The following is a 57,671-nucleotide window of genomic DNA, read 5'->3' as shown; positions in this document are numbered from 1 at the left end:
TGCCCAATAAAATTTTCGACTACATACACGCCGGTGTGCCCGTGCTGGCTTCTGATTTGCCGGAAGTAAAGCACATTGTGACCCATTACAACGTAGGGCAGGTGGTAACCACACATGCGCCTGAAGAAATTGCCCGTGCATTGAAGGAAATGCTCAATTCGCCCCGGCGCAATGCATGGAAAGCCAATGCGCTTGAAGCAGCTAAAGCACTTTGCTGGGAAACTGAGGAAGATGCAATAAAACGTGTGTATGCCCGGTTTTTGCAGTAAACACAGGTCGTTTAATGCGCCAGACCGTTTTAAACTAGCCCCGATTGCAGTGGATACAGCCTTTTTCAGGCTGTAGGAACGGAAAGCGGGACAGGTGGTTCTGAATTGCACTTCAGATTTTGCTCCTCTTCATTTTTAAATTATCCGGTTTGTTGCAGCAATAGTTCCGTGCAGTTCTTTTTGTGTGCAAGCATGTTTTTTTGTAAACTTGCCGGAACCTAAATCAGACAGGCTATCGCTATACATTTACTCCGTTTTATCCACTGCTTATAGCAGCCCAAAGGGCTTTTAGCTTGTCGTTTACTGATTTACATATCGTGTCGTTTGATGTACCCTGGCCGGCGAATTACGGGGGGGTGATTGACGTGTATTTTAAAATGCTTGCGTTGCGCAATGCGGGTGTGCGCGTGCATTTGCATACGTTTTGCTACGGACGGAGCCGCGCGCCGGAACTGGAAGCGGTATGCGCCAGTGTGCATTACTACAAACGAAACATGAGCAAACAACTGCTCTTCTCCCCGCGCCCGTTTATTGTGGTTACGCGGCAATCGGAAGAGCTGATGCAGCGCCTGCTGGCCGATGATTTTCCGATTATGTTTGAAGGGTTGCATTGCTGCGGACATCTTACTGATGTGCGGCTGGCCTCACGCATAAGGTTAGTGCGCACACATAATATAGAGCATGATTACTATGCTGCGCTGGCGGGTGCCGAAGCCGGATTTTTCCGCCGCTTGTATTTCCGCCGCGAGGCCCGCAAGCTGCTGCAGTTTGAAAAAGTACTGCACCAGGCGCAGGCTGTTTTTGCTATTTCGCCTGCCGACACTGCGCAGCTTGAACGACGCTACGGCCCCAAGGTGAAGCATGTTATGGCTTTTCATCCGAATACCGAAGTGACTGCACAGCAGGGAAGCGGTTCGTTTGCCTTGTATCACGGCAATCTGGAGGTGGCTGAAAACTATCAGGCCGCACTTTTTCTGGTGAATGAAGTGTTTGCGGGATCAGCGCATAAACTGATTATTGCCGGCAACAATCCGCCGCAGGTACTGCGCGATGCGGCAGCAGCCAACACCAATGTGGAATTGCGGCTGAACATAAGTACTACCGAGATAGATGCACTGATTGGTGAGGCGCACATTAATATTCTGCCCACGTTTCAGGGCACGGGAATTAAGCTGAAACTGCTTGCCGCGCTTTTTCGCGGGCGTCATTGTTTAGTGAATGCACCCATGATTGCGCATACGGGACTGGATGAATTATGTGTAATGTGTGCTGATGCAGCGGCATTCAGGAATGCACTGGATGAGTATTTTGCAAAGCCTTTTGCAGAAGCTCATATTGCCGCGCGCCGCCGTGTACTGGGCAGCCGTTTTTCGAATGCGGAGAATGCGAGAATAATTACCGACACGCTGGCCGAGTTGCAGACAAAAAAATAAAACAGGTTTTTATTCAGTGCTTGCTGAGGCGGTGTCTGATACGGCGCCGTTTTCGCAGCGCAGCGTGCGCGAAGGGTTGCGCTGAATCTGCAGCACGTCGTGCGTGGCTACCACCACGGCGCGGCCGTTATTGCTGATGTCTTTAAGCAAACGAATAATTCCTTCGGATGTATCCGGGTCGAGATTGCCGGTGGGTTCGTCGGCCAGAATAACTTCTGGGTCATTCAGCAATGCGCGGGCAATGGCTACACGCTGCTGTTCGCCACCCGAAAGTTCGTGCGGGAGCTTGTGGCCTTTGGTGGCGAGGCCCACTTTGTCAAGCACTTCCTGCGCGCGGTCGGCCATTTTCTTTTTGTCGCTCCAGCCGGTGGCGCGCAGCACAAAAAGCAGGTTGTCGTTTACACTTCGATCATACAGCAGCTGAAAATCCTGAAACACAATGCCGAGTTTGCGGCGCAGGTAAGGGATTTCTTTCCGGCGAATGGTGTTGAGGTTATATCCGGCCACATCGGCACTGCCTTTTGTGAGCGGTACATCGGCATAAAGCGTGCGCATAAGGCTGCTTTTGCCTGAACCGGTTTTACCCACCAGATACACAAACTCGCCTTTGTTTACTGTGAAACTTACGTTAGACAACACCATATTGTGCTGCTGATACACAGTAACCTGATCGAGCGAAATGATGGTGGATGAATCCATGGATGCAGATAAAACAGTGAGCAAAGTTAAAAAGAATGCCCGGCCACCGAAGCTGTTAAGAGGTGTTAATCGCAATAATTTCAACACGTTTGCGTTGATAACTCAGTATTACCTAAACCTGTTCTATGCAACCAGAGAAACTACTTTTATCCGTTAAAATCCGTGTGGATGGTTGCTATCCGAATTTATTTTCTTCTCGTCTTCAGTCTCGGGCTGTGTGCTGTTGGTTTGCAGGCACAGCAAACACAAACGTATGTGGCGCCCGATGCTGATTTTCGCAAAGGGCTTGACCTGTTTGAAAAACAGAAGTATGAAGCTGCGCAGGTGGTTTTTGATGAGTATGTACGTACCCATCGCGATAAGAAAAACCTGTATGCGGTAGATGCCGAATATTATGCGGCAATTTGCGCACTTGAACTCTTTCACAAAGATGCTGAATGGCGCCTTTCCGGGTTTATTGAACGCCACCCGGAAAGCCAGAAAGTGCCCGGTGCCTGTTTTCAGCTTGCACGCTATTATTTCCGCAAAAAGGAATACCGCAATGTGCTTGCATGGATGCAGAAGGTTGATTTTTATAACCTGAAAAAAGAAGAAACAGCCGAGTTTTATTTTAAGCGTGGCTATGCACATTATATGCTTGAACACGTTGATTCGGCCAAGAAGGATTTTTATGAGATAAAGGATGTAGATACGAAATACAGCGCGGCGGCAAATTACTATTTCTCGCACATTGCGTATGTGGAGGGGAATTATGAAACGGCGTTGCAAGGCTTTCAGCGCCTTGTGTCGAATGAATCATTCGGGCCGGTGGTGCCGTTTTATATTGCGCAGATTTATTATTTGCAAAAGCGCTATGATCAGGTGATATTATATGCGCCGCCGCTGCTCGATTCGGCCGATAAAAAACGCCAGCCGCAAATTGCACGCATCATTGGCGAATCGTATTACCGCACGGGTAAATTCCGCGAGTCGATTCCCTATTTGCAACGCTACCGCAAAGGTGTAGCTGTGCTTACCCGCGAGGAAGCTTACGAACTTGGTTATGCGTATTACCGCTCAGACAGCGCCATGCAGGCTGCCGAATATTTTCAGCAAGTAATGAGTGATACGGCTGATTTGCTGGAGCAGAATGCCTGGTATCACCTGGCCGACTGCAACCTGAAGCAGAACAACAAAGTGGAGGCAAGGGCCGCGTTTGGAAAAGCATCGGCACTGAAATTTGATCCGGCGATACGTGAAGATGCGCTGTTTAACTTTGCCCGACTGAGTTACGAACTTTCACTCAGTCCCTACAACGAAGCGATTGTGGCTTTACAAAATTATCTTGATCAGTATCCGAACACACCGCGTGCTGATGAAGCCTACACGCTGCTTACCAACGTATATCTGAGCAATAAAAACTACGCGCTGGGCCTGCAGTCGATAAGCCGCATAAAAGTGCTCAAACCCTCACTGCATCCGGTGTATCAGCAAATGGCATACAACCGCGCAGTTGAACTTTTTCAGCAAGGCGATTATGCCGGCTCGGTAAAGCATTTTGATCTTTCGCTCACTTATCCCATTAACCGTGATCTTGCCGCGCAGGCACGCTACTGGAAAGGGGAAGCCTGGTACCAGAACGGTGAGAAAAACGGAGGAAAGGAAACCAGCAGCTACGATAAGGCCATTGCCGAGTACAAAGCCTTTCAGCTGGCTCCCGGTGCCAGCCTGCAGCCTAATTTCAATCTGGTAAACTACAACATTGCCTACTGCTATTTTGAAAAAGGCGATTGGGAAAATGCCGTGCTCTGGTTTCGCAAATTTGTGGCACTGCCATCGGGCGAACAGTCTGAAACGCTTATGGATGCTGATTTGCGTATGGGCGATGCGTATTTCCGGATGAAAGATTATGTGAATGCGGCCGAGTTTTATGGTAAGGCAGTAGCTGAAAAAACAGGTGATAATAATTTTAAAGACTACGCACTTTTTCAGCAGGCAATGGCCTTTGGCTATCTCGGCAAAAAAAGTGAAAAAGCTGATCTGCTTAAACAGCTGCGCACCAATTATCCCAATTCAAAATACCTTGCCTCGTCGCGCTTTCAGGAAGCACGCGCCCTGCACGATCTGCGTCGCTATGACGAGGCTTTGCTGCTTTACGAAAACGTAAATAAAATTGATCCCGAAAGCAACGAAGGCAAACTCAGCCTTGTGAATATGGGTCTTATTTTCCGCGCTAAAAACGAACAACAAAAAGCACTGGAACAATTTAAAAAAGCGGCCAATGCTTACCGCAATGATGGTACCGGCCAACTGCCCGGCATTATGCGCGAAATAAAGGAAATTTATGTAGCAATGGGCCAGCTCGATCAGTGGGAAGCCTATTCCGCCTCGCAGGGCTTTGCCGAAAGCCAGCAGGTGGCCGACAGCACTACGTTTGTAGTGGCCGATCGTTTTTACAAAGAAGGTAATTGCCCCGAAGCATTGAAACAGCTCAATAAGTACATTCTCAAATATCCTTCGGGCAGCTACATCACCGATGTACACTTTATGCGCGCCGAATGCAGCTTTAAAGAAGGCGATACAATTACCGCATTGGGTAGTTATGTGGCTGTGATTAATAAAGGCCGTACACGCTACTCCGAGCAAAGTCTGGTGCGCGCTTCATTTCTTTACTTCCGTACAGGCGATTACCGTAATGCAATAAAGACATACAAACGTTTGCAAAAAGAATCGACAGATCCGGAACTGAAAAACACAGCCACCATTAACCTCATGCTGGCACACATGAACCTGAGCGAATATGATTCGGCAGCAGTGTATGCGCCGGCAGTTCTTGAAGTACCTAAGCTGCCAAACGGAATTGTTGTAAAAGCACATTATCTGCGTGGCCGGCAGGAATTTGCTAATTTAAACGACAAGGAAGCCGAAGTGCATTTTAATAAAGTAATAAAAATGCAGCCGCTCACCGATTTTGCAGCAGAAGCAAGCTATTCGATACTTGTAATAAAATACCGCCGCAAAGAGTACAAGAAAGTGGAGAAGGAGGGACTGAAGTTTGTGAGCGATTATGCCGCTTATCCGCAGTGGAGCGGCAGGGCCATGCTGCTGCTGGCTGATAATTATCTGGCCATGAAAGATAAGTTTCAGGCCAAACTGGTGTTGCAGAATTATATTGACAATGGCAATGTGCCTGAGCTTGTGCAACAGGCAAAAGACAAACTTGCGGCCATTGAAGCAGAAGAAAAAGCCGTGCAGCGCAAAGGCCCCGAAGAACTTGAAATTCCAATTGAAACGCAGGAAGGAGGCGGACAATGAAACGCATATTAGCTTTTGCAGCCCTTGTACTGGCTCCGTTTTTTGCCGCTGCACAAACTGAAGTAATTATTGCTGAAGGCGGTGCATCGCCGGTAATTGTAAAAGAGGTAACCAAAAAGTCGGCCGAGCCGGTTACAAAAGATACCGTGCTGCCTCCGCCTGCATTTACCTACAAACTGCAACCCAAGCAGATTCCGGTTGAGTTTACTACAGACACCATTCCTGCGGCCAAACTGGCCAACGAGCCGGTAAGCAAACTTTACCGCACCTATACCCGCGCAGGTGTTGGTAACTACGGCATGCTGTATGGCGAAATTGATGCCATGAGCATGCGCTCAAAAAACGGAGCATGGAATGCGCATGCCCGCCATTTTTCGGCACTCACCGGCCCGAAAGACGTGCAGGGCTTTGCCGGATTCAGTCAGACCGCAATTGATCTTTCCGGTAAACGGTTTCTCAAAAAGCATACACTGAGTGGTAACCTCGGTTACGACCGGGATGTAGTGCATTATTATGGCAGTACCGATACTTCGCTGTCGTTTCAGAAAAAAGATATCCGTCAACGTTTTCAGCTTTTTACGGCTGGCGGCGAATTGCAGAGTCACCTGAGCGGTGATGAGGCGATTAACCATCATTTCAGGATCGATTATCACTTCCTGGGTGATGCGTTTAAAGCCAACGAAAACAATATCCGTTTTGTAGCTTCCGGTCAGCGAACCATTCGTGGTAATGAGTTTCTTACCGCCGAGCTTGGCGTGGATTATAACCGGAATGCGATTCCTGCTGATACGGCCCTCAATACCTTTGGCTGGCTCAAGCCGATGTACCATGCCCGGAATGATTTGTTTGATGCAGCCATCGGGATAGGTATTTATCAGGAAAGCAAAGTGCCCGGCGGCACCGGGCCCAGCACATACTTTTATCCGCAGGGCCACATCAGTGTAAAACTGCTTCAAAATATGCTGGTGCCGTATTTCACACTCTCCGGCTCACTCGACCGCAACAGCTACCGCAGTGTAACCGATGTAAATCCGTTCCTGCTTACTTCTCAAAGCACCACCTTGCGAAACACGCAGCGTAAGTTTGATGTGGCCGCCGGTGTGCGCGGCAGCATCACATCCAATCTGGCCTATGATTTACGCGCTGGCCGCTTTGAGCTGGTGAATGCACCGTTTTTTGTAAATACGGTGGCTGCAGAGGATGCACAGCAAAATAAATTTGCCATTGTATGGGATACCGCACAGGTATTTACCGCTCACGCCCAGCTGGCCTGGCAGCAGCGCGAAAAGCTCAGTATTATTGCCACTGCCGACTGGTTTCAGTACGACATGAATACCGAGCAGCACCCGTGGCATACACCCACGTTGCGGCTTTCACTTACCGGGCAGTACAACCTGCGCGATAAAATAATTGTACGCATGCAGGCTTACTATCTCAACGGACAGTATGCGCGCACCGTTGACAGCACCGGCACCGTGTACAGTGCGGTATTGCTGAAAGGATTTGTAGATGTAAATGTGGGCTTTGAATACCGCTATACCAAATTCCTTTCGCTTTTTGCCAATTTCAACAACGTGGCTTCGCAGCGCTATTACCGCTGGAATGCTTACCCTACGCAACGCTTCAATATGCTTGCGGGACTTACGTTTACATTCTGATCCGGCTGCACAGCAGCCAGTCCGCTCCGGCAGTATGATACGCATGCTTCTGCCGGAGTGTATCGTTTTCTTTCTCCGCAATATTTTTACGTGAAGTGTTTTTCAATAAAAAATACATTGAACGGGTAAGAAATATGCTCAAAATCAAATTCCTTTAACTGCCAAATTTTTAACAGGAAAAATTATGCACATCATGTGGAAAAACATCCCTGTTTTTAGGCTTTTTCGGCCTTTCTGAGGCTTGTTTTTTGGTATATTTGTACTAGCTCCCCCTAATGGGAAAATCCGGGGTTAAACTATGGAAGAAATCGTGAAAGAAAAACAGGCCTCAGATTACTCGGCCGACAGCATCCAGGTTCTTGAAGGTCTTGAGGCCGTGCGTAAGCGCCCGGCCATGTACATTGGTGATATCGGCGTAAAAGGTCTGCATCACCTCGTGTACGAAGTAGTTGATAATTCCATCGACGAGGCCCTTGCCGGGCATTGTAAGAATATCTTCGTAGCTATTCATTCTGATAATTCAATCTCGGTGAAAGATGACGGACGCGGCATTCCTGTAGATATGCACCTCAAGGAAAAACGTTCGGCGCTCGAAGTAGTAATGACCGTGCTTCATGCCGGGGGCAAATTCGACAAGGATTCGTATAAGGTTTCGGGTGGTTTGCACGGCGTGGGTGTGTCCTGCGTGAATGCACTCTCTGATCATCTTAAGGTAACCGTAAACCGCCAGGGTAAAATCTATCAGCAGGAATACAGCATTGGTAAGCCGCTTTATCCGGTAAAAGAAATCGGCGAAAGCAATGTGACCGGCACCGAAGTGCATTTCCACCCCGACAGCAGCATCTTTACCGTAAGCGAATACAACTACGATACGCTTGCTGCCCGTATGCGCGAACTGGCCTACCTCAACAAAGGCATCCGCATTACCCTTGAAGATCGCCGAATTACCAGCGGAGACGGTTCGCACCCCGTGGAAATGTTTTATTCCGAAGGCGGACTGCGCGAATTTGTGGCTTACCTCGATGCCAACCGCGAAAAACTCATCGAAGATGTGGTGTACATGGAAGGCGAACGCAACGGCATACCCGTGGAAGTAGCCATGCAATACAATTCGTCGTTCAGCGAAAACCTGCATTCCTACGTAAATAACATCAATACGCACGAAGGCGGTACACACGTGGCCGGATTCCGTCGCGGACTTACGCGTACACTGAAAGCCTATGCCGAAAAAGAAGGCATGCTCTCCAAACTCAAGTTTGAAGTAAACGGCGACGACTTCCGTGAAGGTCTCACCGCGGTTATTTCCGTGAAAGTGGCCGAGCCGCAGTTTGAAGGCCAGACCAAAACAAAACTCGGCAACAGCGATGTGGATGGCGCCGTGAGCGCCGCCGTAAGCGAAATGCTTACCAACTACCTCGAAGAGCATCCTAAGCAGGCGCGTATGATTGTGGACAAAGTAATTCTTGCCGCAACAGCCCGCCACGCAGCCCGCAAAGCCCGCGAAATGGTGCAGCGCAAAGGCGCACTCACCGGCGGCGGACTGCCCGGCAAACTTGCTGATTGTGCCGAAAGTGATCCGCAGAAGTGTGAACTCTTCCTCGTGGAAGGGGACTCGGCCGGCGGAACTGCCAAACAGGGGCGTAACCGTGCATTTCAGGCTATTCTTCCGCTCCGTGGTAAAATTCTCAACGTGGAGAAAGCCATGGAACACAAAATTTACGAAAACGAAGAAATCAAAAACATCTTCACTGCGCTCGGCGTTTTCCGTGGCACTGCCGAAGATGAACGCGCACTTAACATTGATAAACTTCGTTACCACAAAGTAATTATCATGTGCGATGCCGACGTGGACGGCAGCCACATTACCACACTTATTCTCACATTCTTCTTCCGCCACATGCGCGAACTTATTGAGCGCGGCTACATTTATATTGCCACGCCGCCGCTGTATCTGGTGAAAAAAGGCAAAGAAGAACGCTACTGCTGGACCGAAGAACAACGTGATGCGTTTGTGAAAGAACTGGCCGGTGAAGGCAAGGAAAGTTCAGTAAACATTCAGCGATACAAAGGTCTCGGTGAAATGAACGCCGAACAGTTGTGGTCAACCACACTCAATCCTGAGTTCCGCACGCTGCGTCAGGTTTCAATTGAAAGTGCCGCCGAAGCCGATCATATCTTCTCCATGCTGATGGGGGATGATGTTCCGCCCCGCCGCGAATTCATTGAGAAAAATGCCAAGTACGCCAAAATTGATGCGTAATTTCAAAATTACAAAGCGGCGAATCAGTAACGGTTCGCCGCTTTTTTTTGAATCGTCAAAGCTGCTCAAACTGAATTGATACCACGCACTACATGGACACGCATCTTACTGCGCAGCGTCACTCTCCGGCGGCTGTGGAATATGTCTTTGCTGTTTTTGTCGTACCATGTATCGCGGCTGTTGCGCAGGGCATGGATGCCTGCACAGCCTGCTGCAATTGCGGTTGAGCCCACCACTTCATGCAACCTCCGTTGCCCCGAATGCCCGAGCGGACTTCGCAGCTTTACACGCCCCACGGGCATGCTTGATGAAGCAATGTTCAACCGGCTTGTCGATCAGTCGGCTGCACATACAGCTTATCTCACATTCTACTTCCAGGGCGAACCGTACCTGCATCCGCGATTTACTGAAATGGTGAAGTATGCTGCATCGCGTAAAATGATTACGGTTACTTCTACCAACGCGCATTACCTAAACGATGAAAATGCCCGGAATACGGTTGCCTCAGGATTAAGCAAACTGATTATTTCGCTCGACGGTATTACGCAGGAAACTTATTCTGCTTACCGCGTGGGTGGAAAACTCAGCACGGTACTCGAAGGAGCGCGCAGGCTGCTGCGTATGCGCGAAGAAATGAAAAGCGCCACACCGTTTGTAACCTTTCAGTTTCTGGTGGTGCGGGCCAATGAGCATGAAGTGGAAGCTGCACGGCAGCTTGCGCAGGAAATCGGGGCCGACGAAATTGTATTTAAAACGGCTCAGCTCTACGACTACGAAAACGGCAACCCGCTCATGCCCGAAAACGAAAACTATTCGCGCTACGTACGCATGAGCAACGGCAAGTATAAGCTTCGCGGCAAATTGTTTAACCAGTGCTGGAAAATGTGGCATTCGTGCGTAGTAACGTGGGATGGAAAAGTAGTACCCTGCTGCTTTGACAAAGATGCTACGCATCAGCTGGGAAGTGTGCAGCAACATTCATTAAGTGAAATCTGGAAAAGCCAGCCCTACATCAATTTTCGTAAAAACATTCTTCATTCGCGCAGCAGTATTGATATTTGTGCCAACTGTTCAGAAGGCACAAAAGTGTTTGCGGCCGAATAAATTTCTACCTCATGAGTTTTGTTTTCTACATCCCTTCCCGTAAACCAATTGCTAAAGGCTGGCTATTTAAACAACTGCTTGATGAGCAGGAACATTCAAAGTTCAGTGCTCAGGTAATTGATGAAACCTTAATTGAAGAAGGCGAGAGACTTCATCGCCCGGGTGTTTCCACTCGAGGTGCAAGTATTTACCGCACTGAAACGGGCTACGAAATTTCACTCAACACACTCGCATCAACCGGCGATTGGGAACTTGCCGTAAAAGCAAGTATTATCATTGCCGAATATGCCGACAACCGGATACAGCCCGAACATCATGGCGAAATGGATGTGAAGGAGTTTAAGGCATTGTGTACAAAAGAGTGGATTGACGAGCATGCTGTGCAAGGCACTCATGCTATGCTTTACATGATTGGCGAAGGCAAGGGGCCGCTTACTTTGTTTGGTTATCGTGGCGAATATTCGGTGGGAACTAAATTGCTGGATCAGCTTCAAATCAATCAGACCAATGAAAAGGAAGCTTACCGCAAACTTGAAGCACATTTCACCGACCATCAAAATCAGCTCATCAATTACATTATACCCCTTCGCTATCAACTCGATGGTCCTGTGGGCGGTGACTCAGAGCCGATGATCTTCTGGAATCCGCTGGAAGCCAGCTATCTGTTTAATTGTACCTGGATAGTTGTGGGGTTCGATAAAGGCGATAAAACAATCTGGTTTGAAGTCAAACGCACGCGCCTCGAACAGCTTTTCCAAACCGATTCGCATTTCCGCCTCGCCGACGAAACGAATTACCTTGCCGAGCCATTTTCTTCTGAAGAATTAATTGTTCTGGAACACATCCTGCGCGGACTTGCCGAGCAAATGAAAGAAACTCCAAAGCATAGCAGGCATGAGGGAGAGCCTGATTTGAGCGTTAAAAAGCCTTGGTGGAAAGTATGGTAATGGTAAATTCAAAGTATTGAAATAATTAAAAATCCCGATCGACTGATCGGGATTTTTAATTATTGAGGGAGTTGATCACACAGTGAGAATTTCTTTCTCTTTGCTTTCGAGGTGCTTGTCAACCTTGCCAATGTAGGCATCGGTCATTTGCTGCACTTTGTTTTCGCCTTCTTTGCCCTCGTCTTCTGGCAGGCCGGCTTTGGTGAGTTTTTTGATTTCCTCATTGGCATCGCGACGTGCGTTACGCACACTTACTTTTGCATTTTCGCCTTCGGTACGTGCACGTTTCACGAGATCTTTACGGCGTTCCTCTGTCATTGGAGGAATCGAGCAGATAAGTATGCTGCCGTTGTTTGTAGGATTAAAGCCGAGATTGGCAGCCTGAATGGCTCGCATGATCGGATCAAGCATTGTTTTTTCCCAGGGTTGCACCGAAATGGTGCGCGCATCGGGTGTACTTACGTTGGCTACCTGGCCAAGCGGTGTGCTGCTGCCATAGTAATCCACATATACACCATCAAGCAAACTGGCAGAAGCACGTCCGCCACGGATGCGGCTCAGTTCGTCTTCAAGGTGCGAAAGGGAATTCTGCATGGACTCTTCCATGGCGTCGATTATCAACTGAAGATCTTCATTCATAACGATAAACTTATGGGATGTAAGTTGCTAAAATAGTGAAAAAGACGGGTGTTTGTTTTTTTGATGAATTCGCGGGTCGTTAAAACTCTACCAGTGTACCCACAGGTTCGCCCATTACCAGTTTTTTCAGGTTGCCCTGTTTGTTCATATCGAACACGATGATGGGCAGTTTATTTTCGTTGCAAAGTGTAAAGGCTGTCATGTCCATTACGCTCAGATTTTTTTCATACACCTCGTTAAACGTAATGGTGTCATATTTCACGGCGCTGGGATCCTTTTCGGGATCAGCAGTGTATATACCATCAACGCGTGTGCCTTTGAGTACAACATCGGCTTCAATTTCAATAGCACGCAACGAGCCGGCGGTGTCTGTGGTGAAATATGGATTGCCGGTGCCGGCGCCAAAAATTACCACGCGGCCTTTTTCGAGGTGACGCACGGCGCGGCGGCGGATAAACGGTTCGCAGATTTCTTTCATTTCAATGGCACTTTGCAAACGGGTAGGCACGTTGGTTTTTTCGAGTGCGGCCTGCAGCGCCATACTGTTGATTACTGTGGCAAGCATACCCATGTAATCGCCCTGCGTGCGTTCCATACCACCTTCGGCAGCTTGAATGCCCCTGAAAATATTTCCACCACCAATTACGATTGCCACCTGTATGCCGGCATCCACTACCGATTTGATTTCGGCAGCGTACCGGCTCAGTATATCGTTGTCGATTCCGAATTGTTTGCTGCCCATAAGGGCTTCGCCGCTAAGTTTGAGAAGTATGCGTTTGTATTTCATGGCTTGTGTGTATGGCTGCAAATGGTCAAAAAAAATCCCCTCTGCGCCGCAGAGGGGATTTATGTATTGGTCAATTATCCGAGGGCGATACGCTTGAATGACGTTACGGTCATTTCCTTATCGGTTTCCTGAAGATACTGACGGATGGTTTTCTTGGCGTCTTTAATGAACTCCTGATTGAGCAGGGTTGACTCTTTGTAGAATTTGTTCAGTTTGCCCTGAGCAATTTTTTCTACCATGTCTTCCGGCTTACCTTCGGCGCGTACCTGTTCGCGGGCAACTTCAAGCTCGCGTTCGAGTGTACTGCTGTCAACATCATCTTTATCTACGGCTACGGGAGCCATAGCGGCAACCTGCATGGCCACGTCGCGGGCAGCAGATTCGCTGATGTTTTTGTTGAAGGCTACGATGCAGGCGAGTTTGTTGCCGGGGTGATTGTAGGCAGTCACTTGGGCAGACTCAATTTGCTCGTAAGAAGAGAGTTCAATTTTCTCGCCGATTTTGCCAACCATTTCCACCACCTTTTCGCTGATGGGCATTCCTTCGTAGCTCAGGCTGAGCAGTGAAGCGAGATCGGCTGGCTTTTGTTCGAGAGCGATGCTTGCAAAGCTGTCAGCTACTTTTCCGAAGTCTTCGTTCTTGGCTACGAAATCCGTTTCGCAGTTGAGTACGATTACTACGCCGCGTGCACCGTTGGTTTTGGCAATAACCAAACCTTCTTTTGCATCACGGTCACTGCGGTTGGCAGCAACTTTCTGGCCTTTTTTGCGCAGAATGTCGATAGCGGCTTCGAAATCGCCGTTAGCTTCGGTCAGCGCTTTTTTGCAATCCATCATACCGGCACCGGTCATGGTGCGCAGTTTATTTACATCTGAAGCGGTGATTGTAACGCTCATGATAAGTTAAAATCGAGAAGTAAGATATTAATTAAGGACGGGCAGGACGACGCTGACCACCGGCATTACCGCTGCCACCGCGACGCTGACCACCGGCAGGTGCACCACCGGGTTTCTTAGCGCCACCGGGTCCACCTTTGCGGCGACGGTCTTCACCGTCTTCAGCACCCTGGGTGTATTTGCGGTCGTCAAATTCTTCTTCCTGATCGTCTTTTTCCTCTTCGCCTTTGTCTTTGTCGAGTTTGCGTTCTTCAACGCCTTCTGCCACAGCTTTGGTTACAATGTTGAGCAGGAGTTCGATAGAAGTGGAAGCATCATCGTTGGCGGGAATCGCGTAGTCCACGCTGTTCGGGTCGCCATTGGTATCAACGATAGCGAAGGTGGGAATGCCGAGGCGTTTTGCTTCTGCAACGGCAATGTGCTCTTTCACGATGTCCACAATGAAGAGGGCAGCGGGAAGACGGGTGAGGTCGGCAATTGAACCGAGCTGGTGCTCGAGTTTGGCGCGCTCACGCGAAAGCATGAGTTTTTCTTTCTTTGAGAGCACGTCGAAAGTACCGTCGGTGGCCATCTTGTCGATGTTAGCCATTTTGCGCACCGCTTTGCGGATGGTAGCAAAGTTGGTAAGCATACCGCCGGGCCAGCGCTCGGTTACGTAAGGCATACCGATGGCCTTTACTTTCTCGGCAACGATGTCTTTCGCCTGCTTTTTGGTAGCTACGAAAAGCACTTTTTTGCCTGAGCGTGCAATTTGTTTGAGGGCGTTGGCGGTTTCTTCAACCTTCACAACGGTTTTATTCAGGTCAATGATATGTATGCCGTTCTTCTCGGTGAAGATAAACGGCGCCATTGCCGGGTTCCACTTGCGCTTGAGGTGGCCGAAATGGGCACCTGCCTGCAGCAATTCGTTGAAAGTGGTTCTTGACATTTGTTCCTATATATACTGTGAGAAAACGGATCGGATTAACGCTTGCTGAACTGGAAGCGACGACGGGCTTTTTTCTGACCGAATTTTTTACGCTCCACCATGCGGGGGTCGCGGGTCATCAGGCCTTCTGCACGAAGTGCGGGCTTCACGGTTTCGTCAAGCTCAACCAGGGCACGGGCAATAGCCAGGCGAACTGCTTCTGCCTGACCGGTAACGCCACCGCCATCAACATTTACCGTAATGTCGAACTGGCCAACATTATTGGTAATGGTGAGGGCCTGCTGAACTTTAATTTGCAGGACTTCGGTGGGGAAGTATTGTTTGAAATCGCGGCCGTTTACGGTAATAGAACCGTTACCGCGCTGCAGGTAAACTCGTGCAACAGCTGTTTTGCGGCGGCCGAGGGTGTTTGTAACTTCCATTATGCGCGTTCCTTAATGGTTGAAAGATCAATTTTCTTTGGGTTCTGCGCTTCCTGCTTGTGGTCAGGGCCAGCGTAGATGAATACGTTTCGACGGAGGCGATCACCGAGGCGGGTTTTAGGCAACATCCGGCCGATAGCAAGCTCCAGCACACGCTCAGGATGCTTCGCGAAAAGCTCCTGCGGTGTTGTGAAGCGCTGCCCGCCGGGGTAGCCGGTGTACCTGGTGTACACCTTGTCTTCGGTTTTATTGCCCGTGAAGCGTACCTTGTCAGCATTAATGATGACAACATTGTCGCCGCAGTCCACGTGCGGAGTGAACGAGGGTTTGTGTTTGCCTCGGATCAGGTATGCTACCTTCGATGCGAGACGACCCACCGTTTCATTTTCTGCGTCCACCAGCAGCCATTCCTTCTTTACGTCGGCCGGCTTGGTAGAGATGGTTTTGTAAGAGATCGTATTCACTTGACCTTCAGTTGTATAGTTCTACAAAGTGTAGTCCTTTCCCATTATTGGGGCTGCGAAGATAAGCACATTTTCTATCCCGGCAAACTTATCCACAAAGAAATTGTGGAAAAAGTTGGTTTCTCCCTGCCTGTGAAATCAGGCCATGCAGAAACAGATGTAAATTAATCTTTCTGTAAATCAATTAATTATCCTTTATATCACCAAAATCTTATTCCCATCACCAAAATATCGTCCACCTGCTCATGATTTCCCTGCCATTTTTCCAATTCCTTCATTAATTCTACTTCCTGAAGGTGCATTGCCAGCGAAGAATACTTTATTAATACCTCCCTGAATTGTTTGTACTTGAATTTTTTACCCGATGGTCCGCCAAACTGGTCGGCAATGCCATCGGTAAAGGTGTAAACCATTGCTTGCGGTTCGAGTGTAATATGATGCTGGGTGAATGGTTTCATTTCGAGATGGTAGCCCACGGGCTGCTTGTCGGGCATGTACTCTTTCAGCTCTCCATTCGTAATAATATACAAACTGTTGTTGGCTGCCGCATAAGTCAGTTCCCGCGTATCTTTTCTGTAGCGGTAAAGCACCATGTCCATGCCGTCTTTCGATTCGTTGCTTTCGCCGGTTTGCCGGAGTGCTGTGATTACACGGCTGCGAAGCTGGTTAAGCACTTCTGCCGGTTCAATGATGCCTTTGTCGGAAATTATTTCAGTAAGTAGCAGCGAGCCCAGCATGCTCATAAAGCCGCCGGGCACACCATGCCCCGTACAGTCAACCGTGGCAATAAATATGCAGCCGTCGCGTTCGGCCAGCCAGTAAAAATCGCCGCTTACAATGTCTTTTGGTTTGAGCATGACAAAGCCCGAATGCAGGAACTGCTCAAAATCCTTTGCACGAGGCCACAACGCACTTTGAATGCGCTGGGCATAGTTGATGCTGTCTGTTATGCTTTTGTTTTTTTCTTCAATGGTGGCGTTCTGAAGTTCTAACCGGGTCTTTTGTTCTTCAAGCAGCTGATTGCTTTTCTGCTTGAGCTTGTTCCGGTTAAACAATACACCCAGAAACAACAGTAAAAGCAAACAGCCTGCCAGCGCCAGCCAAAGAAAAATACGTTGCGATGATTTTTGCTGATTAAGCATGGCAATGGCCTGCTCCTTTTCTGTCAGCTTATACATCGCCTCCATGTTTTGCTGATGCTGAAGTACACGTTCACTTTGCAGCGAATCCTTTATTGCAGTTGCTTTTTTTGTGTAAATCAACGCCTGCTTCCAATCGCCCTTCTGTTCGTACATCCGCGCTAGTGCCTCGTAAATCTCCTGAAACTTGCCCGGCATTTTCAGCTTGTCATACGTATCCAGCGAAAGCTGATAATGAAACTCGGCCGAATCATACTGGCTGAGATCCGTAAACATCTGCCCGTAGTCGATATGAATAAGTGCAATCTCATAGTTGTTGTCCGTAGTGTCAACCGTGTAAAGTGCTCTTTTCATCAGTGCAATGGCTTTTGCACTGTTTTTTTTGCGGGCCTCACAACGTGCCAGCCCCGAAAGCGATGCACCGATGCGCAGCGGAATACGCAGCTTTTCTGAAATTTCAAGAGCCTCATTCAGATAGCTGGCCGCATTGTCAATGCTGTCGAACTCAAACTGCAGGTTGCCCATATTGGCCAACGACACCGCCAGGCCGTTCATGTTATCCAGTTGCCTGTATATAGCAATTGATTTATTGAGGTAGATCAGGCGCAATGAATCATTGCGCTGTACAGAATACACGTTGGCAATGTTCATGTAGCTGGTTGCCATTGCACGTGTCATCTTCAACGAGTCGGCAATTTTCAGGCTGCTGAAGTGCGCATCCAGCGCACCGTTCATATCGCCCATGTCGAGCGCGATAGCGCCAAGTGTATTGTAGGCCCGCACAACGCCTGGCTGAAATTTCAGTTTCCGGGCGAGTTCCAGTGATTGCGTGACATAGAGCCTGCCAGCAGCCAAGTCATCGTAGCTTGTGTCCCAGGCCACGTCATTGAGCCAGTTTACCTTGTTGGTGTCTTCTATCGCCGTTTGCAGACTTTTCATGGCACTGCGCAGCCGGGCTTTATCCTGAGCAAACAGCGAAACAGGAAGAAGACCCAATACGAGCAACAAAAAAAGCGAGGCTTTTTTCATACGTGGAAAGATACACAACCGCCAACAAAAATACAGGGCTGTGTGCTGGGCAATATCAGTTTACTTGATTACGCCCAGTTCGCGCCCCACTTTTTCAAAGGCTGCAATGGCTTTGTCGAGGTGCTCCTTTTCATGCGCTGCAGAAAGCTGTACGCGGATGCGCGCCTGCCCCTTGGCTACCACCGGGTAGAAGAAACCAATTACATAAATTCCTTCTTCCAGCAAACGATCCGCAAACTGCTGCGAGAGTTTTGCATCATACAACATCACCGGAACAATAGCCGATTCACCGTCTTTAAACTCAAGACCAATTTTACGAATACCTTCTTTAAAATAATTCACATTCCACTCCAGCTTATCGCGCAATGCTGTAGTTTCACTGAGCATGTCAAACACCGCAATGGATGCACCAATAATTGCAGGAGCAAGTGCATTTGAAAAAAGATACGGACGTGAACGCTGGCGAAGGAGTTCAATAATTTCCTTTTTCCCGGTAGTGAAACCGCCCATCGCACCGCCAAGTGCTTTGCCCAATGTGCCGGTAATAATATCAACTCTCCCCATCACATTACGTTGCTCAATTGTGCCGCGTCCTGTTTTGCCAATAAATCCCGTGGCATGGCATTCATCAACCATTACCAGCGCATTGTATTTTTCTGCCAGGTCGCAAATTTTATCAAGCGGTGCCACAAAGCCGTCCATTGAGAACACACCGTCGGTAACAATGATCCTGTGACGCTGGGCCTGCGCTTTTTTCAGCTGCTCTTCCAGATCGGCCATGTCGCAGTTTTTATAGCGATAACGCTGTGCCTTGCAAAGGCGAACACCGTCGATAATGGAGGCGTGGTTCAGCTCATCAGAAATAATTGCGTCTTCTTCGCCAAACAGGGGCTCAAACACACCGCCATTGGCATCAAATGCGGCCGCATAAAGAATGGTATCCTCGGTGCCGAGAAAGGAAGCAATTTTGGCTTCCAGTGTTTTGTGAATATCCTGTGTACCGCAAATAAAACGTACAGACGACATGCCGAAGCCGTGCGAATCGAGTGCTTTGTGTGCTGCTTCAAGCACTTTCGGATGCGAAGAAAGGCCGAGATAGTTGTTGGCGCAGAAAATAATCACATCCTTGCCATTTACTTTTACCACAGCATCCTGCGGGGTGGTAATAACACGTTCGCGTTTGAAAAGGCCCGCTTCCTGAATGTTGGCGAGTTCCTGACTAAGTTGCTGGTGAAAGGCGGATGTGTACATGTGCGTAAATTTTAGGGAACGAAAATAACGGTAACGGAGGGAATAAAAAACTATTTGTGCAACGGTCTCTCCCGTCAATTTTGAAAAGCAGGTAAAAAGCACATTATTTTAATGCGTATCTCTTTTCAATACCCTACTTTCGCAATCCATTTATTTTTACACAATGCAGAAAAAGATTTTACTTCTCGGCTCCGGCGAATTGGGCAAAGAGTTTGTGATCGCCGCACAACGCCTGGGGCAATATGTAATTGCTGTTGATTCTTACGACAATGCGCCTGCGCAGCAGGTGGCGCAAGCCCGCGAGGTAATTAATATGCTCGACGGCAATGCGCTTGATGCCATTGTATCTAAGCACAAGCCTGATATTATCGTTCCCGAAATCGAAGCTATACGCACCGAACGTTTTTACGACTACGAAAGCAAAGGCATTCAGGTTGTGCCCAGTGCACGCGCGGCAAACTACACCATGAACCGCAAAGCCATACGCGATCTTGCTGCGCAGGAGCTTGGCCTGCGTACTGCTAAATACGCCTATGCCACCACGCTCGACTCTTTCCGTGCGGCCATTGATGCAATTGGATTACCCTGTGTGGTGAAACCACTCATGTCGTCGTCGGGCAAAGGACAAAGTGTGGTGCGTACCGAAGCCGATATCGAGAAGTCATGGAACTATGCCATGGCCGGTTCGCGTGGCGATCTTAACGAAGTGATTGTAGAAGAATTTATCCGCTTCGATACGGAGATTACACTCCTTACTGTGACACAGCAAAACGGCGGTGTACTTTTTTGCCCGCCCATCGGCCACCGTCAGGAGCGCGGCGATTATCAGGAAAGCTGGATGCCTCATCCGATGAGTGAAGCACATCTTGCCGAAGCGCAGGAAATGGCCGCCAAAGTTACACGCGCACTTACCGGCGCAGGCATCTGGGGTGTAGAGTTCTTCCTCACTGAAAAAGGCGTGTATTTCTCTGAACTCTCTCCCCGCCCGCACGATACAGGTATGGTTACGCTTGCCAACACGCTTCCGCTTAATGAGTTTGAACTCCACCTGCGTGCTGTGCTCGGATTACCTATCCCCGAAATTACCCTCGAACGTGCCGGTGCCAGTGCCGTAATTCTTGCCGACCGCGAAGCCGCTCCGGTGATAAACGGCATTGCCGATGTGCTGTCAATGCATTCTTGCGATGTACGCATTTTTGGTAAACCTGTGATGCGGCCCTATCGTCGCATGGGGGTAGCATTGAGTTGGGGTAATGCCTCTGTTGATGTAAAAGAGCTTGTGGAGCAGGCTAAACTTGCCGCAACCAAAATTTCACTCCACTAATTCTGAAATTTGAAAATACAAAAAGAGCCTCCGCACTATTCTGCGGAGGCTCTTTTGTGTGTGGTTAAAGAATACAGTTAGTGTTTCACAACCGCTTCTTTTACCGTTCTGCCATTGGCCGAAATTACAGTTACATGGTACATGCCTTCGGCAAGAATGGCGGTGTTGATGGGAGTGGTTTGCGATGTAGGCGTAATATTAAGTACTTCCTGTCCAAGCAGGTTTGTAATGATGATGCGCTCAGCGACATAATTTGGAGTGGTGATTTGGATTGCATCATTGGCCGGGTTGGGGAAGAAGGTAAACGGAGCGGCCTGCACATCATTCAAGCCTGCCGGCAAATTGGGGTCAATCATAACCGTTGCGGATTGTGCATTCAGCGGAATATGCGTGAAGTTGTGGTCAACGGCAAACACATCAGAGAATGATACTTCAAGTGTGGTTACGTTGCCCACATTGTAGGCTGTGCGCAGCGAGAAAGAGCCTAAGTAAACAGCACCGCTGATCGGAACATGTGTAGTGCGTACCATGCCCACATCATTACGACCCGCCGAAGGGAATTGCTTATCCATACCCAGCATGTTCACATTGCGTGTGCCAAGTGCATTGCCTGTAAACAGCATTTGTGAGCTGCCGCCATGTACCAGGTACGGATTAAAGTTGAGTTTGAATGCAATGCCGTAAAGATCATTCACCGGCAAGGCTGCTGAACCGGCATACACGTCGAATGTGACAATGTTGCCTTCGCCAATGATGTTTACTGAGGGCACAAGCGTGAGACCGGGCAGGTTGGTCACATTAATGTTGGGGTCGGGAGCAGGCAAACGCAACGGGTGTGTCTGGCCGTAGTTCAGACTGATTGCAAGTGTGTCATTCAGATCTACAATGCCATCGCCGTTACAATCGCTGTGTTTGTAGTTTGCGCCCAGCGGGAAGTTTGTGCTCCAGTCGGCTGAGGGCTGCGCCACCCAGGTATTTGATGCTGATGCACGTGTGGTGCCTGTAGCATTGTAAGCAATACCAAGGCTGAGTAAGTCCACATTGTTTGCCTGCAAATCATAGTCGCAATCGCCTGGCCAAACATTCGCCAGTAATGTGCCTAAACATGATACATCAACATAGGTATAGGCATAGTGCCCGCCCAGCGCACAATCTGAATTGATAAATTCTACAGTCACATTCTGCCCTACATAAGCCGTAAGATCAACACTGATATTTGTCCAGCGACGGTATTTGAGAAAACCGTTCGGGGTGGTAATGAAAGGTACATTGGGTTGAGCAGAATAAAATGTGTCTGTTCCTGTGGCAATAATAGCCATCGACGAATCATACATATTCACCATGAAGTAGGGCTGCTCATCAGGCAAATGTTGCGGATCTTCCATCACACAGGCGAACTGGTAAGTGAAGATGTAATTTGTGGCAGTTACAGTAAAACTGTAGGAAAGCTTTTCGTTTTCGGCATTTACATTGTTGTTGCCAAGACGCAAAGTAACGCTGCCTCCTCCCGGAGCAAGTGAAGTCATTTGTGTATCCGGTTGATTGGTGGCCGGATCTATCACCATGGAGTCAATGAAGTTTGTGGTGATAAGCGTGTGCCGGGCTCCGATATCGCTGACAGCAGCATTCAGACCATTGCTGATAAGCCCTGGAACCCAAATAACCGGTGAACTAAGTGTACCCCAGTTATCGCCGGTGGCGGCACTCCAGTTTGTAAAAGTAGTGTCTTCAAAATCCCGGTTACCACAAGTGCTTTGTGTAAATCCATCTACAGCTATGGTTGACATTGCTGTGAGCAATAAAGCGCGTATTATATGTTTCATGTGAGTGGATATTGGTTGACATGAAATTAGTAAGTGTCAACCATACCATGTATCGCAGAACCCCAAACTTTAGTAATAAATAGTAGTACTTTGACACTAAATTAGATCTAATGGTGTGTGTCGTTACTTTGTTGCACTACGTGTATTGTTTGAGATACTGCAATTTGTAATAATTCCCGGGAACCGATTTTACCCAACCATTTAATTCTAAAGAAGCCATCACGTCAAGAAGACCGTCGTAACAAAGATTTACGTTAGCTGTAAGCGTTGAAATATGTACCTCGCCTTGTCCGTGAAGCAAATCAACAATGGCCGCTTCGGTAGTTTCAAGATTGTCTTTTTCCGGTTTGAGCAGTGCACTGAGCTGGGTTTGAGCCCCTGCTTCCCAATTCATGGATGTAATTAGATCAGCAGCTGATGAAATTAAGGCCGCTTTGTGGGTTTTGATCAACTTCAAACATCCAGCAGACTTCTCATCGTGTACTCTGCCGGGAAATGCAAATACGTCACGGTTGTAATTATTGGCAAATTCCGCAGTAATCATTGAGCCGCCGGTTAATCCGGATTCGATTACAATTACTGCATCTGAAAGCCCGGCCACGATACGGTTACGCATCGGGAAATTTTCTCTGTCCGGCTTCGTTCGGCTTGGAAAATCAGTGAGCAACCCGCCGTGGTCAGTCATCTCCCTGGCAAGGCCACGATGTGCGTAGGGGTAAATCTGATCCAAACCATGAGCAAGTACGCCCAGCGTTGGGATACCGGACGCTAATGCCGTTTTATGTGCAATAGCATCAATACCATATGCAAGCCCGCTTACAATTAATACATTGTAAGCCGCCAGATCTTTTACGGTCTGCGCACAAAGCTCCTTCCCGTATTCACTCGGCGTGCGTGTGCCTACAATACTCACAATGCGCGGAGCATTCAGGTTTGTGTTTCCGCAATGATAGAGCATCACCGGAGCGTCATGGCAATGCCGCATCCGCTCAGGATAAGCAGGATCATCAATAAATAATACCTGCAACTTGTGCCGCTCCGTAAAAAGCAACTCCTCTTCCGCACGTGCAAGAATGGATTTGTCGCTTAATTGCAAAATTTTGCTCGCCCCGAGCCTCGAAATCTTACGAAGTAAAACTGGTTTTTCCAGAAAAACCGCCGAGGCTGAGCCGCAATGAGTTAGCAGCTTTCTTGCCATTACCGGGCCAATACCCGATAATTGTGTAAGTGCGATCTGATAAATTCGTTCGTCCATAATTCCTATCTTCCCTCCTAAACACCTCAAATGTACGGCCGCTTTTCCCCTTTTCTCCACCTGTTCATATCTTTCCTCTCCACTACCGTGTTTGCGCAAACAGCAACAGTGAAAGGAATTGTGAGCGACAGCGCCAATGGTGAGGCGCTTATTGGTGTAATTGTCAGTGCCAGCCAATCACAAGGCGCAGTTACCGATGTGTCAGGTAATTACATGCTTCGTTTGTCGCCGGGTACATATACACTCAACTTTCGCTATACGGGTTATACCACGCAAACCGCTGAAGTTACATTAGCAGCTAACGAAACAAAACAACTTGATATGAAAATGGTAAACACTACCCAGCAACTTAATCTGGTTGTGGTGTCTGCCGGCCGGTATGAACAAAAAATCACGGATGTGACTGTTTCGATGGAGGTCATTAAACCTGCACTTATCGAAAACAAAAACACCACAAACATGGAAACCATCATCGACCAGACGCCGGGGGTGAATGTAACCGACGGGCAGGCCAATATTCGGGGCGGAAGCGGATTTAGCTATGGAGCCGGAAGCCGCGTACTGATGGTGGTTGATGATATGCCAATGCTCTCTGGTGATGCAGGCGATGTGAAATGGAATTTCCTGCCCGTCGAAAATGTATCGCAGGTGGAAGTGCTTAAAGGGGCTTCTTCTGCATTGTTTGGCTCATCGGCCCTTAACGGAGTGATTCATTTCCGCACGGCATACCCGGGGCTCAAGCCGCAATCAACAGTTACCCTTTTCTCTGGATTCTATGATACACCACAACGCCGTGAACTCAAATGGTGGAACAATGTGGCCCCGGCTACTTCTGGCTTTTCTTTCAACCACGCGCGGCAAATCGGTAATCTTGACCTTGTGGTGGGTGGCAATTTTCTTGATGACGACGGCTATCGCTACCTCGAAACCGAACAACGCGCCCGGCTAAATGTCAACACCCGATACCGATTCAAAAAACTGCCCGGTTTAAGCGCAGGCATCAATACAAACATGATGCAAACTACCGGCGGCCTGTTTATACTTTGGTACAACGATACGCTGGGCTACATTCCGGCCGACAGCAGCGTACAGAACTACACCAACAAACGCTTTTCAATCGACCCCTTCATTACTTACTACGGCCCCAAAGGCCACCGGCATGCCCTGCGCACACGCTTCTATCGTACAAACAACGCAAACGACCTGAGCCAAAGCTCGCTGGCCGATTTGTGGTACGGCGAATACCAATATCAGTACCGATTCAAAAACGACCTTGCCTTCACCGCCGGACTGGTTGGTATGTACAGTGCTGTAAAGTCGCAACTTTACAATGATCACAGCTCCACAAACATTTCGGGCTATGTGCAAACCGACAGGCGTTTTTGGGACAAGCTCACACTCTCGGCAGGCATCAGAGCCGAATACTTCCGGGTCGATACGGCCTCCACGGAATACATCCTCAGCCGCTCCGGTAACGATTCCATTACACTCCCTTTCAGACCGGTTTTTCGTTTCGGGGTAAACTACCAGTTGCTTAAAGCTACTTTCATCCGTGCTTCCTACGGACAGGGCTATCGTTTCCCCTCCATTGCCGAGAAGTTTGTGCGCACCAGTGCCAGCAGCCTCGAAATTTATCCCAATGCCGCGCTGCAACCCGAAACCGGACAGTCGGCCGAAATTGGCGTGAAACAGGGCGTGGTATTCGGAAACTGGAAAGGGTTTGCTGATCTCTCCGTGTTCTGGATGGAATACCGGAACATGATGGAATTTACCTTTGGCCAATGGGGAAATCCCATTACCGATCCGCTCTTCGGCCTCGGGTTCAAATCAGTTAATATCGGGAGTACACGCACTACCGGAGTCGATTTTTCGGTAATGGGGCAGGGGCAAATCAATAAATCATCGCTTACACTGCTGGCGGGCTACACGTTCATGAATCCCGTATCGCTGCGCTTCAACCCGGCTCAAGATACGCTGGTCAATACATCTACCGAAAATATTCTCAAATACCGCTATCGTCACATCGCTAAATTTGATGCCGAGTGGCAATACAAGCAGGTAGCTTTTGGCGTAAGCATGCGCTACAACAGCTTTATGGAAAACATCGACCAGGTTTTTGAAACGCTGCTCCCCGGTGTAAAAAACTACCGCGACCAAAACAATCACGGCGACGTTGTTTTCGATACCCGTTTGCTCTGGCAGCTCAACAGCGTGGCCCGCATCTCGCTTATCGGAAACAATATTTTAAACCGCGAGTACAGCTCACGCCCGGCCGATATTCAGCCCCCGCGAAACTTTGCACTTCAGGTGCAGCTTAAGTTTTAGGCACTGTATCTTTCTCTGAAACAAGCGTTATATATCCGGCAGCATTCATATAAATGCCGGATACGTTTACCGCTTCCGTACCCGGTTCGGCCCGTAACTTTTCCTCAGGTTGCGGGCTTATTTTTTTGCGAGAATGCGCCCCGTCATTTCGGGCGGAACGGGCAGCTCCATCATTGTGAGCAATGTAGGGGCGATATCCGCAAGGCGTCCGTTTTCAATCTGGCTGTAATGCGGGTCTATGAGGATGCAGGGAACCGGGTTGGTAGTGTGTGCCGTGTTGGGTGTGCCATCGGCATTGATTATATAATCGGCGTTGCCATGGTCGGCAATAATTACAAAGGAATAGTTTGAGGAAAGTCCGGCTTCCACTACCTGCCGCAAACAATCGTCCACCGTTTCCACCGCTTTTACCACTGCTTCATATACGCCTGTATGGCCAACCATATCGGGGTTTGCAAAATTTAGGCACACAAAATCAGCCGTACTGTTTTTTAGTTCGGGTACAATGGCCTGCGTAAGTTCGCGGGCGCTCATTTCGGGCTGCAAATCATAGGTGGCTACTTTGGGCGAAGGAATAAGTATGCGTTTCTCGCCCGCAAATTCAGCTTCTCGTCCGCCTGAAAAGAAAAATGTCACATGCGGATATTTTTCGGTTTCAGCAATGCGTATTTGTGTGGCTCCTGCTTTTTCAATCGCTTCGCCAAGTGTCATGCGCAAATCATCCTTCTCAAAAATTACATGTACATTTTTGAAGGTATGGTCATAGCGAGCCATTGTTACGTAATGCAGCGGAATTGTGTGCATGCCGTGCTCGGGCATATCCTGCTGTGTAAGCACTTGTGTAATTTCGCGGCAGCGGTCGGTTCGGAAATTAAAGCAAATCACTGCATCGCCGGGCTTTATGGTAGCCATCGGTGTGCCGTTATCCTGCGTGGCAATAAGTGGGGTAAGAAATTCATCGGTAATGCCTTCCTCATAACAGGCTTCCACTTCAGCCACTAAATCCGTGCATTGCTCTCCCTTGCCGTTTACCAGCGCATCCCAGGCCAGTTTTACACGTTCCCAACGTTTGTCGCGGTCCATGGCGTAATAACGGCCGGTAACTGTTGCCAGTTTCGCGCCGGTTTCGGTAAGCACCGGCTGCAACAGTTTCAGAAAGCCTAAGCCACTTTTCGGATCCGTATCCCTACCGTCGGTGAACGCATGTACATATACATTTGAAATTCCGTTGGCCGCAGCCACCCGCAGCAAATGGTGCAAATGTTCCTGCGACGAATGCACGCCGCCGTCAGAAACCAGTCCCATCAGATGCAGCGCCTTATGGTTTGCTTTTACATAATTGAATGTATCGGTAAGCACCGGATGTGTATCAATAGAACCATCGCGGCAGGCAAGGTTAATTTTCACAAGATCCTGATACACCACACGTCCGGCGCCAATATTCAAATGTCCTACTTCTGAATTGCCCATTTGCCCTTCAGGCAGCCCCACATCTTCGCCCGACGTTTTAAGGGTGCTGTGCGGATAAGTCTGCATCAGCTTACGGAAAAAAGGTACCTGCGCATGGGCAATGGCATCGGATGCCGTGCCATTGCCAATGCCCCAGCCGTCGAGGATAATCAGTACTGCCTTTTGTGATGTAGTCATAAATCAGTGGGTGAGTGGAAATGTTAGTTCAAAGATACTGCCGCCGCCGTGGTGGTCAATTACACTGATCTGCCAGTGATGCGCCAGCACTAAATTATGCACAATGTAAAGCCCAAGTCCGGTGCCTTTTGTACTGCGAGTTTCTTCGTTTCCTAAACGATAAAAACGCTTAAAAATTTGTGCTTTGTCCGGCTCGGGTATTCCCGGTCCGCGATCGGCTATGGTGAGACAGCCCCGGTTGTTTTCTCTAATCAGGTGTACAACGATTTCACTGCCTTTGGGCGAATAATTTGCCGCATTTTCAAGCAAATTCATCAGTACCGAATGCATAGCAAGCCTGTCGAATGAGGCAATCACATCAGGCGAAACAGAATGGCGCAGTGTGTGGTGACGCAAAGCGCCGCTTTTTGCTTTTTCACACAGTTCAGTCACAAAGTTGCTCAGGTTGTCTTTCTCGGGATGAATGGAGAACGAACTGTGATCAATACGCGCAGCTACAAGGATATTATCTACAAGCGCGTGAAGCCTTTCTGTGTCTTCTATTGCGTAAGAAAGCATTTCGTCCTGCTTTTCGGCTGGCAGTTTGCGCCGGCGAAGTGTTTCGAGCTGAAGTTTTACAGAAGCCAGCGGCGACTTAAGTTCGTGTGTAACGGAAAGTAAAAAGTTTTTCTGCTGCTGGGCCAGTGCCGCCTCCTGCTTAAAACTTTTCCGGGTGCGGAGAATACCCAGCCCAAGCAGTGTAAGAAATACAAGCCCTTCACCCAGAATCATCAGCCTTTTCATGGTGAGTTGATGTTCGAGCTGACGGGTGATTTCATCCATCGCAGCAGTATTGTGTGTGCCATACAGCTGTTGCTTTTCCAGTAATAAGTCGGTAATCTGCCCGTTCAGATGTGTGAGCAGAAATGCCCACCAGCCAAACTGGACAAACACATAACACACTAAAATGTAAAACAGCAGCAACGGCCGCGATCGTTTGCGCTTTGGCATGATACAAAAGTACCCAAAAACAAAACAGCCCCCATAACGGAGGCTGTTTGCCAGGAGAACAGCATAAACCCATGAAAACTACACTTGTTCCCCCTTGCCCGGATATATCAGTATCTATTGTCTGATATTCAAACTTGCTTCTCCCTCTGCGTCTGCCCGCACGGCATCCATATCTTTGGCAATAAGTTCCAGATCGGTTTTCAGCTCGTTAAGGATGATATTGGCTTTGGCCGTATCGGCCGTATCCCCGTGTAAAAGCTGTAAACGATGATAATCAAGACGATTCTGGTGTTTTTCTATGAGCGATTTATGTTTTTGAATCAAATCGAGCGCCTCACTGTTGCTGGTCATCCCCACGTCGTTGGTAAACAGTTTCACCTGCTCTTCATGAATTTTCACCAGCTCATCAATCTTTATCTCGTATTTCTGAAAATCACCCCTTACCTGCGCTGATACGGTCTCATTTGCACCATCTGCCTTGCTTTCATGGCAGGCCGAGTAGCTGATCGAAAATACAGTAATAACCGTGGCGGCAAAAGGCAGTAAAAACTTTCCGGCGAAACTCATTTGGTGTGATTTGCAGAAACAAAAATACAGTGCTATTCGCGTCCTTACCAAAGAATTAGACAATGGGAAATCTGAACCGGATGGAGTTTATAAAATCTCCGATGAGTGAAAATCGCAGCTAAAATATTGTTGTATAATTTGTATTCAATAAATATGTGCTTTTGACACCTGCGAGCTGTTTTGATTACGGCTTACTACGAAAGCAAACGATCCGTAATCATTCATAAAAATAAACCTGCTCCGTCGTTCTTACAGTCCGAAAATCAACCAGCAGATTGTGAATCCCACGATAATGATGAGATATTGCCAGATGTCCGGAAAGTAGTAGAGGTATTTATCGTAAAATGCTTTTAAACGACGTTTCATTTTGTGCACATTTTGTGTACAAAGCAAAACGACTTACAAAGTTTCCTTTGTAAGTCGTTGGTTTTGTGGTGGGAGCAACAGGATTCGAACCTGTGACCCTCTGCTTGTAAGGCAGATGCTCTGAACCAGCTGAGCTATGCTCCCGTGTTATTGGGCTGCAAATATACTGCTGATGTTTTAATCTCCAAAAAATCAGCAAAATTTTTTTTCGATTTATGGCTAAGTGATTGTAATTGTGTAGGATATCGTTTTTAAATAGCTTCGGCAACTACAAACGTACTGCCGCCCACATACACCAAATCGTTTGCAGCAGCTGCTTTGCGGGCGGCAGAAACGGCTTGTTTTACACTTTTATAGATGCGGCCCTCCAGTGCAAATGGTTTTGCTGCAACCTGCAACTCAGCCGCCGGAAGTGCCCGTGGCAGCTTGGCGGCACAGAAGTAATACTTCGCCTTTATGGGCAGCAGCTTCAGTACTTTGCTCACATCTTTGTCGTTTACCATGCCAAATACAATGTGCAGCTGCCTGTGAGGCATAGCTTTGATCTGGCGCAGCACTTCATTTATGCCCGCTTCGTTGTGGCCGGTGTCGGCTATGGTTAATGGCTTTGTGCCAATTACCTGCCAGCGGCCCTGCAGGCCGGTAAGTTCCGTTACTTTAGCAAAGCCCTTGCGCACGGCTGCATCTGTTATGCGAAAGCCTTGTGCACGCAAACTGTCGAGCGCGGCCAGCACCGTAGCCATGTTTTTTTGCTGATAAAGCCCTGGCAGCCCGCAGCGCAATTCTTTCCATACAGTTTTGCGCGCACGCACCACATCACACACAAGCTGAACAGGCCTGCGGCGCGTCTGCTTTACATTGCGCAGCTTGTAAACCGCATCGGCAAACAACACCGGCGATTGTTCAAGGCGGGCTTTCTGCTCAAATACGGCTTTCACTTCGGGCTGCGTTTCGCCGATAATTACCGGTATGCCCGGCTTGATAATGCCAGCCTTTTCTCCCGCAATTTTCTGAAGCGTATCGCCCAGCAAATTGGCGTGGTCCCAGCTTATGTTGGTTATTACAGAGGCCAGCGGCGTAATTACATTGGTCGAATCAAGCCGTCCGCCAAGGCCGGTTTCAATCACGGCAATGTCCACCTTCTCGCGCGCAAAATAATCGAACGCAAGGCCCACCGTCCATTCAAAAAACGAAGGCTCAATCTGCTCAAAAACAGCTTTCGATTCCTGCACAAACGCCACCACCCGTGTGCGCGGAATCATACGCCCGTTTATGCGGATGCGCTCGCGGAAATCTTTCAGATGCGGCGAGGTATAAAGCCCTGTTTTGTAGCCGGCCGCCTGCAGCACAGCCGCAAGCAGATGCGAAGTGGAGCCTTTGCCGTTGGTGCCGGCAATGTGTATGCTTTTAAACTTTTGCTCAGGATGATGCAGCGCCTTACAAATAGCCAGCGTATTGCTCAAATCGGCTTTGTAGGCGGCAGCACCCACCCGCTGAAACATGGGCAGGCGGCTGTACAGGTAATCCAGCGTTTGCCGGTAGGTCACTTCAGTGTGAAGTTAAATTCAATAGTTAAAAGCAGCTGGTTGGGGCCGCTGGCATCGGCACTGAACACCAGCTTGGTGGCTTCCTGTCTGGCAGTGGCGCGGAGAATGGTGTTAATCGTGGTGCTTCGGGCTGAGTTCACTTCGGCACGCACTACACGGCCGCTTTTGTCCACATACACATCCACAGCCACCACGCCTTCTTCAAGCGTCGGATTTTTTACATCGGGCTTTGAAAGCAGTTTGCGCACGCCTTTGCCGGTGCCGCCGCTTCCGCCTGGTCCGGGACCGCCCTCGCCGGGCGAATTTTCGCCATCCCCTTCGCCGTTTCCTTTGCCGCCGCCAATGCCGCCGCCGTAAGGATCATTACCCTGCCCGCCACCGGTTACATTAATAGAGGCTTTGCCTTTGTTTTTGTTAAACGCGGCCAGCGCATTTTGCAGCGCGGCACTGGCCTGAGGGGCATTGTTGGCCTGCGGATTATCAGCTTCGTTGCCGGTAATTGAACCGTTTGAGGCGGGTGTGGGGTTCGGATTGGGAACAGGCTGTTCTGCAGCTTCCGAACCCGCTTCACCCGAATTGCCCATCGACTGACCTCCCGGATTGCTTGAGTTTTCGCCAGCCCCGGCTCCGATATTCAGGTCGATGAATTCAATCTCCATCGGTTCGGGTTCAGGCGGCAGTGGCGGATTGGGTACCTGTATGCTCCACCAGATAAAGAAAAGCAGTAAAGCGAAAAATATAGCCAACGTAACACCTGCCGAAATCAGATGTGGTTCTTTTTTCTCGGTTGGAATCAGCAGGTCGGGAGAAATGGTTTTCATTTTACGGCTTTTGTGGAAAGAACCATTTTAAGCTGGAGTTTTGAGCCTACCTGCATCACATCGGCCAGATCCTGCACGGTGAGTGATTTATCCATAAACAAAATCACATTGGTGGTGTTTTTGGCTTTCGTTTCGGCAGCAAGTGCGGTTTCCATTTCCGCAAAGGAGATCTGTACGTTGTTGATGTAATAATTGTGGCTGGCATCCACCTGTAAGTTCACCGCATCGGTATTTACCACAGGCGGATTCTTTGAACTTGGCAAACTCAGCTTAATTACGTTCGGGTTAACCAGCGTGGAGAGGATGATGAAAAACAACAACAGAAAAAACATGATATCACTGAGCGAGTCAGTAAATACCTCGGCTGATTCTTTATGGCGGCGACTGAGATTCATGTGCTGGTTAATTTTGTAATCAGAAATTCAACAAAGCAGAAAATAACCTCGGGTTATTTTGCCGGTTCATGCATCAGATCAAGAAACGCAAGGCTCGAACGTTCAAGATTGCGGCCAATTTTATCCACCATGCTGTTGAGCAGGTGGTAGAAAATAAAGGCGATAATACCTACAAAAAGTCCTGCGCCGGAGGCCACCATCTTGGTGTAAAGACCACCCGAAATGGTTTCAATCGAAATATCACCTGAGTTTGAAATATCGAAGAAGATTTTCACCACACCGATAATCGTACCGATAAATCCAAGCATGGGCGCCACACGTGCAATGAGGCTGAGATAGTGCAATCGTTTTTCGGCAAACGCAATTTCCTGACGGCCTGTTGCTTCCATGGCCACTTCAATCTCGCGCGAGGGCTTGCCGAGGCGGCTGAGTCCGCGGGCAATTACACGGGCTTCGGGTGTGTTCTTTACTTTGCAAAGCTCATTGGCCGATTCAATGCGGCCCGAAAGCAGCATGTCGCGGATGTTGGGCATAAACGTGCGGTCAACCCGCGCGGCTTTGCTGATTACAATTAACCGCTCAATGGAAAAATAAATGGTGAGCAGCAGCAGCAAACCCAGCGGCAACATGATAATACCACCTTTCACGATAAACTCCCAGATGGTTAAATCAATGGTGGCCGTTGGCGCCGGAGTTGTGGTTGTGGTGGCTGTTGCAGCCGCATTTCCGGCAGAAGGTGTAATCTGAAGAAGAAAACTGAGCAGCATAGTTGGTTCGTTTCTTTTAGCATAAACTGCACAAACAGCGTGTTTCGTATGTAGCACGCTATTTTGCAAACATTGTGAGCGAATTATAAACGGCTGTACAATAGTTTACTGCACACACCGTTTCATTCATCCCCCGAAATTATCGCACCTGCAACTGCTCCTGCCCGCACACCTTCCCCGATTTTCAACACCGCAGTGTTTACATCCGCCCCCAAATGCAAAAACCTTCAGGGCTGGAACCACCCTGAAGGTTTTGCAAAAGTCTGCGGCGGAAGGAAACTACTTTAAGGGAATATTCCGCAGACAGGAAGCATTTATTTAGCTAACCGGAAGGCAATGGGCTGCCGGCAAATCACATCTACAGTCATGCCGTTTTGTTTGCCCGGTTTCCAGCGTGGCATATTTTGCGCCACCCGAATGGCCTCGCGGTCGATAGACGGACACACACCGCGAATTACTTTAATATCGCGGAACGAACCGTCTTTGTTTACAATGAACTCCAGAATTACCGTGCCTTCCACACCGCGCTCACGGGCATCTGCCGGATAGCGTAAGTTGTTCATCAGGTATCCGAATAGTCCGGCGTTTTCGGGCATTTCTTCCACCCAGTCAGGAATCGGGGCCGGGCCGGCAGGCTCGGGCTCGGGAAGCAGGGCAGGAGGGCAGTCGTCGCAACCGGGTTCGGGTGTGCCGCCGCCAAGGCCGCCAGTTGTTCCGCCCGGATTGCCGCCGGCAGTGTTGTCGGGAATTGAAGCCACCGGCTTGGAGGTTACATCAATCGTAGAGGTAAGCTGCGCCGAGGCTTTCGGTGCATAACGCACGTCGGGCTTGGGCTGTTCAGGCTTGGGCTGTTCGCGCGGCTTGAACGGCTCAGTGGGCGGCACATCCTTAATTACAGTTACCTGAATGATGCGGGTTGGAATTTTTGGTTTGGGTAGTTGCGGTGTTTCATAGGCCATAGCCGTATGCGCATACACAAACAAACCAATAAAAAGCCCGCTGGCAATGAGCGCAGCACTTATCATTTGCCGGCCATAACGGCGGCGCATCTGATAGGCACCATACGCTTTGTTGCGGTGCTCGAAGATTACTTCGTTGAAACTGTCGGAGAGGACGAATTTGTTGTCCATGTCGATCCTTTTTAGCGTTAATTTTTGAATGAACGTCGTGGCTGCACCGGCCGGTGAGCGTCTGTGGTACTTATGGCTGCTGCTGTGTATGGGGAATGTGCGGTCAGGGGATGCGTTGACGTTCATTGCACAACAGAAGCAGTAATCACAGTGTAAAGGTTCAGTTCATTCAGGATCGTACGGGTTGATGAAGAATGTGTTTCTGCTTGTGTAACGCAGCCCGTCTGCGCAATGTTATAGGCAGGAGCCTGCCCGTTTGTAAACGGCAGGAGCGGCATAATAAGTGGTAAAAATCAGCTGGCCGGACTGGGGTTCGTCCAGGAATAATTCAGTTTTTCTTTCTGCAGCAAATCGTAAATGGCAAAGTTTATTTCTTCGCGCACATTCAGGTAAAGATCCGGATCAAGCACCTTAATGAAATAGGTGATCTGTATTTCGTAGCCAGTGGCAGTTACTGCAAAAAAGTGTACGCGACTGTCTTCGCTAACCAGTTCTTTATGGGTTTGCAAAAGGGAGAGAATAGCATTGCGTATTTGTTTTATCTGCTCAGGACGCGCCTTGTGCTCAAGTGTAATGTTGAGCCGCACACGCCTTACCGGGCGCTGCGAGAGGTTAAACACTTGGTTATCCACCATGCGCTTGTTGGGCACGGTTACGTACTCCTGATCGTCGGTGCGCATGCGTGTGCTTCTGAAACCGATGCGCTCCACACTGCCGGTAATGTTGTCAACCATTACACGGTCGCCAATTACAAAAGGCTTGTCGAGGAAAATAGTCACCGAAGCCAGCAGGTTTTCCAGACTTTCCTTTGCCGCCAGCGCCACCGCCAGACCACCGATGCCAAGACCGGCCACCAGCGAGGCTACATTTACATGAAAAACGGCGCCGAGAATAAAAAAGAAACTCATGATGCAAATGAGCACTTTTATCGACTCGCGCAAAAACGGAATCAGCTGGTTGTCGGTTACATCGTGTGTGCCGGATGCGCGGTGGAGTAGCAGCAGTCCGAAAAAATCAGTAAGCCGCAGGAGCGCCCACGTAAATGCAACCATCAGCGCCACCAGCATCAGTTTGTCGAGCACCATTTTCACACCCACCTGTGAAACCGGTTTCATGTGCCAGCTTTGCGGGAAGTCGATAAACTGAAAAGCGCCGTAAACAGTAAGCAAAATGAGCAGCACATTCAGCGGCTTGCGCAGCAGTTCGAAAAGCTCGTCAAATCCGGCTCGTTCTGATTCACGTTTTTTGAACAGCCGGAAGAGCAGCCGCGTGAGCAGTTTGGCCAGAAATTTCTTCAGCAAAAATCCAAGCAGCAATACCCCGGCAAACCCGATAAGATCGCCCATTACATATTCGCCCGCAATTTTCTGCGCGGAGAATTCCTGAAAGTTATGGGCGATATACTCAAACATCGGTTACAGATTGCTTGCGGTAAGTTACATCAATTGCTTGAGCGCAATACCAAAAGCCGCTTTTGCAATGCCGGTTTTTTGCGAATGTACTGCATGCGTATTGGCAAGTGCTCTACCAATTGTGGCCGAAACATCGTTGAAAATAGCTTCGTCGGTGAGTGCCACGTTTTCCTGCATGAGATAAGCAAATACGCGCGCCATGCCACAGTTGGCAATAAAGTCGGGCAATACACTCACGCGCTCATCAGCATACTCGCCGGTGGGACCGAAGAAAATTTGCGGATCGGCAAAAGGCACATTAGCGCCGCACGAAATTACTTCGAGGCCGTTTGCAATCATGGCATCAAGCTGTTCGCGCGTTACTAAACGTGAGGCTGCGGCAGGAATAAATATTTCGGCTCCGCAGTTCCAGATTTCCTGCTGCACCTGCTCAGGCGAAAGCATGTTGTCTGCGCGGAGTTTATTGCCTTCTTTCTGCATAAACAGTTTGGTCACGGCTTCGGCATCAAACCCCTCGCGGTTAATCAGGCCGCCGTCGCGGTCGGCAATGCCGGTAATGCGTGCACCCATTTGCGCCAGGTAGTAGCCTGCTGCCGAAGCCACATTGCCCCAGCCCTGCACCAGCACACGTTTGCCGCTTACACTGCCGCCCCATTGAGCATAGTAGTGGCGCACTGCTTCGGCCACACCGTAACCGGTAATCATGTCGGCTACCGTAAAACCGGCAGCAGGTACGAAACGCAGATCATCTACTTTTTTCGACACGCCTGTGCGCAGGTTGCTGATGCGGTGCTGTAAACCGGCCGAATCGGCGCCGAAATGGCCGCGCGCCACACCTTCCTGCGGATGCAGCAGGCCGAGGTTTTCGGTGACCGGAATTACATCGTGAATTTCGTCCACATTCAAATCGCCGCCGGTGCCATAGTATGTTTTCAGCAAAGGCATTACCGCTTTGAACCAACGCTCCAGCACACCTTTCTTGCGCGGATCGGCCGGATCGAAATTGATGCCCGACTTTGCGCCGCCAATGGCAGGGCCGGCTACCGTGAATTTCACTTCCATGGTTTTTGCCAGCGATTCCACCTCACGGCGGTCGAGACCTTTGCGCATGCGCGTGCCGCCACCGGCCGCCCCGCCCCGCAGTGAGTTAATTACCACCCAGCCCTGAGCTTCGGTTTCGGCATCTTTCCATTCAAAAACAATTTCGGGTTGCTTGTTTTCGTAGGCGCTAAGAAGATCGTTCATTGCGTTGATTAAAATGTGAAGCCGCAAAAGTACAAAACTCATCCGCTCCGCTTTCCTTTCTCCCGTCAAAACCAACCCATTAACAAAACATTCCGGTTTGTCAAAAAAAATATCGCCTTTTGCCCTTTTTTTCACCAGAATAATTTTTCTGTTTAACTTCATTTATTGAATCGCATTCGCGGCAAAAAAAAATGCTAAACTTGCGGCATCAAATTTTTTTGGCAACCAAAAAACCTTACTACCTTTAAAGCATAGTTATACCGGTGATGAAAAAAGCAAGCAAAACCAACAGCACAGGTAACGGGCACAGTGATGCCGATGAAGGCAAAGTGTCGAAAAAGAAAGCATCATCACAAAGTGATGACGAAGAAGACGACATGGCCGATCTTCCGGAAGACGACGAAAGCGACGACGACCTTCCAGAAGAGGATGATGATTATGAAAAACCCGAAGAGGACGATTCTGTGGATGATGTGGAAGATGATCGTAAGGTGAAAATCGAAAATGATCTTCGCTTCGATGATCTTGATCTCGATGATGATGACGACGGTTTCTACGACGACGATTTCTAATCGTAGTTTATTTTTATAAACAAACGCCCTCCGAAAAGAAGGGCGTTTGTTGTTTACGGCAGGTAAACTGCGCCGCTGCAGCTGTTTTTGCGGGCGCCGGTTACACTGCCCAGCGCGTTGGGTAAATGCTGCAGGCGAAGCCAGCCCAGCAAGGCAAACACCACCGCTTCCTTAAAGTCGATGGTTTGTTTTTGCGGAATGAGCTGATTGCTGAACCCGAAATGCCGGCAACGTTCAAGCAGGTAAGTGTTGTGTGTGCCGCCGCCCGTGATGAGTACGTTGCCTTTGTTTTTGCACACCGCACTGATTTGGCTGGCCGTATGCTCGGTAAAGGTGTGCAGCAAATCTTCGGGTGCGAATTTTTCGGTAAGCAGCGGGAAAATTTCAGCTTCCACCCATTCGCGGCCAAGCGATTTGGGTGGTGGCAGTGTGTACCACGGCAAACACTCAAGCTGTTCAAACAACGGCGCAATGAGTTTGCCGCTTTGTGCCAGCCTGCCGCTTTCGTCGTAGGCTTTGCCCGAACGTTGCGCAAGCCTGTTCAGTACATAATTCACGGCACAAATATCAAATGCAATGCGGCCGGTTTCGGTTTCGAAAGATACGTTGGCAAACCCGCCGAGATTTAAACAGGCATCAGCCTCTGAAAACAGAAGCCTGTCGCCAACCGGCACCAGCGGCGCACCTTGTCCGCCCAGCGCCACATCCGTACTTCTGAAATCGCATATCGTTACAAGCCCCGCTGCTGCGGCTGCTGCTGCCCCGCTGCCAAGCTGAAACGTAAAACCTCGTCCGGGCTGATGAAACAAGGTGTGCCCATGCATAGACAGCGCATCAGCCTGCAGGCTGTGGCGTTGCAAAAAACGGAGCGCCTGCTCGCCGGTATGTTTGCCATAAAGTGCATGCAATTCGGCCAGCCGAACCGCACTGCATTGCTCGGCTTCGCGCAGTTGTGCGAGCCACTCCTTACTGTAGCCAACGGTTTCGGCGGCCAGCACACGGTGCGTTATTTTGTCGCCTTCGCCACTCAGCTCGGTTAACGCAAAATCAATCCCGTCGGCCGAGGTGCCCGACATGGCGCCAAGCACCAGAAGCGAATTTCTGTTTAGCTTTTTTTCGTGCATTTTGTCAAAAGATCACGCAAAATAAGTCAACCTCCAGAATTCCCCGTCTTTTTTCGGCGCAAACTGGTGCAACTCGAACTGATACGGTATATTTGCCCACCAATTTTAACACACCTAAAACTATCTTTCAGCCATGAATTTCGAACTCACCGAAGAACACCTCATGATTCAGCAAGCCGCACGCGATTTTGCGCAGAATGAACTGAAGCCGGGTGTAATTGAGCGCGACGAAAATCAATCCTTTCCTGCAGAACAGGTAAAGAAAATGGCCGAACTCGGTTTCCTCGGTATGATGGTTGATCCCAAATACGGCGGCGGCGGAATGGACACCATTTCCTACGTACTGGCAATGGAAGAAATTTCGAAAGTAGATGCTTCCTGTTCAGTAATCATGTCGGTGAACAACTCATTGGTATGCTGGGGTCTCGAAAATTTTGGCACCGAAGAACAGAAACAGAAATATCTTGTGCCGCTGGCTAAAGGCGAAATCATCGGCGCATTCTGCCTCTCCGAGCCCGAAGCCGGTTCTGATGCTACCTCACAGCGAACCACTGCCATTGAAAAAGACGATCACTACCTGCTCAACGGCACCAAAAACTGGATTACCAACGGCAGCAGTGCTTCGGTTTATCTTGTAATTGCACAAACCTATCCCGAAAAAGGTCATAAAGGCATCAACGCATTCATCGTTGAAAAAGGCATGCCCGGTTTTGTGGTAGGACCCAAAGAAAACAAACTCGGTATCCGCGGTTCTGATACACATTCACTCATGTTTACTGATGTGAAAGTGCCCAAAGAAAACCGCATCGGCGAAGATGGCTTTGGTTTCAAATTTGCCATGAAAACACTCACCGGCGGCCGTATTGGTATTGCTGCTCAGGCGTTGGGCATTGCTTCTGGCGCTTACGAACTTGCGCTGGCTTATTCTAAAGAGCGCAAAGCATTCGGCAAGCCCATTTCACAGCATCAGGCTATTCAGTTTAAACTGGCTGACATGGCTACACAAATTGAAGCCGCACGTTTGCTCTGCCTCAAATCAGCCTGGCACAAAGACAACGATATGGATTATGGCCTGAGCAGTTCAATGGCCAAACTTTATTCTTCGAAAGTGGCTATGGATACAACCGTTGAAGCCGTTCAGATTCACGGTGGTTACGGTTTTGTGAAAGAGTATCATGTAGAGCGTCTCATGCGCGATGCAAAAATTACACAGATTTACGAAGGCACCAGCGAAGTGCAGAAAATTGTAATCTCCCGCGCCATTCTCGATTAATCTGATACAGCTCACCAACAACGCAAAAGCTCAACCGGTTCCGGTTGAGCTTTTGTATTTGAGTAGGTTGTGTAAAGGTGGATTGTTTTAGGGCGGGCAGACGGGGCTAATTGCCTGCAAATATTTCCGACACCCGTTCCATTTTCATCCCGCGCGAACCTTTAATCAGTACCATGCCCTGTTGTGGCATGTGCGCGCGTATCCATGTGGCAGCATCCGCACTTTGAGGCATGCGATGAAATCCGCAACGATCGGTTGTGTGCGAAAAATGTTCGCCCACAAGAAGTACAGTGGCATCAGGCAAAAGCCTGACAAGTATATTTACGATACGCTGATGCTCCTCCGCCGAAGATTCGCCCAGCTCAAACATGTCGCCAATTACAATTGTTTTTGCCGGAGCCTGAAGCGTCGCAAAGTTTTCGATAGCTGCTTTCATGCTCGACGGATTTGCATTGTAGGCATCCAGCAGCAATTGCACATTACCTCGCTTTACCCATTGCGAGCGGTTGTTGTCGGGCTGATAGTCTGCCAGCGCGTTGTTTATTTCCGTTTCACTGATGCCGAAATTCAGGCCCACGGCTACGGCAGCCAGCAGGTTGGGTAAGTTGTAGCCACCGGCAAGCCGCGTATATACTTCGTGCGGCTTTTTGTGCGGCTTGGCTTTCCAGACAAATGCAAGTGTCGGATCGGCGGCTATGAGTGTGCCCGAAACATCTGCATTTTCTGCCGTGCCATAGGTTACAGTCTGCAGGCGTTGTGCGTAATCGCTGAGGCGTGGCTCGTCGGCCAGAAGAAAAATTTTACCCTGCCGGCTTTCAATAAACCGGAACATTTCGGTTTTGCCTTTGAGTACACCTTCCGGTCCGCCAAAACCTTCGAGGTGCGCCAGCCCGATGTTGGTGATGAGCCCGAAGTCGGGTTCGGCAATTTCGCAAAGCTGTTTTATTTCTCCCTGATGGTTAGCGCCCATTTCAATTACGGCAAACTCATGTGCATCGGTTAGCTGGAGCAGCGTAAGCGGCACACCAATATGGTTGTTGAGGTTGCCATGCGTGTAATGGGTGCGGAATTTTTGAGCCAGCACGCGTGCCATTAATTCTTTGGTGGTGGTTTTGCCGTTGCTGCCAGTGAGAGCCAGCACACGCAGGCCTTTATTCCCAAGCTGCTGCCGGTGGTGGCGGGCCAATGCCTGCAAGGAGGCAAGTACATCGGCCACACGGAGCACACGCCCATCAGCACCGGTAATTTCTTCATCCACTACAGCAAATGCAGCACCCTGCTGTAATGCCTGAAGCGCAAAGCTGTTGCCGTTGAAGTTGGCCCCTTTAAGCGCAAAGAAAATACTGCCCGGAACAATGGTGCGTGTATCGGTACTGATGTGAGGAGCACTGAGAAAGTGCCGGTAAAGTGTGTGAATGTCAGTGTACATAAACAAAAAACGATCGCCCCAAGTTACTATGAACCTGGGGCGATGCGCCTGAATTTTTCGGAAAGTTATCGACCACCCAGGCCGCGCGGGCTGCCTACACGATCCATTGCACAGCGGAAACCAATAAAGGCTGTTGACTGTGTCTGATCGAGGAAGCGGCGGGTGCCGGGCACCATCCAGTATGCTCTGTCTCGCCACGAACCACCCTTATATACGCGGGCTTTATCGTTGATGAGTGAGAACTGGCCGTACTCGTACATGAGTTTGTTTGCGGGTACTGCGGTAGGATCGGTGAAGTAAAGAGAAGATGTTCCGTCACCATCGCCGTAGTTGATATAATCGCTGTATTTGTAGTTGCGACGGCGATCGAGTTTGTCTTCCTTGTAGGTAAGACTAACCTGACGGCTGCGCATCATACCGGGCATGCTCACCACGTTTCCGTCAGAATCAAAACGTACTGAATCTTCTACCAGCAAAGGCTGGTCAATCGGGTCGGTGGTGTCTTTGAGCTGAGTTTCAAATACGTTACCACGGAACGGGCGGAAGTCGTCGTTGTCGGTGAGTGAAAGCGGACGATACACGTCCATTACCCATTCTGACACGTTGCCGGCCATGTTGTACAGGCCATAGTCGTTGGGCCAGTAAGAGTAAACCGGAGCGGTAATGTCGGCAGCGTCGTTAAGAGCGCCTGCAGCACCCATCTGGTCACCGTTGCTGCGCTTGTAGTTAGCAAGCATCTGACCAATGTATTCTTCATCCGGGTTACGCACAGCGTGGCCGTTCCAGGGATAGAGGCGACGGTCGGTGATACGTTCCACGATGGTATTGCCAATAAGGCCGTAGGCTGCAAATTCCCATTCGGCTTCGGTGGGCAGGCGGTACTTCGGCAGAAGGATACCGTCTTCCATACGCACACGGCGGAACTCCGGTCCGGTGGGGTTGAGTGAAATAGGCTCATCAAGCACGTTGCCTACATAAGGTGTGCTGGCTTTGTCGCCGGCCAGGTAGTGGTCGGTATTGAAAGCCTGATCACCAAACTGATCGGGTGCCCAGTCGAGAATACCTTCACGAATAAGAATGTATTCGTTTACACGGTCTGAGCGCCAGCTGGCAAAGTTGGTGGCCTGCTGCCAGTTTACACCTACTACCGGATAATCACGGTAAGAAGGATGGCGCAGGTAATAGTTTACATAAGGCTCATTGTAAGCCAGTTTCTCGCGCCATACGAGGGTGTCGGGAAGCGCCAGTTTGTAAACTTCCGGGTAATCCGGACCATAAATACGTGCAGTCCAGTAAAGATATTCAAGGTAGTCGAGGTTACGAACCTCGGTTTCATCCATATAAAATGATGAAACGGTTACGCGGCGCGGTACGTTGTTCCAGTCGTAGGTAACGTCCTGTTCGGCGCGTCCCATAGTGAATGTACCACCTTCGATGAACACCAGACCGGGGCCTGTTTCCTGCTCTTCGTAAGGCACGACTTCAAAGCCGCCGTTATCGGGATTGTTGTATTCCCATCCGGTTACGTTGGATCGCTCTTTCTCACAAGAGGCAAGCATTCCAACTCCTGCGAGGAGAATGAACGGCATCGCTGCTTTTTTCATTTTCAACGGTTTGTTAGTAGTTTCCGATTATATAACGTTGTTTCCCTTATTAATAGTATAGCCCCTTATTCTTTTCCATCAGAATGAGGGACAGCTTACTGTTCTGAACTTCTTCTTCTTGGGTTTGCATTCGAACTGCATCTGGAAAGAGAGCTCATGCGAACCGGCGGTTGCGTTAGTCAGACGTGACACAGTTACGTCGTAACTGTAGCCAAATTTAAACAGATCTTGTTGAAAACCGAGCAGAATAATAAAAGAATCTTGATTTCGGTACCAGAGACCACCCACCAGCGCACCTTTTGTGAAATAAACACCGAGGTTAAGCTGCTGGAAATCCTGCTGTTTCTGGTAAAGGATATTGGGCGAAATGCTGGTTTCGCTGTAACGGCCCCCGATGGGAATAACAGCACCGGCATGTCCGGTATATTTCATAGGTAACTTACTGGTTCCCAGAAATCCTTCGTCGGGCTCGGTAACGTGGTGTACGGCAAAGCCAAAGAAATACCGGCGGCTGAAGCCCAATAAACCAGCCGAAATATCCACATTGGAACGGCTGGTTACGTTGGGAACCTCGTTTGTGTTGTACACAAAGCCAGTTCGCGGATCAATCATGTCGCCAAAGGTGAGTTTGCTCCAGTCAACTGATTTCTGGGCGTAGGTGGCCTGAATGCCCAGTTTCATGGAGAACTCACGGGTAACGTTGAGCTGGTATGAATAGATACCGCTCACGTTGGTGGTGTTGAGCGTGCCCTGACCGGCGCGGTCGTTGGTAACGAGCAGGCCCAAACCGCCTGCAATACCATCGATGTGCTGATCGTAGGAGGCGCTGTAGGTAACAAATGTGCCTGAAATAGCAGGCCACTGGTTACGGTAGTTGATACAGATACGGGGGCAGCGGGCAGTTCCCGCAAAGGCCGGGTTAAGATAGAGCGGATTGGCGTAGAACTGCGTAAACTGCGGATCCTGCGCACGAACTTCATTCAGCAGTCCGGCCGAAAGAAGCATTCCCGATGCAATAACCAGTCGCTTCAGCATAGAAGACGGGTTTTCGTTGAATTAATATGTTACGGATATAAGAAAAACAAGTTTCAAATATTCCCATTTTTGAAACCTGTAATACAATATCCGGGTGTTTGCCTGCGTTTTTTCGGCGATTTCTGGTCAACTCCGATACAACGTCTGAAAACAAATATATCAGATTTGTGCGGAGTTTTCAAAAAAACGCCACCGAATTGCAGAAAATTTCATTTCCGTTTTGGCAAGTTCGGCTGAAAAACACAAATCCACGAGTATTAAATCGTGGCTAATGCTCTTTAAGGCAAACCAAAGTATGGGCTATTTCGTTAATTTTGAAAAACCGGTATTGTACCGGGTCAGGCATATGAAAACAGTAATGAAATGTGGGGTGGCAGCAGTCATCGGACTGGCTTTATTGCCGTTCGGGCTTACTGCTCAGTCAGGAAATACGCGTCAGGTAAGGGCTGCGGTAACACAGCTCAACTGGGGCGCGCCGGTTACTTCGGAGCTTTCTGAAACCGAAAGCCGTACTTTTTTGTGGTTTAAGGAAGCTTCTTACGATGCTGAGCGGAATTACCTTCCTCTTTACGAGGAGCAACGTACGCTAGCCGCCGGCTCACGTTCGGCTACTGTACAGCTTGTGGATGCGGTGTATGCGCCGCTGAGTTTTGCCGAAGCCGCCGTACTTGGCACATCGGCAGCCACACTTGGCACTGAGGCGGAGGTAAATGTAAAAGTAGGCATCAGCCGCAGGCAGCCCATTGCTCATATTACCGTGCTGCCTCTGCGCCGCAATGCCAATACCAATGCGGCCGATAAACTCATCAGCTTTCGTCTTGTAGTGCAGGGAAGCACCGCCGGAAATCTTCGCTCGCCCTCCGCCCGTACCTATGCATCCAACTCGGTACTCGCCTCCGGCGACTGGCACCGCATCGGGGTTACCCAAACAGGTGTGTACAAGCTTAGTTATCAGTTTTTTGAGAGTATGGGTTATGACATGGCCACACTCGATCCGCGCACCATTCGTCTTTACGGGAATGGCCGCGGACAACTCTCGTTCAGCAATGCCGCTGCACACTACGACGATCTGAATGAATATGCCATTCAGGTGGTGGGTGAAAGTGACGGGGTTTTTGACAATACCGATTATGTGCTGTTTTACGGAACTTCACCGCATCGCTGGACGTATGATCAGCCCACGGGGCGCTTCCGCCATAATCTGCATAATTATTCTGATTCGGCATTTTATTTTATTACCACTGCTCCCGGTTCTGCCAAACGTATTCTTTCGCAACCTTCTTCGTCGCTCACACCTACGCATAACGTAACTTCTTTTACCGATTATGCCTATCACGAGCAGGATCTTGAAAACCTGATTAAATCGGGTCGCGAGTGGTATGGCGAGAAGTTTGACCTGCAGTCGCAGTATTCCTTCTCTTTTACGTTTCCCAATATCGACAACAGCGTACAGGCCTGGGTGTATTGCGATCTGGTTTCGCGCCTGGCTACACCGCACACGTATAATGTAACAGCCCAGTCGGGCACGGGTTTGCTTAATGTGCCCGCTGCAAACGTGTCGAGCTATTATGATACGTATGCGCTTTTCGGTCAGACACAGGTGTCGTTTGTTCCCACGTCACCATCCATCAACGTAACTGTAGCCCGTGGCAGTAATGCGGCCGGTGCGTTGGGCTGGCTCAATCAGATTGAACTGAATGTTCGCCGTCAGTTGCTTATGGCCGGCGGGCAAATGGCTTTTCGCGATCCGCTCAGTGCGGGAGCAGGAAACGTGGCGCGCTACACGTTGGGCAATGCCATTCCGCAGGTTGCAGTATGGGATGTAACTGCGCTTGGCGATGCTCGTTTGCAACAGGTTACGGTAAACGGCAACGTACATGAGTTTACGCTCCCTGCCGATTCAATACGTGAGTTTATTGCATTCGACGGGTCACAGTTTCTTACGGCCACTTACGTGGGTAAAGTAGCCAATCAGAACCTGCATGCGCAAACTGCGGTAGATTATGTGATCGTGGCGCATCCGATGTTTCTTGCACAGGCCAACGAACTCGGGCAGATGCACAATGCCATTGACGGGCTTACCTACACTGTAGTTACCCCGCAGCAGATTTACAACGAGTTTTCTTCCGGTGCGCAGGATATTACAGCTATTCGCGATTTTATCCGCATGTTGTACGACCGTGCCACCACACCCGAAGAAATGCCGAAATATGTGCTGCTGTTTGGCGACGGTTCGTATGATAACAAGTACAAGCTGCCGCAAAATACCAATATGATTCCCACATTTCAGAATGCAAACAGTGTAACACCTACCATTTCATATACCTCCGATGAGTTCTATGGACTTCTTGATGATTCGGGCGAGTGGGATGGTTTGAGTGATGTGGGTTATGTGGATGTGGGAATAGGCCGCTTTCCGGTACATACACTTGAACAGGCGGAAGCAGTAATGAATAAGATTCGCCGCTACATGGCCAACGATCCTGTTTCAACCATTACAGCTTGTGGCAACGGACAAGATTGCAGCAGCACCGGTGAGTGGAAAAACTGGATCTGCTTTATTGGCGATGATGAAGATTCGGGCGTGCACATGACGCAGGCCGATCAGCTTGCGACGATGGTGGATACGGCTTTTGACAACTTTAATATTGATAAAATTTATTTCGATGCTTTCCAGCAGGAGCAAACACCCGGCGGTGAACGTTATCCGGGCGTGGTGGAAGCAATTAACCGGCGCGTAGAACGCGGAGCGTTAATTCTCAACTATACCGGTCACGGCGGGGAAGTAGGGCTTGCGCACGAGCAGGCGGTGAATGTACCGCAGATTAATGGCTGGAAAAATCTTTGCAACCTGCCTTTGTTTGTAACGGCTACCTGCGAGTTCAGCCGTTTCGATGATCCTTCACGGACTTCGGCGGGCGAGTATGTGCTGCTCAATCCTGACGGCGGCGGCATTGGTTTGCTTACCACGGTTCGACTGGTGTATTCTTCGCCCAATTTTATTCTGAACAATAATTTCTACGAAGCCGTATTTGATACCATTAACGGTGAAATGCCCCGCATCGGCGATGTGTACCGCATTACCAAAGTGTCGAGCGGCAACAACACCAACAACCGCAATTTTACCTTGCTTGGTGATCCGGCACTGCGTTTACGTTATCCCAAAAACAAGGTGGTAACTACCGAAGTAAACAACCAGCCGCTCAATCCGGCCCAGCCCGATACGCTGCGTGCACTGAGCCGTGTAACCGTAAGTGGCTTTGTGGCTGATCAGGCGGGCAATAAGCTTACCGGCTACAACGGTGTGCTTTATCCTACCGTGTTTGATAAAACATCAACCATTACCACACTTGGCAATGATCCGCCGAACTCACCAATTACATTTAAGTTCGAGAAGAATATCATTTACCGTGGTAAAGTAAGCGTGGTAAACGGTGATTACACGTTCTCATTCGTGGTGCCGCGAGATATTGCATACCAGTTTGGCAAAGGCCGCATCAGTTATTATGCTTACAACGGGCAAACAGATGCAAGCGGTTACTGCGAAGATATTGTGATTGGCGGCACCAACCCGAATGCCCCCGCCGACAATGCCGGACCGCAGGTACGGTTGTTTATGAACGATACCAATTTTGCGTTTGGTGGCATTACAAATGCTTCGCCCACACTCCTTGCAATTGTGAGCGACAGTAACGGGATTAATACCGTAGGCAATGGAATCGGGCATGATATTGTGGCGGTAATTGATGAGCAAACCAGCAATGCCATTGTGCTGAACGATTATTACCAGGCCGACATGAACAGCTATCAGCGCGGCCGGATTCTTTACCCCTTGTCAAACCTAAGCGAAGGCCGCCATACACTCACGCTTAAAGTGTGGGACGTTTACAATAACTCCACCACTGTAACAACCGAGTTTACGGTGGTGAAAAATAATGGTCTGGAGCTTGCTCACGTGCTCAATTATCCGAATCCGTTTACCACACGTACCGAATTTTATTTCGAATCGAACCAGTGTTGTACCCAGTTTGATGTGATGGTTCAGGTGTTTACCGTGTCGGGGAAGCTGGTGAAAACCATAAACGAAACGGTTCAGAATGAGGGATATAGGTCGGCGCCGATAATTTGGGACGGAAAAGATGATTTCGGAGACAATATCGGCAGGGGTGTTTACGTTTACCGGATGGTAGTGCGTGGTGCGGACGGCCAGCGGGCGGAACAATACGAAAAGCTGGTCATTCTTTAAAAACGCACGGACAACCCATATTTTTCTAATTTTACGTCCCGTTTATACAACCAACAATGAAGTTTTCAGCAGTAAAAAGCGCTTTTTGGGCAGGAATGGCAGCCGTTGCAATGAGTCCCCTTGCGGCATCGGCGCAGAATTCGGGTATTACCGAAGATCAGTTGAATCAATTTCTCAGTGAAATCAACACCATAACCACGGCTGTTCCTTTTTTGATGATTACACCCGATTCCCGCGCAGGTGGTATGGGTGAAGTAGGTGTAGCCACCACACCTGATGTGAATTCAATTCACTGGAATGGCGCCAAGCTGGCTTTTGCTGACCGCAAAATGGGTTTGGGTATTTCATACACACCGTGGCTGCGTGCGCTGGTTCCTGATATTAACCTGGCCTACGTTTCATTTTACACCAAGCCCGATAAAAACCAGGCTTTCGGTGCATCAATGCGTTACTTCTCGATGGGTAATATCACATTCACCGACAACGTGGGTAATGTGATCGGACAGTTTAAGCCCAACGAATTTGCGTTCGACTTTGCGTATTCGCGTAAACTGAGTCAGCGTTTTTCGGCCTCAATGGCTGCCCGTCTTATTCGTTCAAACCTCACCAACGGAATCAATGTAAATGGCCAGGATACCCGTCCGGGTACTGCATTTGCGGTTGACCTGAGTGGCTATTACTACAATGACGATATTAAAATAAGCGGAAAGAAAAGCACGGTTATGGCGGGTATGGCCATTACCAACGTAGGTAATAAAATTTCGTATTCTACTTCGGTAAACCGTGATTTCATTCCCATCAATATGCGTCTGGGTGCAGGTATGCTTATCAATGCCGATGATTACAACCAGATTTCATTTGCATTGGAGGTGAACAAACTGCTTGTACCCACACCGCCCATTTATGCGCTCGATTCGCAAGGAAGTCCTATTCCGCTTCCCGGTGGCGGCGGTTATCAGATTCTGGCAGGTAAAGACCCAAACCGCTCCGTACCGGAAGGGATGTTTGGTTCGTTCAACGATGCGCCGGGCGGGTTTAAAGAAGAAATGCGCGAGTTCAATATCTCAGCCGGTTTTGAATACTGGTATGATAAACAGTTTGCTGTACGTACCGGTTATTTCTTCGAGCATCCTACCAAAGGCAACCGTCAGTATATTTCTCTTGGTGCCGGCATTCACTATAATGTATTCGGACTTGATTTTGCCTATCTGATTCCGACCAACAACCAGCGCAGCCCGCTTCAGAACACACTGCGTTTCACCCTCACATTCGATTTTGAAGGATTCAAGTCGCAGGAAGGCGGAAGCGATAAATAGTGGTTTTTCATGCATTCACACACAAAAGCCCGGGTAAGTTATCCGGGCTTTTGTACGTTTAAATGCGACTGTGCAGATCGCTGACAGGTCAACTTTATTGATTTGTTTGAAACATATTATTTGTTTGTCTAGAAAAGTAAAAAAGAAGATAATATTTACAGGGAATTTACGTCTCAGTGTTTGATTTTAATAGCTAATCGGGAAAAACATGAGAGCAGCGCACTACGCTTTTTTGATACTGTTATTTACTAGTATTGCCTGGCGGTTAAATGGTCAAGACCTCAATACTTTTTCTTATTGGCCGGTAGCCAATCCGTTTTTGAATTTACCGCCTGATGCACGTGGTGGTGGAATGGCTCAGGTAGGAACAGCCACACCGGCAGATGCGGCTTCGTCTTATTGGAATGCAGCTAAACTTGCCTTTATTGAGGGACAAGCAGGAGCCCAGTTTACATTTCTGCCGGTAAACAGAAGCATTTTCCCTGATCAGCATATTATGGCAGGTTCGGCTTTTGTGCGTTTAGCACCAGTATTGACGATTGGTGTTGCGCACAGGCGTTTTTCGGGTGGAGAATTTACGTATATGAATATATCCGGGCTACCCATCGGTACATTTAACCCAATTGAAGCGGCTACAGAGTTGTCAGCCGGAGGAAAAATCAGTGAGCGTGTTGCTATTGGGGCAACAGCGCGGCTTATCCGTTGGAATTATTTGCTGCCTTTGTCGGGCAATGAAAAGGATAACTCATTTGGAATAGATGCCGGTGTATTGTATAGAGGCCCGGAGCATATTCATAGTTTTGGGAAAACACGTTTTTCTGCAGGTCTTTCGGTTTGTAATCTTGGGCCGGTTGCTTTTGAGAATACGAATTTTTATCCGGCAGTAAGTCCGGCCAATTTGCGGGCGGGCATAAGCTATAAAACAGATCATAAAAGTGATAAACATACTATTATGCTGGCTATGGATATACAAAAGTTACTGGTTCCGTCGCCTCCGGTTTATGCAATAGATTCAACAGGGTCGCCACTCCCTTTGCCCGGGGGGAGTTTTGTAATTTCCGATGGGAAAGACCCATATCGCTCGTGGGTTCAAAGTATTTTCGGGTCATTTAACGATTCGCCTGATGGGTTTAAGGGCGAGTTGAGAGAGATTGCAATTGGTGCAGGGGCTGAGTATTGGTACAACAAACGTTTGGCGGCACGTGTGGGGTATTTCCATTACCGTCCGGCAGGGGCTAAATGGCAATATATTTCTTTTGGTGCAGGATTCAGGTATCGGTTTGTTGAGGCAAATGCAGCATATATTCTGCCGGTTTCAAATCAAACACGGCCCAGCAACACCTATCAATTTTCGCTCAATCTGTTATTGGATAATATTGAACTGAAGACCGGGAAAAAGAAAGTGAGTTCAGGAAATTAACTTGAGCAATGGTAAGCGCACGAAAAGCCAGTTTGGCTGTTTCGGAGTATCTTTACTGAATGAGTCTCAATATACGCGTAGGATTTGGCTTTGATGTACATCAGCTAAAAGCAGGCCGCGAGCTTTGGCTGGGTGGTGTAAAAATTGACCATGAAAAAGGTGCCGACGGGCATTCGGATGCCGATGTGCTGCTGCACGCCATTTGCGATGCCCTGCTTGGCGCCGCCGCCCTTCGCGACATCGGTTTTCATTTCCCCAACACCGATCCCAACTACAAAAACGCGGATAGTAAACTACTGCTGCGTGATGTAGTGAAGCTGCTGCACGAACGCGGCTGGAAAGTGGGAAATGTGGACGCCACGCTAAGCATGGAGCGCCCCAAAATCAATCCGCACATTCCGCGCATGGTGGAAACGCTGGCACCTATTCTTGGGGTGGAGCAGGACTGCGTATCAATTAAAGCCACTACTAACGAAACGCTTGGTTATGTGGGGCGGGAAGACGGAGTGAATGCGTATGCGGTTGCGTTGATTGTGAAAGCCTAATCGAGTGAAATCGAATATTCCAGCCCGATTACATGCAGTGTTTCGGGATCAATTACATTCCATTCTTTCTGAAGCAGGTAATACACGCCAAACGTACTGTTTTTCGTAACCTGTAAATCAACGCCGCCTGTAAACCGGGATCGGTCGAATCCGTTGTGATAAGGAATACGCGGATTCTGAAGCTGGAAACGGATTTCGGTAGCGAGATAGGGTGAAACGATGTCGTTTACTTTGTAGGAGGCTTTGAACAGGTTGCGCCAGTATATTTCAGGTACGCGGCCATACTCTTTGCCGTAGCCGGCTCCGCGCCATTCGTATTGCAGGCGGGCGCGATAGACGTAGGTGAAACGTCCGGGGCGGAGCTTTACAATAAGATCGCCATAAAAGCGGTTACGTAAACCGAATGTGTTGTCCTCCTTGTAACGGGCAATAAAACGATACACACCTGCTACGCGTACATATTTGTTGAGTTTGTAGGTGGCGCCAATATTGGTGTAGAGCTGATTAATGCGTGTGAGGTTGTCCTGCAGGCGCAATTCCTGATCAAAATTGAGCGTGAGTTTTTTGGTCAGGTCGTAGTTAATACTGAAGGTGTTCCAGCTGCGCAGGTCGTTATGTTGTGCAACGGCAGGAATAACAGCCAAGCCGCAAATGGCCAGCAGCAGGAAGAAGTGTTTTTGGAGTATCGGCTTTCTCATACTTCCTGATTCCTGTTTTCGTAGTAATAGATTTTCACCACAGCGGTATCACGCAGAAAATCAACGCGGCCAATGCTCACTTTATGAATATTGAGACCCGTACGCTTTTTCAGATCTTCAATTAGTGCAACGTGATTGTCGGGCTTGATGAGTTCGATGTTTTCATACTGAACCGTTTTTACAAATTCGGTTTTCATCAATATGTTGCCATCAAGCAGGAAAGCGGCAAGAAGAATAGAGGAGTTTACAATTATAATTTCCAGCACATTGCCTTTGTTTACCGAACTGATAAGGCCCAGCGCAATTACGGTAAAAAGGTAAGTCATGTCTCGCGCCGAAATATCTTCGGTGCGGTAACGCAGCAGCGAGAATACGGCAAACAAACCAAACGCAGCCCCGGTAGAGAAACTGGTTTTGGTGTTGAGCAGGAAGGTGATCACGAAAATGGTGATGTTGAACATAAAAAACGTGAAGAAGTAGTCGCGCTTTTTATACACCGGGTAGTAGATCAGCCGGATGAGAATAAACATCGAAAGGATATTCACCAGCATGCGGGTGAAGAAGGTAATGTCGAAACGATCCAGTCCGAAGCTGAAAAAAGCGGCTTCTTCTTCTTTGTCTTTTTTCTTCTTTTTCTCTTTAGAGTCTTTTGTTTCCTGCTCATTATCTGTAGTGCTGTCGGCACTCAGAAACAAACCATTTTCGCCAACAGGTGGTGTGGTTTGGGCGTATGATTGTGCGGGGAAAGCAGCAAAGAGAAGCAGAACAGGAAAGAGCCAGTTAAGCAGCGTTCGGGTCATTGGTGGTTATTTTGTTGAGTGTGATGAGTCCTTCTTTGAAGTTGTTTTTACGGATATTCTCGTTCAGTTCGGCAACCGCAATGCAGTATTTACTCATGCCGCCCTGTCTGATACGCTGTTCTTTAAGGAGCTTTACAAAAGCGGTATCAGTAGCTTTTGATTGTTTTGCTTCAACAATTACGAGCGTGTCAAATTTCCGGCTGCCGTTTTCATCCTTCACTTCCATATCAAGATCAATGGTAAGTCGTTCTTCGGCAAATCGGTTTACGAGGGTAATGCGGGTGTAGTTAACCCAGAGTTTAGGTTCAAGTTCACCGGGCTGCATGCCCGCTGTTTCGTGCAGCAGGCCACTGGCTTTAGGGTCAATGCGGCCCGGTTCGGCGGCGGTTTTTACGCGGTTTTTGAGTGTACGGCCTTTGTTGTTCTTGTGCTTGATTTCAAAAAACTGAAGGTCAGATTCCACGTATCGGCGCATACGTATTTTGTAGCGGTTGGTTTTGCCGTTGTGATGCTGCGTAAACAGTTTATACTCCGGAGTATCGAAGTAGAGTGTTTCGTAGCGGCTCATTCGTGTGCCCGAAACTTCAAGGCTTCGGTAATCGTTTTTTACTTTCTCAAGCAGCTCAGGCAGCCTGCTGATGTGAAAAATGAATTTCTGATCGGTACGATCCATCAGCTTCACGCTGTCCATTTCGGCCAGTGTAATAGTCTCAAAACTATTGAGCAGATCACGTACTTTATCGAGCATACGCTTAATACGTATAAGTGTATTTTACATGCTTCTGAAGTACATCGCCGGGGCCATATACTTTCTTGTCGGTTTTCAATCCTTTTGCATCGTAGGTGTACACAATCTTTCGGGTTACTTTCCCGGCCGCATCATACGTGGTTTCGGTAAGCCGGTCGCCACGTGCATTATAGGTGTAAAGCTCTTTTTTTAGTACAGCACCTTTTTCATTGTACCAGATCTCTTCGGTTTTATCACCGTTTGTATTGTACTTGGAGGTGGTGTGTTTGTATTTGGCATCCTCGTTATCGTCGTCGTTCTTTTTTTGGATGTTTACATCCTGCGACAATTCTTCTACCTTATCCTTACCCACATATTTTGCAGCTTCTTTGCGGCGCACCGATCCATCGCGGTTGTAGGTAATATTCTCAATGGTATTCCCATCTTTATCGAATTTTTTTACTTCCGAGCGGTAATTGGCTGTTTCTTTTCCACCTTCATAAATAATGGTGGTTTCAGTTACGCCTTTTATTTTGTAAAGACGAATGTCCTTTTTCGACTGAGCGGTGGCGGTCAGCGTGAATAAACAGGCAAGTAAGAGGGATGTGATCAGGCGCATGGTTTATCGGATAACGGTAATGATTCCGGCGTCGGCTTCCTGTTTGCGGTCTGTCACTTCAACAGTAGCAATTACTGCCCGTGTGCCGGAAAGTGCCGAGCAATCGTCGGAGTATGCATATACTTTGTATGTGCCTTTTCGCAGGTAGCGAAACATGAATGTACCATCGGGTCCGGTACGCACACGATCGCCGTAACTGGCTTCGTCGCCATAAATAATATACACATCTTCGTCAGCGGCAAAGTACTCGCCATTAAGTGTGGTGCAATTATTTGTATAATCCTGCGCTTTGAGTTTACCAATAATGGTAGCTCTGCCTCCGGCGCCCGGGCCGTTTGAGCAGGCGTTAAGCAGTAACAGCGCCACGCCGGCTAAAGGCAGGGCAAAACGGGTAAATTTCATAGGTGTGTTGGTTACTAATTCTATGCCAAGATAATAATTTGGGAACGTTATGGGGCCGAAAATTTAACATATTGATTACCGGCACTATTGGTGAATTAGTCGGTAAACAAACTGGTTTCCTTCGGCATCATTTAGTTTTAGCAGATAAAGCCCGGCGGGAAGTTCGTGAAGGGAAATCTGCATTTGTGTGGTGCCGGCTGCCGGCTGCCAGTTGCCGCAGAACTGTCCGTTGCTGTTGTAAAGCTCAATACGCGTATCATTCCCAAAGCCTGCCGAGTAGTCAAGCGTAATCTGTTCGCCAGCCGGGTTTGGATAAAGGCGCAAGGCTGCCACTTCGGGTGTTTGTACTGAAAGCGGATCACAGTAAACCCCCTGCTGCTGCAACTGTACCCGGACCTGGGTGGTGCGCATGGCAATAAATGAACGTACGCCAGGGTATGTTTGTGTATATGGCCCCCAGATCGGGTCGTTAATTGTTACCGTGGTGGTATTATATACATTCTGGTCAAATTCTGCTACGGTAAAAAATGCGTTGGTATCGTTAAGCACTGCCGGACGAATACGGTTATAGGTCGAGTCGATCCAGGGGCCGAGATACGTGGTGTTGAACACCGTCTCCAGCAGGTCGCAGGCATGCAGCAGGTAATGTTTACGAAGTGTATCATCATTCATAACGGCCAGCACCAGCGGTTTGGGTTCGTCGAAGGGGCTGTTGTAGCTGATGATAAGGCTTTGCGATCTGTCTGAAAGGGCAAGGTTGTAATCCCACGGAATCCAGTTGAATTTATTGTTGTCGGGATCGTTATACAGATTGAAGTTCCGGCCATGGTTGTAGTATGAATCCCAGTTAAGCAGCAATACATCGGCCGCAAGCACGCGCATATAGTTTTCAGCTTCGAGCACCGCATTCAGCGAGTCGCGGTTGGGGAAATTATTCACCACATTCACAAACCGGATAAAGTCGGAATAATCGGGTGTGGCTGTGTTGGTTTTGAGCTCAAATTCATCTGAATAAGCCTGCCAGTTTGGGCCTTGCCAGTCGAGGTTGGTATTGTTAATGCATTCGTAATGGTTGCCATTGTCCGACGAGTAGTTGCGGTCGAAAAAGGTTTTATCCATTTCTTCCACCATTACATACAACCCCCAATACACGTTATTAATATATAGTCGGGTATAAGAAGCACGCGGCGCCACAATACCTGCATCGCGCATAATTTTGTAGCTTATTGCATCGCGCATCATCGACGGATCTTCGAAGCAGTTCTGGAGATTTATTTTCTTCTCACCGTCATGCTTTTGTCCTCTTACATATTCATTCATTGAAAGTTTGAGTGGCTTTTTCACGCTGGTGCCGGCGCCCCAGTTGGAGAAAAACCCTTTCTGTCGAAGTCCTACCGAGTCGTAATTTGTGCCATCAATCACAGCCGAAGCAAGCATGTAGGTTTTGGGCCATACACCGGCAAGCGAGCTGTCGTAATACATGGTTAACGAATCCCAGAAATTCGGCTGATTCATGGTAAGCCGGATTTCGTGTACATAAGTTTCATCAAAAAGATTGTTTCCTGCCACAGATGTCTGAGCAGTGCTGCGAAGGCTGGCCATGAAAAGCAAGCCAAGTAAGATTTGTTTCATAAATCAGATGGTTCGGGCGGTAATTTGTGTTGAGCTGGCCTGGATGGAGAGGGAGATAACAGTCCATACATACAAGCCTTCATGCTGAGCGGGCTTCCATGCGGTACTGTGAAGAATAAGGTCGTAAATATGTTGCTGAAGGGCCGGAGGCAGTGTGCTCCGATCAAAAATTACTTTTACCACCGTACCTGAGCAATTGAGCTGAAGCTGTACAATGGCCATGCAGTTTTTACCGGGAAGCAGTGTACTGTCAGTATTTGTATTCAGGTAGTTGCCAATATCGCCCTTGAAGCGGGCCGCTGTTTCCGGGCGCTTTACAGTTATTGTCCGGCACGAATCTTCTGTTTGCGCGGCATGCAAACGGGCACAGAAGCTAATCCCGCTAATCAAGAGTAATATTGTAATCATTCGCTGCATAATGTAAAGATAACATTAGCAAGGTGTAAAATGTGCCGTTTTTGCAGCTGGTAATTTTTAGGGATTATCTGGCAAACTGAATTTCCGGAATCAGTGCACAATCAGTTGGCTGCCGGTTGTTCTTTGGCTGATTTGCAGAGGATAAAGTAAATGCTGGCGGTTGTTTTTTCATGCGCAGAGCCAGCGCTGCCGCAAAAATCAATAAAGTGTCAGACAGGTTGAGATGCGGGTTTGAGCCAATCATTTTCGGCTATTCCGGAAATTGAAGTGCATATAGATTTTTGTCCGGTTGAATGATCAGTGTGGTTGCTCCGGGTTGAATTTCCGGAATACTTGCTGAATAGCTGCAAGGGTAGAAGGTGAAGCTGCAGTATAATTTGGAATAAGTTACAGAAACAGGGTGCGGAGATTTATACAACTACAGATAATGCGGGCTTCCTGAATCAGATTTCACAAAAAAAGATGCTGCTAAAACAGCAGTACTGATTTTGGGAGGGTAATATGCAGTAATCTGATTCTTAATGTAACGCATACCGCAGATTTATAGTAATTTCAAACTGATCAATACCGATATGTTCAGCTGGTAATACAAATTAATCTATGAAGGCAATTCAGTTTTTGTATTTAAACATCGGACTGTTTTTCATGAGCACTGTTGTTCATGCGCAGGTTTCAAATAATCCGCTCAATCAGGTCAGAACAGAAGACGACTGGTCACTTCCGGCCTGGGTGATAAAGTCTGACAATGCCGGATTGTACGATGTACCCAGTGTGCCTGATGCGTATTCTGTGTTGCTTACGTGGCGTATGCTCAATCCGGCCGACAGTGTGTATGACTGGACGCTGCTTGATACTGTAATGACGTTGAATGTGCCGGTTTTTATACGCATCTGGGCATCAGATACCATGCACTGCCCTCTGTGGCTTCGTGCCAAGCATCCCAATATTCCTATCATGCATAACGATGGCGGCACAAATA

Annotated in this window: 49 protein-coding genes and 1 tRNA gene (2 of these 50 running past the window's edge); 16 read left to right on the top strand and 34 right to left on the bottom strand. The window is 48.7% G+C overall.

What is annotated here, in order from left to right; all coding sequences use genetic code 11:
* Together IM638_09285 and IM638_09280 are read left to right on the top strand one after the other, a co-directional pair.
* Nucleotides 1–269, top strand: partial view of a glycosyltransferase gene (locus IM638_09285; protein MCA6363220.1) — the 3' portion only. It extends 850 nt beyond the left edge of the window; the window shows 269 of its 1,119 coding nt (coding positions 851–1,119); the start codon falls outside the window, past its left edge; its stop codon occupies nt 267–269.
* A gap of 317 nt (nt 270–586) precedes the next feature.
* Nucleotides 587–1,702 (top strand): glycosyltransferase, encoded by a 1,116-nt coding sequence (locus IM638_09280; GenBank protein MCA6363219.1) that lies wholly within the window; start codon nt 587–589, stop codon nt 1,700–1,702.
* 9 nt (nt 1,703–1,711) lie between these two features.
* Here the strand turns inward: IM638_09280 and IM638_09275 are convergent, their stop codons facing one another.
* On the bottom strand, nt 1,712–2,401 hold the full coding sequence (locus IM638_09275) for an ATP-binding cassette domain-containing protein (GenBank protein ID MCA6363218.1): 690 nt from the start codon (nt 2,399–2,401) through the stop codon (nt 1,712–1,714).
* Nucleotides 2,402–2,569: 168 nt separating this feature from the next.
* Here IM638_09275 and IM638_09270 point away from each other — a divergent pair, with 168 nt between their 5' ends.
* The 5 genes from IM638_09270 (at nt 2,570) to IM638_09250 (ending at nt 11,664) form a co-directional block, all read left to right on the top strand.
* Nucleotides 2,570–5,695: a tetratricopeptide repeat protein gene (locus IM638_09270; GenBank protein MCA6363217.1), complete on the top strand. Its 3,126-nt coding sequence runs from the start codon at nt 2,570–2,572 to the stop codon at nt 5,693–5,695.
* Entirely contained in the window at nt 5,692–7,353 is a 1,662-nt protein-coding gene (locus IM638_09265; protein ID MCA6363216.1) for a hypothetical protein, read from the top strand. Before IM638_09270 ends, IM638_09265 begins: the two co-directional genes overlap by 4 nt.
* A 298-nt stretch (nt 7,354–7,651) precedes the next feature.
* Nucleotides 7,652–9,613, top strand: coding sequence for a DNA topoisomerase (ATP-hydrolyzing) subunit B (gene gyrB / locus IM638_09260; GenBank protein ID MCA6363215.1), 1,962 nt, complete (start codon nt 7,652–7,654; stop codon nt 9,611–9,613).
* 141 nt (nt 9,614–9,754) lie between these two features.
* On the top strand, nt 9,755–10,717 hold the full coding sequence (locus IM638_09255) for an SPASM domain-containing protein (GenBank protein MCA6363214.1): 963 nt from the start codon (nt 9,755–9,757) through the stop codon (nt 10,715–10,717).
* Between the two features lie 11 nt (nt 10,718–10,728).
* Nucleotides 10,729–11,664 carry a hypothetical protein gene (locus IM638_09250; protein ID MCA6363213.1) on the top strand — a complete coding sequence of 312 codons (936 nt, stop codon included), beginning with the start codon at nt 10,729–10,731 and terminating at the stop codon, nt 11,662–11,664.
* Nucleotides 11,665–11,739: 75 nt separating this feature from the next.
* Here the strand turns inward: IM638_09250 and frr are convergent, their stop codons facing one another.
* From frr to kbl, 8 genes are all read right to left on the bottom strand, one after another.
* Nucleotides 11,740–12,303, bottom strand: coding sequence for a ribosome recycling factor (gene frr, locus IM638_09245; protein ID MCA6363212.1), 564 nt, complete (start codon nt 12,301–12,303; stop codon nt 11,740–11,742).
* A gap of 79 nt (nt 12,304–12,382) precedes the next feature.
* Nucleotides 12,383–13,090: a UMP kinase gene (locus tag IM638_09240; protein MCA6363211.1), complete on the bottom strand. Its 708-nt coding sequence runs from the start codon at nt 13,088–13,090 to the stop codon at nt 12,383–12,385.
* 74 nt (nt 13,091–13,164) lie between these two features.
* Nucleotides 13,165–13,986 (bottom strand): elongation factor Ts, encoded by an 822-nt coding sequence (locus IM638_09235; GenBank protein MCA6363210.1) that lies wholly within the window; start codon nt 13,984–13,986, stop codon nt 13,165–13,167.
* A gap of 31 nt (nt 13,987–14,017) precedes the next feature.
* Complete coding sequence (rpsB, locus tag IM638_09230; GenBank protein ID MCA6363209.1) at nt 14,018–14,914, bottom strand: 30S ribosomal protein S2; 897 nt, start codon at nt 14,912–14,914, stop codon at nt 14,018–14,020.
* Nucleotides 14,915–14,949: 35 nt separating this feature from the next.
* Complete coding sequence (rpsI, locus tag IM638_09225) at nt 14,950–15,336, bottom strand: 30S ribosomal protein S9 (protein ID MCA6363208.1); 387 nt, start codon at nt 15,334–15,336, stop codon at nt 14,950–14,952.
* Complete coding sequence (rplM, locus tag IM638_09220) at nt 15,336–15,800, bottom strand: 50S ribosomal protein L13 (GenBank protein MCA6363207.1); 465 nt, start codon at nt 15,798–15,800, stop codon at nt 15,336–15,338. The genes rpsI and rplM overlap by 1 nt, the downstream gene beginning before the upstream one ends.
* Nucleotides 15,801–16,000: 200 nt before the next feature.
* On the bottom strand, nt 16,001–17,968 hold the full coding sequence (locus tag IM638_09215; protein MCA6363206.1) for a SpoIIE family protein phosphatase: 1,968 nt from the start codon (nt 17,966–17,968) through the stop codon (nt 16,001–16,003).
* Nucleotides 17,969–18,028: 60 nt separating this feature from the next.
* Nucleotides 18,029–19,219, bottom strand: a complete 1,191-nt coding sequence (kbl, locus tag IM638_09210; protein ID MCA6363205.1) for a glycine C-acetyltransferase — start codon at nt 19,217–19,219, stop codon at nt 18,029–18,031.
* 163 nt (nt 19,220–19,382) lie between these two features.
* Here kbl and purT point away from each other — a divergent pair, with 163 nt between their 5' ends.
* Nucleotides 19,383–20,543, top strand: a complete 1,161-nt coding sequence (purT, locus tag IM638_09205; GenBank protein MCA6363204.1) for a formate-dependent phosphoribosylglycinamide formyltransferase — start codon at nt 19,383–19,385, stop codon at nt 20,541–20,543.
* Nucleotides 20,544–20,620: 77 nt separating this feature from the next.
* Here purT and IM638_09200 read toward each other — a convergent pair whose 3' ends face one another.
* Both IM638_09200 and dprA read right to left on the bottom strand, forming a co-directional pair.
* The gene (locus IM638_09200; GenBank protein MCA6363203.1) at nt 20,621–22,366 is read right to left on the bottom strand and encodes a T9SS type A sorting domain-containing protein; all 1,746 of its coding nucleotides are present in this window, start codon (nt 22,364–22,366) and stop codon (nt 20,621–20,623) included.
* Nucleotides 22,367–22,502: 136 nt separating this feature from the next.
* Nucleotides 22,503–23,624, bottom strand: coding sequence for a DNA-protecting protein DprA (gene dprA, locus IM638_09195; protein ID MCA6363202.1), 1,122 nt, complete (start codon nt 23,622–23,624; stop codon nt 22,503–22,505).
* 105 nt (nt 23,625–23,729) lie between these two features.
* Between dprA and IM638_09190 the strand changes: the two genes are divergently transcribed.
* Nucleotides 23,730–25,946 carry a TonB-dependent receptor gene (locus IM638_09190; GenBank protein ID MCA6363201.1) on the top strand — a complete coding sequence of 739 codons (2,217 nt, stop codon included), beginning with the start codon at nt 23,730–23,732 and terminating at the stop codon, nt 25,944–25,946.
* Between the two features lie 117 nt (nt 25,947–26,063).
* On the opposite strand, the gene IM638_09185 is transcribed toward IM638_09190, so the two are convergent.
* The 11 genes from IM638_09185 to IM638_09135 all read right to left on the bottom strand — a co-directional run bounded on the left by IM638_09185 (nt 26,064) and on the right by IM638_09135 (nt 36,833).
* On the bottom strand, nt 26,064–27,593 hold the full coding sequence (locus tag IM638_09185; GenBank protein MCA6363200.1) for a 2,3-bisphosphoglycerate-independent phosphoglycerate mutase: 1,530 nt from the start codon (nt 27,591–27,593) through the stop codon (nt 26,064–26,066).
* 3 nt (nt 27,594–27,596) lie between these two features.
* Entirely contained in the window at nt 27,597–28,583 is a 987-nt protein-coding gene (locus IM638_09180) for a hypothetical protein (GenBank protein MCA6363199.1), read from the bottom strand.
* Nucleotides 28,584–28,697: 114 nt separating this feature from the next.
* Complete coding sequence (locus IM638_09175) at nt 28,698–29,150, bottom strand: hypothetical protein (GenBank protein ID MCA6363198.1); 453 nt, start codon at nt 29,148–29,150, stop codon at nt 28,698–28,700.
* A 432-nt stretch (nt 29,151–29,582) separates the two neighbouring features.
* Nucleotides 29,583–29,660 (bottom strand) — tRNA-Val (locus tag IM638_09170).
* A 107-nt stretch (nt 29,661–29,767) separates the two neighbouring features.
* The gene (locus IM638_09165) at nt 29,768–31,018 is read right to left on the bottom strand and encodes a bifunctional folylpolyglutamate synthase/dihydrofolate synthase (protein ID MCA6363197.1); all 1,251 of its coding nucleotides are present in this window, start codon (nt 31,016–31,018) and stop codon (nt 29,768–29,770) included.
* Nucleotides 31,019–31,059: 41 nt separating this feature from the next.
* On the bottom strand, nt 31,060–31,884 hold the full coding sequence (locus IM638_09160) for a hypothetical protein (GenBank protein ID MCA6363196.1): 825 nt from the start codon (nt 31,882–31,884) through the stop codon (nt 31,060–31,062).
* Nucleotides 31,881–32,279, bottom strand: a complete 399-nt coding sequence (locus tag IM638_09155; protein MCA6363195.1) for a biopolymer transporter ExbD — start codon at nt 32,277–32,279, stop codon at nt 31,881–31,883. The genes IM638_09160 and IM638_09155 overlap by 4 nt, the downstream gene beginning before the upstream one ends.
* Before the next feature lie 53 nt (nt 32,280–32,332).
* On the bottom strand, nt 32,333–33,046 hold the full coding sequence (locus tag IM638_09150) for a MotA/TolQ/ExbB proton channel family protein (protein ID MCA6363194.1): 714 nt from the start codon (nt 33,044–33,046) through the stop codon (nt 32,333–32,335).
* Nucleotides 33,047–33,360: 314 nt separating this feature from the next.
* Nucleotides 33,361–34,176 (bottom strand): TonB family protein, encoded by an 816-nt coding sequence (locus IM638_09145; GenBank protein MCA6363193.1) that lies wholly within the window; start codon nt 34,174–34,176, stop codon nt 33,361–33,363.
* A gap of 293 nt (nt 34,177–34,469) precedes the next feature.
* Complete coding sequence (locus tag IM638_09140) at nt 34,470–35,588, bottom strand: mechanosensitive ion channel family protein (GenBank protein ID MCA6363192.1); 1,119 nt, start codon at nt 35,586–35,588, stop codon at nt 34,470–34,472.
* A 24-nt stretch (nt 35,589–35,612) separates the two neighbouring features.
* On the bottom strand, nt 35,613–36,833 hold the full coding sequence (locus tag IM638_09135; protein MCA6363191.1) for an amino acid dehydrogenase: 1,221 nt from the start codon (nt 36,831–36,833) through the stop codon (nt 35,613–35,615).
* A gap of 266 nt (nt 36,834–37,099) precedes the next feature.
* Between IM638_09135 and IM638_09130 the strand changes: the two genes are divergently transcribed.
* Complete coding sequence (locus IM638_09130) at nt 37,100–37,405, top strand: hypothetical protein (GenBank protein ID MCA6363190.1); 306 nt, start codon at nt 37,100–37,102, stop codon at nt 37,403–37,405.
* Between the two features lie 53 nt (nt 37,406–37,458).
* On the opposite strand, the gene IM638_09125 is transcribed toward IM638_09130, so the two are convergent.
* The gene (locus IM638_09125; protein ID MCA6363189.1) at nt 37,459–38,529 is read right to left on the bottom strand and encodes an anhydro-N-acetylmuramic acid kinase; all 1,071 of its coding nucleotides are present in this window, start codon (nt 38,527–38,529) and stop codon (nt 37,459–37,461) included.
* 133 nt (nt 38,530–38,662) lie between these two features.
* Here IM638_09125 and IM638_09120 point away from each other — a divergent pair, with 133 nt between their 5' ends.
* Nucleotides 38,663–39,802: an acyl-CoA dehydrogenase gene (locus tag IM638_09120; protein ID MCA6363188.1), complete on the top strand. Its 1,140-nt coding sequence runs from the start codon at nt 38,663–38,665 to the stop codon at nt 39,800–39,802.
* Nucleotides 39,803–39,908: 106 nt separating this feature from the next.
* On the opposite strand, the gene IM638_09115 is transcribed toward IM638_09120, so the two are convergent.
* From IM638_09115 to IM638_09105, 3 genes are all read right to left on the bottom strand, one after another.
* Nucleotides 39,909–41,231: a UDP-N-acetylmuramoyl-tripeptide--D-alanyl-D-alanine ligase gene (locus IM638_09115; protein ID MCA6363187.1), complete on the bottom strand. Its 1,323-nt coding sequence runs from the start codon at nt 41,229–41,231 to the stop codon at nt 39,909–39,911.
* 65 nt (nt 41,232–41,296) lie between these two features.
* Complete coding sequence (locus IM638_09110; protein MCA6363186.1) at nt 41,297–42,835, bottom strand: SUMF1/EgtB/PvdO family nonheme iron enzyme; 1,539 nt, start codon at nt 42,833–42,835, stop codon at nt 41,297–41,299.
* Nucleotides 42,836–42,913: 78 nt separating this feature from the next.
* A complete protein-coding gene (locus IM638_09105) occupies nt 42,914–43,870 on the bottom strand; it encodes a type IX secretion system membrane protein PorP/SprF (protein ID MCA6363185.1) in 957 nt (318 codons plus the stop codon).
* 346 nt (nt 43,871–44,216) lie between these two features.
* Here IM638_09105 and porU point away from each other — a divergent pair, with 346 nt between their 5' ends.
* The 4 genes from porU to IM638_09085 all read left to right on the top strand — a co-directional run bounded on the left by porU (nt 44,217) and on the right by IM638_09085 (nt 51,397).
* On the top strand, nt 44,217–48,116 hold the full coding sequence (porU, locus tag IM638_09100) for a type IX secretion system sortase PorU (protein ID MCA6363184.1): 3,900 nt from the start codon (nt 44,217–44,219) through the stop codon (nt 48,114–48,116).
* A 56-nt stretch (nt 48,117–48,172) separates the two neighbouring features.
* Nucleotides 48,173–49,432, top strand: a complete 1,260-nt coding sequence (gene porV, locus IM638_09095) for a type IX secretion system outer membrane channel protein PorV (protein MCA6363183.1) — start codon at nt 48,173–48,175, stop codon at nt 49,430–49,432.
* A 208-nt stretch (nt 49,433–49,640) separates the two neighbouring features.
* Complete coding sequence (locus IM638_09090; protein MCA6363182.1) at nt 49,641–50,852, top strand: PorV/PorQ family protein; 1,212 nt, start codon at nt 49,641–49,643, stop codon at nt 50,850–50,852.
* Nucleotides 50,853–50,911: 59 nt separating this feature from the next.
* Nucleotides 50,912–51,397 (top strand): 2-C-methyl-D-erythritol 2,4-cyclodiphosphate synthase, encoded by a 486-nt coding sequence (locus IM638_09085; GenBank protein ID MCA6363181.1) that lies wholly within the window; start codon nt 50,912–50,914, stop codon nt 51,395–51,397.
* Here the strand turns inward: IM638_09085 and IM638_09080 are convergent.
* The 8 genes from IM638_09080 to IM638_09045 all read right to left on the bottom strand — a co-directional run bounded on the left by IM638_09080 (nt 51,394) and on the right by IM638_09045 (nt 56,936).
* Nucleotides 51,394–52,095 (bottom strand): DUF2490 domain-containing protein, encoded by a 702-nt coding sequence (locus IM638_09080; GenBank protein ID MCA6363180.1) that lies wholly within the window; start codon nt 52,093–52,095, stop codon nt 51,394–51,396. The genes IM638_09085 and IM638_09080 overlap by 4 nt on opposite strands.
* Nucleotides 52,092–52,895: a DUF4956 domain-containing protein gene (locus IM638_09075; protein MCA6363179.1), complete on the bottom strand. Its 804-nt coding sequence runs from the start codon at nt 52,893–52,895 to the stop codon at nt 52,092–52,094. Before IM638_09075 ends, IM638_09080 begins: the two co-directional genes overlap by 4 nt.
* Nucleotides 52,876–53,643: a polyphosphate polymerase domain-containing protein gene (locus IM638_09070; GenBank protein MCA6363178.1), complete on the bottom strand. Its 768-nt coding sequence runs from the start codon at nt 53,641–53,643 to the stop codon at nt 52,876–52,878. The genes IM638_09075 and IM638_09070 overlap by 20 nt, the downstream gene beginning before the upstream one ends.
* 4 nt (nt 53,644–53,647) lie before the next feature.
* Entirely contained in the window at nt 53,648–54,241 is a 594-nt protein-coding gene (locus IM638_09065) for a hypothetical protein (protein ID MCA6363177.1), read from the bottom strand.
* A 3-nt stretch (nt 54,242–54,244) separates the two neighbouring features.
* Nucleotides 54,245–54,643, bottom strand: coding sequence for a hypothetical protein (locus tag IM638_09060; GenBank protein MCA6363176.1), 399 nt, complete (start codon nt 54,641–54,643; stop codon nt 54,245–54,247).
* Between the two features lie 84 nt (nt 54,644–54,727).
* Nucleotides 54,728–56,275 carry a CotH kinase family protein gene (locus tag IM638_09055; protein MCA6363175.1) on the bottom strand — a complete coding sequence of 516 codons (1,548 nt, stop codon included), beginning with the start codon at nt 56,273–56,275 and terminating at the stop codon, nt 54,728–54,730.
* A gap of 3 nt (nt 56,276–56,278) precedes the next feature.
* The gene (locus tag IM638_09050; protein ID MCA6363174.1) at nt 56,279–56,683 is read right to left on the bottom strand and encodes a hypothetical protein; all 405 of its coding nucleotides are present in this window, start codon (nt 56,681–56,683) and stop codon (nt 56,279–56,281) included.
* Nucleotides 56,684–56,756: 73 nt separating this feature from the next.
* On the bottom strand, nt 56,757–56,936 hold the full coding sequence (locus IM638_09045; protein MCA6363173.1) for a hypothetical protein: 180 nt from the start codon (nt 56,934–56,936) through the stop codon (nt 56,757–56,759).
* Between the two features lie 401 nt (nt 56,937–57,337).
* On the opposite strand from IM638_09045, the gene IM638_09040 reads away from it, so the two are divergent.
* A protein-coding gene (locus tag IM638_09040) for a T9SS type A sorting domain-containing protein (GenBank protein MCA6363172.1) crosses the window boundary here: on the top strand, nt 57,338–57,671 show its 5' end (the start). Its footprint extends 1,601 nt past the window's final position; only the first 334 of its 1,935 coding nucleotides appear in the window; it begins with the start codon at nt 57,338–57,340; its stop codon lies beyond the right edge, outside the window.

It is taken from the genome of Bacteroidota bacterium (assembly GCA_020402865.1).
In the GTDB taxonomy this organism is placed as follows: domain Bacteria; phylum Bacteroidota; class Bacteroidia; order Palsa-965; family Palsa-965.
This window is presented reverse-complemented; position numbering and strand designations above follow the sequence as displayed.

Coding starts and splice junctions, on each gene's coding strand:
- IM638_09275 (MCA6363218.1), bottom strand. CDS start 2,401: ATGGATTCATCCACCATCATTTCGCTCGATCAGGTTACTGTGTATCAG.
- IM638_09270 (MCA6363217.1), top strand. CDS start 2,570: ATGGTTGCTATCCGAATTTATTTTCTTCTCGTCTTCAGTCTCGGGCTG.
- IM638_09265 (MCA6363216.1), top strand. CDS start 5,692: ATGAAACGCATATTAGCTTTTGCAGCCCTTGTACTGGCTCCGTTTTTT.
- gyrB (MCA6363215.1), top strand. CDS start 7,652: ATGGAAGAAATCGTGAAAGAAAAACAGGCCTCAGATTACTCGGCCGAC.
- IM638_09255 (MCA6363214.1), top strand. CDS start 9,755: ATGTCTTTGCTGTTTTTGTCGTACCATGTATCGCGGCTGTTGCGCAGG.
- IM638_09250 (MCA6363213.1), top strand. CDS start 10,729: ATGAGTTTTGTTTTCTACATCCCTTCCCGTAAACCAATTGCTAAAGGC.
- frr (MCA6363212.1), bottom strand. CDS start 12,303: ATGAATGAAGATCTTCAGTTGATAATCGACGCCATGGAAGAGTCCATG.
- IM638_09240 (MCA6363211.1), bottom strand. CDS start 13,090: ATGAAATACAAACGCATACTTCTCAAACTTAGCGGCGAAGCCCTTATG.
- IM638_09235 (MCA6363210.1), bottom strand. CDS start 13,986: ATGAGCGTTACAATCACCGCTTCAGATGTAAATAAACTGCGCACCATG.
- rpsB (MCA6363209.1), bottom strand. CDS start 14,914: ATGTCAAGAACCACTTTCAACGAATTGCTGCAGGCAGGTGCCCATTTC.
- rpsI (MCA6363208.1), bottom strand. CDS start 15,336: ATGGAAGTTACAAACACCCTCGGCCGCCGCAAAACAGCTGTTGCACGA.
- IM638_09215 (MCA6363206.1), bottom strand. CDS start 17,968: ATGAAAAAAGCCTCGCTTTTTTTGTTGCTCGTATTGGGTCTTCTTCCT.
- kbl (MCA6363205.1), bottom strand. CDS start 19,219: ATGTACACATCCGCCTTTCACCAGCAACTTAGTCAGGAACTCGCCAAC.
- purT (MCA6363204.1), top strand. CDS start 19,383: ATGCAGAAAAAGATTTTACTTCTCGGCTCCGGCGAATTGGGCAAAGAG.
- IM638_09200 (MCA6363203.1), bottom strand. CDS start 22,366: ATGAAACATATAATACGCGCTTTATTGCTCACAGCAATGTCAACCATA.
- IM638_09185 (MCA6363200.1), bottom strand. CDS start 27,593: ATGACTACATCACAAAAGGCAGTACTGATTATCCTCGACGGCTGGGGC.
- IM638_09180 (MCA6363199.1), bottom strand. CDS start 28,583: ATGCCAAAGCGCAAACGATCGCGGCCGTTGCTGCTGTTTTACATTTTA.
- IM638_09175 (MCA6363198.1), bottom strand. CDS start 29,150: ATGAGTTTCGCCGGAAAGTTTTTACTGCCTTTTGCCGCCACGGTTATT.
- IM638_09165 (MCA6363197.1), bottom strand. CDS start 31,018: ATGTTTCAGCGGGTGGGTGCTGCCGCCTACAAAGCCGATTTGAGCAAT.
- IM638_09160 (MCA6363196.1), bottom strand. CDS start 31,884: ATGAAAACCATTTCTCCCGACCTGCTGATTCCAACCGAGAAAAAAGAA.
- IM638_09155 (MCA6363195.1), bottom strand. CDS start 32,279: ATGAATCTCAGTCGCCGCCATAAAGAATCAGCCGAGGTATTTACTGAC.
- IM638_09150 (MCA6363194.1), bottom strand. CDS start 33,046: ATGCTGCTCAGTTTTCTTCTTCAGATTACACCTTCTGCCGGAAATGCG.
- IM638_09145 (MCA6363193.1), bottom strand. CDS start 34,176: ATGGACAACAAATTCGTCCTCTCCGACAGTTTCAACGAAGTAATCTTC.
- IM638_09140 (MCA6363192.1), bottom strand. CDS start 35,588: ATGTTTGAGTATATCGCCCATAACTTTCAGGAATTCTCCGCGCAGAAA.
- IM638_09135 (MCA6363191.1), bottom strand. CDS start 36,833: ATGAACGATCTTCTTAGCGCCTACGAAAACAAGCAACCCGAAATTGTT.
- IM638_09130 (MCA6363190.1), top strand. CDS start 37,100: ATGAAAAAAGCAAGCAAAACCAACAGCACAGGTAACGGGCACAGTGAT.
- IM638_09125 (MCA6363189.1), bottom strand. CDS start 38,529: ATGCACGAAAAAAAGCTAAACAGAAATTCGCTTCTGGTGCTTGGCGCC.
- IM638_09120 (MCA6363188.1), top strand. CDS start 38,663: ATGAATTTCGAACTCACCGAAGAACACCTCATGATTCAGCAAGCCGCA.
- IM638_09115 (MCA6363187.1), bottom strand. CDS start 41,231: ATGTACACTGACATTCACACACTTTACCGGCACTTTCTCAGTGCTCCT.
- IM638_09110 (MCA6363186.1), bottom strand. CDS start 42,835: ATGAAAAAAGCAGCGATGCCGTTCATTCTCCTCGCAGGAGTTGGAATG.
- IM638_09105 (MCA6363185.1), bottom strand. CDS start 43,870: ATGCTGAAGCGACTGGTTATTGCATCGGGAATGCTTCTTTCGGCCGGA.
- porU (MCA6363184.1), top strand. CDS start 44,217: ATGAAAACAGTAATGAAATGTGGGGTGGCAGCAGTCATCGGACTGGCT.
- porV (MCA6363183.1), top strand. CDS start 48,173: ATGAAGTTTTCAGCAGTAAAAAGCGCTTTTTGGGCAGGAATGGCAGCC.
- IM638_09090 (MCA6363182.1), top strand. CDS start 49,641: ATGAGAGCAGCGCACTACGCTTTTTTGATACTGTTATTTACTAGTATT.
- IM638_09085 (MCA6363181.1), top strand. CDS start 50,912: ATGAGTCTCAATATACGCGTAGGATTTGGCTTTGATGTACATCAGCTA.
- IM638_09080 (MCA6363180.1), bottom strand. CDS start 52,095: ATGAGAAAGCCGATACTCCAAAAACACTTCTTCCTGCTGCTGGCCATT.
- IM638_09075 (MCA6363179.1), bottom strand. CDS start 52,895: ATGACCCGAACGCTGCTTAACTGGCTCTTTCCTGTTCTGCTTCTCTTT.
- IM638_09070 (MCA6363178.1), bottom strand. CDS start 53,643: ATGCTCGATAAAGTACGTGATCTGCTCAATAGTTTTGAGACTATTACA.
- IM638_09065 (MCA6363177.1), bottom strand. CDS start 54,241: ATGCGCCTGATCACATCCCTCTTACTTGCCTGTTTATTCACGCTGACC.
- IM638_09060 (MCA6363176.1), bottom strand. CDS start 54,643: ATGAAATTTACCCGTTTTGCCCTGCCTTTAGCCGGCGTGGCGCTGTTA.
- IM638_09055 (MCA6363175.1), bottom strand. CDS start 56,275: ATGAAACAAATCTTACTTGGCTTGCTTTTCATGGCCAGCCTTCGCAGC.
- IM638_09050 (MCA6363174.1), bottom strand. CDS start 56,683: ATGATTACAATATTACTCTTGATTAGCGGGATTAGCTTCTGTGCCCGT.
- IM638_09045 (MCA6363173.1), bottom strand. CDS start 56,936: ATGATTGGCTCAAACCCGCATCTCAACCTGTCTGACACTTTATTGATT.